Annotated in this window: 53 protein-coding genes and 4 tRNA genes (1 of these 57 only partly in view); 37 read left to right on the top strand and 20 right to left on the bottom strand. The window is 53.8% G+C overall.

The window, feature by feature from the left end:
• The coding region (locus tag HUO07_RS15960; RefSeq protein WP_176304388.1) for an FAD-binding oxidoreductase at positions 1–254 on the bottom strand (254 nt) is incomplete at its 3' end.
• Between the two features lie 90 nt (positions 255–344).
• Positions 345–935, bottom strand: a complete 591-nt coding sequence (locus tag HUO07_RS15965; protein WP_176304389.1) for a DUF4202 domain-containing protein — start codon at positions 933–935, stop codon at positions 345–347.
• A 177-nt stretch (positions 936–1,112) separates the two neighbouring features.
• On the opposite strand from HUO07_RS15965, the gene serS reads away from it, so the two are divergent.
• A complete protein-coding gene (gene serS / locus HUO07_RS15970; protein ID WP_176304390.1) occupies positions 1,113–2,390 on the top strand; it encodes a serine--tRNA ligase in 1,278 nt (425 codons plus the stop codon).
• Here the strand turns inward: serS and HUO07_RS15975 are convergent.
• The gene (locus HUO07_RS15975; protein ID WP_176304391.1) at positions 2,335–3,207 is read right to left on the bottom strand and encodes an SIMPL domain-containing protein; all 873 of its coding nucleotides are present in this window, start codon (positions 3,205–3,207) and stop codon (positions 2,335–2,337) included. The genes serS and HUO07_RS15975 overlap by 56 nt on opposite strands.
• A 231-nt stretch (positions 3,208–3,438) precedes the next feature.
• Here HUO07_RS15975 and HUO07_RS15980 point away from each other — a divergent pair, with 231 nt between their 5' ends.
• Complete coding sequence (locus HUO07_RS15980) at positions 3,439–4,536, top strand: AI-2E family transporter (RefSeq protein ID WP_176304392.1); 1,098 nt, start codon at positions 3,439–3,441, stop codon at positions 4,534–4,536.
• An 88-nt stretch (positions 4,537–4,624) separates the two neighbouring features.
• On the opposite strand, the gene trxA is transcribed toward HUO07_RS15980, so the two are convergent.
• Entirely contained in the window at positions 4,625–4,948 is a 324-nt protein-coding gene (trxA, locus tag HUO07_RS15985; RefSeq protein WP_008959554.1) for a thioredoxin, read from the bottom strand.
• A 372-nt stretch (positions 4,949–5,320) separates the two neighbouring features.
• Here trxA and cysB point away from each other — a divergent pair, with 372 nt between their 5' ends.
• Entirely contained in the window at positions 5,321–6,295 is a 975-nt protein-coding gene (gene cysB / locus HUO07_RS15990) for an HTH-type transcriptional regulator CysB (RefSeq protein ID WP_176304393.1), read from the top strand.
• Positions 6,296–6,308: 13 nt separating this feature from the next.
• On the opposite strand, the gene HUO07_RS15995 is transcribed toward cysB, so the two are convergent.
• Positions 6,309–6,929 carry a phosphoadenosine phosphosulfate reductase domain-containing protein gene (locus tag HUO07_RS15995; protein ID WP_101147869.1) on the bottom strand — a complete coding sequence of 207 codons (621 nt, stop codon included), beginning with the start codon at positions 6,927–6,929 and terminating at the stop codon, positions 6,309–6,311.
• A gap of 117 nt (positions 6,930–7,046) precedes the next feature.
• Complete coding sequence (gene pabB / locus HUO07_RS16000; RefSeq protein WP_176304394.1) at positions 7,047–8,402, bottom strand: aminodeoxychorismate synthase component I; 1,356 nt, start codon at positions 8,400–8,402, stop codon at positions 7,047–7,049.
• Positions 8,403–8,749: 347 nt separating this feature from the next.
• Between pabB and HUO07_RS16005 the strand changes: the two genes are divergently transcribed.
• The 6 genes from HUO07_RS16005 (at position 8,750) to prpD (ending at position 17,113) form a co-directional block, all read left to right on the top strand.
• Positions 8,750–9,436, top strand: a complete 687-nt coding sequence (locus tag HUO07_RS16005) for a GntR family transcriptional regulator (RefSeq protein ID WP_176304431.1) — start codon at positions 8,750–8,752, stop codon at positions 9,434–9,436.
• A 57-nt stretch (positions 9,437–9,493) separates the two neighbouring features.
• Entirely contained in the window at positions 9,494–10,384 is an 891-nt protein-coding gene (gene prpB / locus HUO07_RS16010; protein ID WP_176304395.1) for a methylisocitrate lyase, read from the top strand.
• Between the two features lie 74 nt (positions 10,385–10,458).
• Positions 10,459–11,586 (top strand): bifunctional 2-methylcitrate synthase/citrate synthase, encoded by a 1,128-nt coding sequence (prpC, locus tag HUO07_RS16015; RefSeq protein WP_101147873.1) that lies wholly within the window; start codon positions 10,459–10,461, stop codon positions 11,584–11,586.
• Positions 11,587–11,652: 66 nt separating this feature from the next.
• Positions 11,653–14,262 (top strand): Fe/S-dependent 2-methylisocitrate dehydratase AcnD, encoded by a 2,610-nt coding sequence (gene acnD, locus HUO07_RS16020; protein WP_176304396.1) that lies wholly within the window; start codon positions 11,653–11,655, stop codon positions 14,260–14,262.
• A 97-nt stretch (positions 14,263–14,359) separates the two neighbouring features.
• The gene (gene prpF / locus HUO07_RS16025; protein WP_176304397.1) at positions 14,360–15,559 is read left to right on the top strand and encodes a 2-methylaconitate cis-trans isomerase PrpF; all 1,200 of its coding nucleotides are present in this window, start codon (positions 14,360–14,362) and stop codon (positions 15,557–15,559) included.
• 57 nt (positions 15,560–15,616) lie between these two features.
• Positions 15,617–17,113: a 2-methylcitrate dehydratase gene (gene prpD, locus HUO07_RS16030; RefSeq protein ID WP_176304398.1), complete on the top strand. Its 1,497-nt coding sequence runs from the start codon at positions 15,617–15,619 to the stop codon at positions 17,111–17,113.
• Positions 17,114–17,193: 80 nt separating this feature from the next.
• Here prpD and HUO07_RS16035 read toward each other — a convergent pair whose 3' ends face one another.
• A complete protein-coding gene (locus HUO07_RS16035) occupies positions 17,194–17,478 on the bottom strand; it encodes a ComEA family DNA-binding protein (protein WP_176304399.1) in 285 nt (94 codons plus the stop codon).
• A gap of 270 nt (positions 17,479–17,748) precedes the next feature.
• Between HUO07_RS16035 and pyrF the strand changes: the two genes are divergently transcribed.
• Positions 17,749–18,450, top strand: coding sequence for an orotidine-5'-phosphate decarboxylase (gene pyrF, locus HUO07_RS16040; protein WP_176304400.1), 702 nt, complete (start codon positions 17,749–17,751; stop codon positions 18,448–18,450).
• A gap of 21 nt (positions 18,451–18,471) precedes the next feature.
• Here the strand turns inward: pyrF and lapB are convergent, their stop codons facing one another.
• From lapB to HUO07_RS16055, 3 genes are all read right to left on the bottom strand, one after another.
• Positions 18,472–19,677, bottom strand: coding sequence for a lipopolysaccharide assembly protein LapB (gene lapB, locus HUO07_RS16045; protein ID WP_176304401.1), 1,206 nt, complete (start codon positions 19,675–19,677; stop codon positions 18,472–18,474).
• Positions 19,678–19,983, bottom strand: a complete 306-nt coding sequence (locus tag HUO07_RS16050; RefSeq protein WP_035583902.1) for a LapA family protein — start codon at positions 19,981–19,983, stop codon at positions 19,678–19,680.
• 98 nt (positions 19,984–20,081) lie between these two features.
• Complete coding sequence (locus tag HUO07_RS16055; protein ID WP_008959540.1) at positions 20,082–20,378, bottom strand: integration host factor subunit beta; 297 nt, start codon at positions 20,376–20,378, stop codon at positions 20,082–20,084.
• A 206-nt stretch (positions 20,379–20,584) separates the two neighbouring features.
• On the opposite strand from HUO07_RS16055, the gene HUO07_RS16060 reads away from it, so the two are divergent.
• Entirely contained in the window at positions 20,585–20,878 is a 294-nt protein-coding gene (locus HUO07_RS16060) for an FAD assembly factor SdhE (protein ID WP_008959539.1), read from the top strand.
• The gene (locus HUO07_RS21815; RefSeq protein ID WP_246286731.1) at positions 20,838–21,278 is read left to right on the top strand and encodes a hypothetical protein; all 441 of its coding nucleotides are present in this window, start codon (positions 20,838–20,840) and stop codon (positions 21,276–21,278) included. The genes HUO07_RS16060 and HUO07_RS21815 overlap by 41 nt, the downstream gene beginning before the upstream one ends.
• 1 nt (position 21,279) lies before the next feature.
• Here HUO07_RS21815 and nadB read toward each other — a convergent pair whose 3' ends face one another.
• The 7 genes from nadB to uvrY all read right to left on the bottom strand — a co-directional run bounded on the left by nadB (position 21,280) and on the right by uvrY (position 26,641).
• Positions 21,280–22,863, bottom strand: coding sequence for an L-aspartate oxidase (gene nadB / locus HUO07_RS16070; RefSeq protein WP_176304402.1), 1,584 nt, complete (start codon positions 22,861–22,863; stop codon positions 21,280–21,282).
• Between the two features lie 238 nt (positions 22,864–23,101).
• A tRNA-Leu gene (locus HUO07_RS16075) sits at positions 23,102–23,188 on the bottom strand.
• 58 nt (positions 23,189–23,246) lie between these two features.
• Positions 23,247–23,320, bottom strand: a tRNA-Cys gene (locus HUO07_RS16080).
• 11 nt (positions 23,321–23,331) lie between these two features.
• Positions 23,332–23,406: transfer RNA gene (locus HUO07_RS16085), tRNA-Gly, on the bottom strand.
• 84 nt (positions 23,407–23,490) lie between these two features.
• Positions 23,491–24,039, bottom strand: coding sequence for a CDP-diacylglycerol--glycerol-3-phosphate 3-phosphatidyltransferase (gene pgsA / locus HUO07_RS16090; protein ID WP_035566621.1), 549 nt, complete (start codon positions 24,037–24,039; stop codon positions 23,491–23,493).
• Between the two features lie 96 nt (positions 24,040–24,135).
• Positions 24,136–25,950: an excinuclease ABC subunit UvrC gene (uvrC, locus tag HUO07_RS16095; RefSeq protein WP_176304403.1), complete on the bottom strand. Its 1,815-nt coding sequence runs from the start codon at positions 25,948–25,950 to the stop codon at positions 24,136–24,138.
• Positions 25,951–25,990: 40 nt separating this feature from the next.
• Positions 25,991–26,641: a UvrY/SirA/GacA family response regulator transcription factor gene (uvrY, locus tag HUO07_RS16100; protein ID WP_008959534.1), complete on the bottom strand. Its 651-nt coding sequence runs from the start codon at positions 26,639–26,641 to the stop codon at positions 25,991–25,993.
• 206 nt (positions 26,642–26,847) lie between these two features.
• On the opposite strand from uvrY, the gene HUO07_RS16105 reads away from it, so the two are divergent.
• A tRNA-Ala gene (locus tag HUO07_RS16105) sits at positions 26,848–26,923 on the top strand.
• A gap of 90 nt (positions 26,924–27,013) precedes the next feature.
• Here the strand turns inward: HUO07_RS16105 and argF are convergent.
• Positions 27,014–27,934, bottom strand: coding sequence for an ornithine carbamoyltransferase (gene argF / locus HUO07_RS16110; RefSeq protein ID WP_008959533.1), 921 nt, complete (start codon positions 27,932–27,934; stop codon positions 27,014–27,016).
• Positions 27,935–28,144: 210 nt separating this feature from the next.
• Here argF and grxD point away from each other — a divergent pair, with 210 nt between their 5' ends.
• The 8 genes from grxD to HUO07_RS16150 all read left to right on the top strand — a co-directional run bounded on the left by grxD (position 28,145) and on the right by HUO07_RS16150 (position 34,152).
• Complete coding sequence (gene grxD, locus HUO07_RS16115; protein WP_008959532.1) at positions 28,145–28,495, top strand: Grx4 family monothiol glutaredoxin; 351 nt, start codon at positions 28,145–28,147, stop codon at positions 28,493–28,495.
• A gap of 140 nt (positions 28,496–28,635) precedes the next feature.
• Positions 28,636–30,585 (top strand): DNA polymerase III subunit gamma/tau, encoded by a 1,950-nt coding sequence (gene dnaX / locus HUO07_RS16120; protein ID WP_176304404.1) that lies wholly within the window; start codon positions 28,636–28,638, stop codon positions 30,583–30,585.
• Positions 30,586–30,644: 59 nt separating this feature from the next.
• Complete coding sequence (locus HUO07_RS16125; protein WP_022522912.1) at positions 30,645–30,971, top strand: YbaB/EbfC family nucleoid-associated protein; 327 nt, start codon at positions 30,645–30,647, stop codon at positions 30,969–30,971.
• 3 nt (positions 30,972–30,974) lie between these two features.
• The gene (recR, locus tag HUO07_RS16130) at positions 30,975–31,580 is read left to right on the top strand and encodes a recombination mediator RecR (RefSeq protein WP_008959529.1); all 606 of its coding nucleotides are present in this window, start codon (positions 30,975–30,977) and stop codon (positions 31,578–31,580) included.
• 46 nt (positions 31,581–31,626) lie between these two features.
• Positions 31,627–32,763 (top strand): ribonuclease D, encoded by a 1,137-nt coding sequence (rnd, locus tag HUO07_RS16135; RefSeq protein WP_176304405.1) that lies wholly within the window; start codon positions 31,627–31,629, stop codon positions 32,761–32,763.
• Entirely contained in the window at positions 32,760–33,074 is a 315-nt protein-coding gene (locus tag HUO07_RS16140; protein WP_176304406.1) for a YcgL domain-containing protein, read from the top strand. Before rnd ends, HUO07_RS16140 begins: the two co-directional genes overlap by 4 nt.
• A 12-nt stretch (positions 33,075–33,086) precedes the next feature.
• Positions 33,087–33,662, top strand: coding sequence for an acyl carrier protein phosphodiesterase (locus tag HUO07_RS16145; RefSeq protein ID WP_176304407.1), 576 nt, complete (start codon positions 33,087–33,089; stop codon positions 33,660–33,662).
• Positions 33,663–33,696: 34 nt separating this feature from the next.
• Entirely contained in the window at positions 33,697–34,152 is a 456-nt protein-coding gene (locus HUO07_RS16150; RefSeq protein ID WP_101147892.1) for a YcgN family cysteine cluster protein, read from the top strand.
• Positions 34,153–34,163: 11 nt separating this feature from the next.
• Here the strand turns inward: HUO07_RS16150 and HUO07_RS16155 are convergent, their stop codons facing one another.
• Together HUO07_RS16155 and HUO07_RS16160 are read right to left on the bottom strand one after the other, a co-directional pair.
• Entirely contained in the window at positions 34,164–34,319 is a 156-nt protein-coding gene (locus HUO07_RS16155; RefSeq protein ID WP_176304408.1) for a hypothetical protein, read from the bottom strand.
• 253 nt (positions 34,320–34,572) lie between these two features.
• On the bottom strand, positions 34,573–36,669 hold the full coding sequence (locus tag HUO07_RS16160; RefSeq protein ID WP_176304409.1) for a S9 family peptidase: 2,097 nt from the start codon (positions 36,667–36,669) through the stop codon (positions 34,573–34,575).
• Between the two features lie 62 nt (positions 36,670–36,731).
• Between HUO07_RS16160 and HUO07_RS16165 the strand changes: the two genes are divergently transcribed.
• The 16 genes from HUO07_RS16165 to arsJ all read left to right on the top strand — a co-directional run.
• Positions 36,732–37,157 (top strand): hypothetical protein, encoded by a 426-nt coding sequence (locus HUO07_RS16165; RefSeq protein ID WP_176304410.1) that lies wholly within the window; start codon positions 36,732–36,734, stop codon positions 37,155–37,157.
• A gap of 46 nt (positions 37,158–37,203) precedes the next feature.
• A complete protein-coding gene (locus HUO07_RS16170; RefSeq protein ID WP_101147895.1) occupies positions 37,204–37,983 on the top strand; it encodes a class II glutamine amidotransferase in 780 nt (259 codons plus the stop codon).
• 208 nt (positions 37,984–38,191) lie between these two features.
• Positions 38,192–39,862, top strand: coding sequence for an AMP-binding protein (locus HUO07_RS16175; RefSeq protein ID WP_176304411.1), 1,671 nt, complete (start codon positions 38,192–38,194; stop codon positions 39,860–39,862).
• A 173-nt stretch (positions 39,863–40,035) separates the two neighbouring features.
• Positions 40,036–44,040 (top strand): ATP-dependent RNA helicase HrpA, encoded by a 4,005-nt coding sequence (hrpA, locus tag HUO07_RS16180; RefSeq protein ID WP_176304433.1) that lies wholly within the window; start codon positions 40,036–40,038, stop codon positions 44,038–44,040.
• 128 nt (positions 44,041–44,168) lie between these two features.
• Positions 44,169–45,290 (top strand): beta-ketoacyl-ACP synthase III, encoded by a 1,122-nt coding sequence (locus tag HUO07_RS16185; RefSeq protein ID WP_176304412.1) that lies wholly within the window; start codon positions 44,169–44,171, stop codon positions 45,288–45,290.
• Between the two features lie 42 nt (positions 45,291–45,332).
• The gene (locus HUO07_RS16190) at positions 45,333–46,172 is read left to right on the top strand and encodes an MlaA family lipoprotein (RefSeq protein WP_176304413.1); all 840 of its coding nucleotides are present in this window, start codon (positions 45,333–45,335) and stop codon (positions 46,170–46,172) included.
• A gap of 8 nt (positions 46,173–46,180) precedes the next feature.
• Positions 46,181–47,374 carry a PP2C family protein-serine/threonine phosphatase gene (locus HUO07_RS16195; protein WP_176304434.1) on the top strand — a complete coding sequence of 398 codons (1,194 nt, stop codon included), beginning with the start codon at positions 46,181–46,183 and terminating at the stop codon, positions 47,372–47,374.
• Positions 47,364–47,882: an STAS domain-containing protein gene (locus tag HUO07_RS16200; protein ID WP_176304414.1), complete on the top strand. Its 519-nt coding sequence runs from the start codon at positions 47,364–47,366 to the stop codon at positions 47,880–47,882. The genes HUO07_RS16195 and HUO07_RS16200 overlap by 11 nt, the downstream gene beginning before the upstream one ends.
• 176 nt (positions 47,883–48,058) lie before the next feature.
• A complete protein-coding gene (locus HUO07_RS16205) occupies positions 48,059–49,246 on the top strand; it encodes a multidrug effflux MFS transporter (RefSeq protein WP_176304415.1) in 1,188 nt (395 codons plus the stop codon).
• A gap of 31 nt (positions 49,247–49,277) precedes the next feature.
• The gene (locus HUO07_RS16210; protein ID WP_176304435.1) at positions 49,278–50,009 is read left to right on the top strand and encodes a TSUP family transporter; all 732 of its coding nucleotides are present in this window, start codon (positions 49,278–49,280) and stop codon (positions 50,007–50,009) included.
• A gap of 127 nt (positions 50,010–50,136) precedes the next feature.
• Complete coding sequence (locus tag HUO07_RS16215; protein ID WP_176304416.1) at positions 50,137–51,150, top strand: substrate-binding domain-containing protein; 1,014 nt, start codon at positions 50,137–50,139, stop codon at positions 51,148–51,150.
• Between the two features lie 153 nt (positions 51,151–51,303).
• The gene (gene pstC, locus HUO07_RS16220) at positions 51,304–52,554 is read left to right on the top strand and encodes a phosphate ABC transporter permease subunit PstC (protein WP_176304417.1); all 1,251 of its coding nucleotides are present in this window, start codon (positions 51,304–51,306) and stop codon (positions 52,552–52,554) included.
• A gap of 18 nt (positions 52,555–52,572) precedes the next feature.
• Positions 52,573–53,739, top strand: a complete 1,167-nt coding sequence (gene pstA / locus HUO07_RS16225; protein ID WP_176304418.1) for a phosphate ABC transporter permease PstA — start codon at positions 52,573–52,575, stop codon at positions 53,737–53,739.
• Positions 53,740–53,763: 24 nt separating this feature from the next.
• Positions 53,764–54,603 (top strand): phosphate ABC transporter ATP-binding protein PstB, encoded by an 840-nt coding sequence (pstB, locus tag HUO07_RS16230; protein WP_101147907.1) that lies wholly within the window; start codon positions 53,764–53,766, stop codon positions 54,601–54,603.
• A gap of 190 nt (positions 54,604–54,793) precedes the next feature.
• Entirely contained in the window at positions 54,794–55,810 is a 1,017-nt protein-coding gene (locus HUO07_RS16235) for an ArsJ-associated glyceraldehyde-3-phosphate dehydrogenase (protein WP_176304419.1), read from the top strand.
• Positions 55,803–56,901, top strand: the 5' portion of a protein-coding gene (gene arsJ / locus HUO07_RS16240) for an organoarsenical effux MFS transporter ArsJ (RefSeq protein WP_176304420.1). It continues 140 nt past the right edge of the window; 1,099 of the gene's 1,239 nt are visible here — the first part of the coding sequence; the start codon lies at positions 55,803–55,805; its stop codon lies beyond the right edge, outside the window. The genes HUO07_RS16235 and arsJ overlap by 8 nt, the downstream gene beginning before the upstream one ends.

The following is a 56,901-nucleotide window of genomic DNA, read 5'->3' on the forward strand; positions in this document are numbered from 1 at the left end:
AATACAATGCCCCGGTGGGAGGTTTGCGCGGCTAGTCGGGTCAGGCGTTCAAGGTCTTCGGCATGCTTGGGGTAGACCGCCGCCTGGGGCAGGCGCTGGTAAATCGAGTTATCCGTCGCCAGCACCGTGCGGTTGGCATAGTCGGGGGCAATTTCGCCTTCAAATCCGCGAGTTTTGAGGGGTTGAAGAAAACGTAAATACGAATTTCCCAAGCGTTCAAACGGGGCGGTACGGGTATCCAGGGATGCAATCATAGTTGAGCAAGCCGTCAGTGCCGGGGGCGCAAAAAAAGAAGATGGCTACTTTACCGCAGCGACTGCCCGGCTGCACCTTACGGTAACGCCTTACTCAACACCCAGGGCTTCTTTTACCAGCGCTGATGAGGCGTCTGACATCGGCAGTGCTAGCGCCAGTTCGTGGGCACGGGGCGACATTTTGCGCCAGGTCATCTGCACAATACGCACCATGTGGTCGTGCTCAATCTTGCGCGAGAAATCGGCAAAGTAGTTCTCTAGAAACACCAGACAGGCGCAATCTTCCAGCGCTTGTACATCTGGGTCGCGGCCTAGGCCTTTCTTGCCAATCACCTTCGCGGCTCGGGCGGCGTCTTGGTCTGCATAGCCTGCGTCGCGCATAAGTTGAGCGGTAGTATCGCCAGCACGAATTCCCTGATCGCGCCGCCAGGTCAAATATCCCACACGCCCTTCGGGATACTCATTGCGCGCTACTAACCAGCGCTGCAAGTGCTGAGCGCGAACGGCTAAGCGCAGCACTTCATCCGGGGCATCATGAACGCGGTCTAACCAGCCACTCATACGCTGGGCGTAGGCCAGCTCCTGGGGCATGGAGGTGCCATCGGCAAGCGTCGTGGAGCGCGGATCCTCGGCGTGTAGGGCATCAATGGCGGTGAGCGTTTGATCAAAGGCAGAAGGCATAGTTGCGTTGCTCGGCTTTGAGTGAATAAGGGCTAGGTTGCCGAGAAAACGCGCGAATCACAACTGCAGCGTGACACTGCCCATGGCTCCCCGCCATGCTTTTGCCTACAATAGGCGCCTTTATGCACGCGCATTAGCGCGTTGCTCTTATTGATTTCAGGCCAAGGGATAGGATTCATGCTCGATCCGAAACTGCTGCGCGGTGATCTTGACACGGTTGCTCAACAACTGGCCCGCCGGGGCTTTGTGCTTGATAAAGCGGGGCTGCAGGCGTTGGAGTCGCGCCGTCGCGAGCTGCAAACGCAAACCGAGCAGCTGCAAAACGAGCGCAACATGCGTTCCAAAGCGATTGGTAAAGCCAAGGCTAACGGTGAAGACATTCAGCCGCTGCTGGATGAAGTCAGCGATTTAGGCGATCGCTTGGATAAAGCCAAGCGCGAGCTGGCCGAAGTGCAGGAGGAGTGGGACGACGCCGTTAGTGGTATTCCCAATCTGCCCCATGAAAGCGTGCCGGAGGGCAAAAGCGAAGACGATAACATTGAGCTGCATCGCTGGGGCACGCCGCGGGCGTTTGATTTCGAGGTGCTGGATCACGTTGACCTAGGTAAGAAGTCGGGTTATCTCGATTTTGAGCTGGCGGCTAAAATTACCGGTGCCCGCTTTGCGGTAATGCGCGGGCCAATTGCACGCCTGCACCGGGCGCTGTCGCAGTTTATGCTGGACACCCAAACCGAACAGCACGGCTACGAAGAGTGCTACGTGCCCTATATGGTGAATCGCGAATCGCTCATGGGGACTGGCCAGTTACCGAAGTTTGGCGAAGATCTGTTCAAGCTGAACGATGAGCGCGAGTACCACCTGATTCCCACCTCGGAAGTACCGCTGACTAACTTCGTGCGCGATGAAATTGTCGAGCAGGCGGCATTGCCGATGAAGCTTACCGCGCACACGCCGTGTTTCCGCTCTGAAGCAGGCTCACACGGCCGTGATACCCGCGGCATGATCCGTCAGCATCAGTTCGATAAGGTCGAGATGGTGCAGATCGTCGAACCGGAGAAGAGCTACGAGGCGTTGGAAGAGATGCGTGGTCATGCGGAGGCAATCCTGCAGGCGCTGAATCTGCCGTATCGTGTGGTGACGCTGTGTACTGGGGATATGGGCTTTGGGGCGACTAAAACCTACGACTTAGAAGTGTGGTTGCCCAGTCAGGAAACGTACCGGGAGATTTCTTCGGTTTCCAACTGCGAGGATTTTCAGGCGCGGCGTATGCAGGCGCGTTATCGCCACCCGGATACCAAAAAGCCACAGTTGCTGCATACCTTGAATGGTTCTGGACTAGCGGTGGGGCGTTGCCTGCTGGCAGTGCTTGAAAACCACCAGCAGGCGGATGGGTCGGTGACTATTCCTGAGCCGCTACGTCGCTACCTGGGCGGCCTGGAGCATTTGGTCCTTTAAGCGCCCACACAACGTTAACGCCAGCATCAATACGAATGGTGCCAGGGCTGTAATCACTGGTGGCAGTGGATTGGCTGGCACCAGTGGCATCGCTCTCTGCCCGCATCGACATCATCTGCGGTTGGAAGATAGGTGATTGAGTTTCTTCAATGCGCTGCACATGGCCCAATTCGGCATCTAAGCTGTCGGCCATCAGGTTTGCCTTGTGCTGTGCTTTCTCGAGTGCTTTGACCAATGCTTCGTCAGTCGCGGCATTACGGTCCTGTAGGTCGAATTGCACGCCGTCAAGCGAGTTAACGCCCGCCGCAATCAGGGCATCTAATACTTCGCTTAATTGATCAAGGTCGGTAAGTTCGACGGTGATAGGGCGCTCCAGTCGCGTGCGCTGGAGTGTTTCATGCTCGCCGTCTTCGTTGCGTGGTCCTTGAATGTGCTCTGGGTAGACGTTAAGCGATCCAGCGTTGATGGCGTTGCGTTCAAGGCCGGTGGCTTCCATTTTTTCGATTAATTCGCTGGCGCGGCTTTCTAAACGCTCGCGTGCATCACTAAGTGCGCTACTATCGCTCTCTTCCAAGGTGGAAAGGGCCGGCGTGTTTTCCCATAGGCGCGCGTTGAGGGTGGCCTTGTTGGGTTCTACCTCAACCCAAGATTGCGCTTGAACGTGCAGGCTGGGGGGCGCTTGGTGTGCCGGTGCCGCGTGAGCAAAAGGCGCACTTAGGAGTGCTAATAAGGTACCACCTAGCAGGCCGTAACCTAGAAGTTGAGAGCGTAGCCCTGAAGAGCCTGATCTTTGAGAATTAAGTGGAATTGCTTTCATAAATGGCTTCCTTAGTAAGGGGGTCGCAGTGAGTGAACAGCCGCGCCGCCAAGTTAAATCATGGTTTTAAAAGCTGTTTCAATAAGTTAGGGCAGACACTACTTGGAAGGGTAGTAGAAAAGAAAGTTCAGCAAGGAAGAGTGGACGCGCAACAGTTGCTTATTGTTTGCACGGTTTGTGCACTATGATCAAAGCAGCCATTATGTACCAATAACAGGCTAGGGAAGGATTATGTCGAACGTGTCTGATGAGGATTACCGAAGTATTCCGCTCAATGCCACCTTGGCGCTTGCCGCGTTGGTAGTGATTATTGCTGGAATGAAAGTTGGTGCTGATTTACTGGTGCCGTTGCTATTGGCGATATTTATCGCGGTGGTATGTACCTCGCCGGTGCAGTGGCTGCACCGCTGTGGTCTGAGCATGCGAATGTCGGCCTTTCTGACCTTAATGGTGTTGCTGGCGTTTATATCGCTCATTGGTCTGCTAGTGGTTAATAGCTTTAGCACTTTTTTGACGGCGCTGCCGGAAATTGAGTCTCGGCTATATGAACAGTATTGGAACTTGCTTAATGCGCTCTCTTCACGCGGATTAGCTATCAACCCAGACCAGATCAACTCTCTCTTTGAAGGCGAGGATGAAGGCTCCTGGATGCCAGCGCTATTGAGCCAGCTTGGCAACCTGTTCATGCAGAGCATTATTGTTGGGCTGCTGGTTATCTTTATGCTGTTTGAGACGCTCAATGTGCGCGACAAAATATCTCGAGCACTGGAAAATCCCGCGCCCAGTTTGAAGCGTTTCAGTGAGTTCAGCTTAACGCTAAAGCGCTACCTTGCGGTTAAGACGGTTATTAGCCTTGCCACGGGGGCGCTGGTTTGGCTTTCTTGCTTGATGGTGGGTGTTGAATTCCCACTGCTGTGGGGGGTGTTAGCCTTTGCGCTAAACTTCATTCCTAATATTGGTTCTGCTCTGGCTGCCATACCGCCGGTGCTGTTACTACTGGTTGCCCAAGATGGCGGCGCGTTTCAGGCGATGCTGTTGGCATCGGCCTATCTGGTCATCAACTTTGTGCTTGGCAACCTAATTGAGCCACGAGTAATGGGGCAGGCGTTAGGGCTCTCCACCTTTGTGGCGTTTTTATCGTTGGTCGTTTGGGGCTGGATATTTGGTGCAGCGGGGATGTTACTTTCGGTGGTGCTGACAATGACACTTAAAATCGCGCTTGATAGCCACCCACAAACACGCTGGATCGCTCGGCTGCTAGGGCCTGGGAGGCGGCGTATAAAGGATAGTAGGGCGAGTGACGCAAGCTTGCCGCCGTGGAAGCGCTGAAGTTAAGGTAAAGAGTAGTGAAAACATTACCGCCGACAGCGTCGGCGGTAATTGCACGTACTAAATTGCACGTACTAAACGGCTGTCATCAGGCGTTCTGTTCGATGAACTGCGTTAGTTGTGATTTGGATTGCGCGCCAACCAGTGAGGCGACTTTGGTGCCTGCTTTAAACAGCATCACGGTAGGTACGCCGCGTACGCCTTGCTCGGCAGCAATTTCAGGTGCATCGTCAACATTGACGCTAACGACTTTCAGGCTGTCCTGACGCTCTGCAGCCACTTCATCAACGACAGGGGCCATGACTTTGCACGGGCCACACCAGGGCGCCCAGAACTTCATTAGCACAGGCTGTTCAGCGTTGAGGACTTCTTGCTCAAAATTGGCGTTGGTGACATCAACATTATTAGCCATTTGCTTCTCCCGTTTGCGTTGCTCTTACTGTTTCGTTGCCTCAAATGGAGCAACGGTCATTACGCGATCAATTGGCGCTCGTTCACCGCGCCTCATCTCTATCACGATAAGCGTGGGCAGATGTTAGCGGGCGCGGAGGTTGCTGGCAAATTTCCCGTGTGGTGATTTATCTGAATAGCAGAAATTAATGGATGCTGGTAGGAAGATTTTTTATAATATAAAAGTATTATCCATTTGTTTTTTATTCTATCTGGTGCTGTAAAGTGCTGCACCAGCGCCGATTTCCATCAAACGCATCGTAGTAGCTGCGCAAGGATGTGTTTCAAGGCGCGTCCTACATAGATCTGTTTAGAGAATAAATAAGGTGAGGATATGAAGCTACAACAGCTACGCTATATCTGGGAAGTCAATCGACATAACCTGAACGTCTCAGCCACAGCGCAAAGTCTATTTACCTCACAACCGGGGATCTCCAAACAAATTCGTTTACTGGAAGACGAGCTTGGCGTTGAGATTTTTGCCCGCAGCGGCAAGCACCTAACGCGAGTAACGCCTGCTGGCCAATCGATTATTGACCTGGCCGGGCAAGTGCTGCGCCTGACCGATAATATCAAGCAGGTTGCCCAGGAACATAGCGATGAGCGTCGAGGCAGCCTGGCGATTGCAACCACGCACACCCAAGCCCGTTACGCGCTACCACCGATCATTAGCGAATTTACACTGAAATACCCTGACGTAGCCTTGCATATGCAGCAGGGAACGCCCAAACAGATTGCACAGATGGTTAGCGAAGGTCAGGCAGATTTTGCTATCGCCACCGAGTCACTGGAGCTGTTTACCGATTTGGTACTACTGCCATGCTATCGCTGGAACCGCTGCGTACTGGTGCCAAAGGGTCACCCGCTGGCTACCCACGATGGCCCGCTTACCCTTGAGGCGCTTGGCGAACATCCGTTGGTGACCTATGTGTTTGGGTTCACTGGTCGTTCTCAGTTAGATGATGCCTTTAAAGCGAAGGGGTTAACGCCTAACGTGGTGCTCACGGCAGCCGATGCCGATGTGATAAAAACCTACGTGCGCCTGGGAATGGGCGTGGGTATCGTGGCGCATATGGCCGTGGATGAGACGCTTGACGATGACTTGGTAGCACTGGATGCAAGCCATCTGTTTGCCAGCTCCACGACCAAGATTGGTATTCGTCGTGGTACTTTTATGCGCGGCTATATGTATGACTTTTTAGAGCGCTTCGCGCCTCACTTAACCCGTGACCGTGTGGATGAAGCGCTAACAGCAGGTCCACGCCATGAACAGTCGCTGTTTGATGACTTAGACCTGCCCGAGTATTGATTATTGGCGAGTATCAGTGCTGTAAATGCAGCCCGCATTCGCGCTTCTCTTCCACTTTAGTGGGGTCAAAGTAGTCGAAGTTGTTGGGTAGGTTATGCGCCTGTAGGTACTGATACATATCTTTAGCGCTCCACTGTAGCAGCGGGGCCACTTTTAACAGGCCGTCGCTGTTGCGGCTAACCGCCTGCATTTTGGCGCGTTCGGGGGTGTCTTCAGCGCGTAGCGCGGTAAACCATACGTCAGGCTGCATTTCACGCAACGCACGCTCGAAAGGTTCGAGTTTCACTTCCTGAGTAAAGGCTGCATGGCGCGGGTCGTCAATGCCCGGCATGGGGCCGTCCAGCGCTTCGCGGTGGGCGCGAGTACGACGGGGCACAAAGCTGACGATATTGAGGTTGAGCTGTTTTATCACCTCGTCGGCGAATTGATAGGTCGCCTCGGTGTTGTAACCGCTGTCCATCCAAACAATTGGTATATCCGGGCGTACCTGGCTGACCATGTGCAGAATCACCGCCTCAAAAGGGCGAAAGTTAGTGGTGCAGATAGGCCGCGCGCCCTGGGCTAATGCCCACTCAACCAAACCCTGCGGGTTGTTAGCAAATTCGTTATTGATCGCTTCAAGCTCTGAGGACATGCTGCCTCCTGTTCGGGTGTAGAGTTATTGTGACTAGGCTATCAAACCCGACCCCTGACGCCCCAATACCGTTTAGTTAGGCTTTTATATTCCTTTTAGATATAGAAATTTAATTGCTTATTCCAGGGCGCCAATTAGGTGGCGAATCTTATCCAGTGTTTCGGTGTACTCTTCGTCCGCTTGTGAGTCTGCCACTAAGCCGCCGCCGCCCCATACATGCAATCTTCCCGCCTCGGCAACCATCGTGCGAATGGCGATGGAGGTATCCATACTGCCGCGTACATCGACATAACCTAAGCTGCCGCAATAGACGCTGCGCTGGCAGGGCTCTAATTCATCAATGATCTGCATAGCGCGAATCTTGGGCGCGCCGGTAATCGAGCCGCCGGGAAAAGCGGCTTCAAGAAGTGACAGTGGGGTATAGCTATCGGCCAGCGTTCCCTGCACGACGCTAACCAGGTGGTGCACGTTGGGGTAGCTCTCCAAGCGGCACAGCTGCGGCACGCGAATGGAGCCAGGCTTACACACGCGGCCTAAGTCATTGCGAAGCAAGTCAACAATCATCACATTTTCAGCGCGATCTTTAGTGCTGATCAGTAGCTGCTCCGCTAACGCCTGATCTTCTTCTGGCGTTGCGCCCCGCGGACGGGTGCCTTTGATGGGCCGCGTTTCGACTTCTCTGTTGCGGCATTGGATAAAACGCTCCGGCGAAAGTGAGAGAACGGCTTTATCTCCCCAGGCCATAAAGCCCGAAAAAGGCGTGGGCGTTGCCTGCCGCAATCGCAGGTACGCTTGCCACTCATCCCCCTCATAGTCGGCATAAAAACGCTGCGCTAAATTGATCTGGTAGCAATCTCCCGCCCGTATATAGCGCTGCACGGCGTTAAAGCGCGAGACGTACTGTTCATGGCTAAGCTCGGCCTGAAAGGCATTATTAAGTGCAAATGCGCCTGGCTGGTCTGGTGATGCAGCAAGCCAGGTTTTCACTTGGTCACGGCGTTCCGGCGTGGCAATTAACCACGCCTGCTGGGCCACGTGATCTAGCGTAATGCACCAATCGTAAAGTCCTAGACGGGCTTGTGGTAGTGCAACCGGGCTCGTTTGACCGCTAGGTATGGATAAGGTTTTACGTCCTAAATCGTAGCCCCAATAGCCAATCAAACCGCCAAGAAAAGGGAGTTCGCTGGGCTCATTAGGGATATCTAACTGATCCAATAACCACTGCTGCAGCGCAAACGCATCGTTGGCTAGGTGTGGTGGGGGGCTGAACTTGTGAGATGAGAGGCTCGGGTTGCCGTCGCTCGTCACTTCCAGCGTAGCCAGGGGGTCGCTGCTGATAATATCAAAGCGGCCATTGGCAATCGGGCGACCACTATCGAGCAGCACCGCGCCGGGTCTGGCGCGCAGGCAGGCGAATACACCCAAGGGGTCGGGTGAATAGGGCAGGGAAGTCATCGACAACGCCTTGATCATTAAGCAAACGCCTCGCCAGTAAAGGGCGAGCCATTTTAGAGGGGCGTAGGCAATGACACCAGTGTTAGACGCCTGTCGCATTTAACGCTATGCAACCGCAACCCACCACTCGTTACCTAACAATAACTGCTTGATTGTTGACAGAATTGATCTGATTGTCCCAATCAGTACAACGAAAGGCGTACAAAATCGGCTATCTAGGCTAGTTGACGGTTCAAATGACACACGCTAGAGTTTGTTTACTTTTCAATTGTCGACAATTAATCATGGCAACACTCGCTTCTAACTCGTCTACTGCCGCCAACGCTTCCTCTGCAACAGCAGGTTCTGAGGCAACCGCCTCGGAAATGGCTGTACCCGAAGTACGCACGCTCGCAGAGCGGGTATTTCATCAATTGCAGGATGCCATCGTGCGCGGCGAACTCGCCCCTGGAAGCAAGATCACTGAGCCGGGGCTTTCCAAGACCTATGGTATTTCACGCGGGCCGCTGCGCGAAGCGATGCGTCGCCTGGAAGCACACCGCCTGATTGAGCGAGTTCCTCATGTAGGCGCGCGCGTGGTTCAACTCTCAATGAAAGAGCTTCTAGAGCTGTTTGACCTGCGTGAAGCTCTGGAAAGTATGGCGGCGCGCCTGGCGGCGGAGCACATGTCGCCGGAAGAGGTGCAGGGTTTGCGCGATGTACTAGCGCTACACGAAGGCCAGGCCGACCTGAAGCGCGGCGAAGCTTACTACCAGCGCGAAGGCGATCTCGATTTTCACTACTGCATTGTTCAGGGCAGCCATAACAAAATGCTGATGAACCTGCTGTGCGACGATCTCTACTATCTCGTGCGCCTTTATCGCACCCAATTCAGTGCCAGTGGCACGCGACCGCAGCGGGCTTTCGTGGAGCACCATCGCATTGTGGACGCCATTGAAGCCGGGGACGCCGAGTTGGCCGAGCTGTTGATGCGCCGTCATGTCAGCGCCTCCCGCGCCAATGTGGCGGATCGCTATGCAGCTACTCTCGAGCAGTCAGCGTCTAAATCGTAACGCTCTCAATTACACAGCTTAAACATAATTAAAAATTAACAACAGGAGCAACTCCTCATGTCTCAGATGACTCCCGGCGCCCGTTTTCGGACCGCGCTAGAAGCGAATCGTCCGCTGCCGATACTCGGCACCATCAATGCCTATACTGCGCTGATGGCCGAAAAAGTTGGTCACCAGGCTATCTACCTTTCAGGGGGCGGTGTGGCCAACGCCTCGTTCGGCTTGCCAGACCTGGGCATGACGACCATGAATGATGTGGTGGAAGATGCTCACCGTATCTGCGGCGCTACCGAGCTGCCGCTGCTGGTGGATATCGATACCGGCTGGGGCGGTGCTTTCAATATCGCCCGCACTGTGAAAGAGATGCAGCGTGCTGGCGTAGCCGCGGTGCACATGGAAGATCAGGTCGCGCAAAAACGCTGCGGCCATCGCCCCAATAAGGCAATTGTCACCCAGCAGGAGATGGTCGACCGTATTAAAGCCGCCGCTGATGCCAAGATTGATCCCGACTTTTATTTGATTGCCCGTACCGATGCGTTTCAAAAAGAGGGCCTTGATGCGGCTATTGAGCGCGCTAACGCCTGCGTTGAAGCGGGGGCGGATGCTATTTTCGCCGAAGCCGTTCACACGCTGGATGATTACAAAGCTTTCTGTGAAAGGGTCAACGCGCCCATTTTGGCCAACATCACCGAATTCGGCGCTACTCCGCTGTTTACCCAATCCGAGTTGGGTGACGTTGGATGCCGCATGGTGCTTTACCCGCTATCCGCGTTCCGCGCTATGAATGCCGCGGCACTGCAGGTCTATCAAAGTATCTTCGACAACGGCCATCAAAAAGACGTTGTGCCAATGATGCAGACTCGCGACGAGCTCTACGATTTTCTCAATTACCACGACTTTGAACAAAAGCTCGATGCACTGTTTGCCGAACAGGGCGACGACCAGTAAGTCAAACGCCAGTTAACGTTCGATCATATTTTAAAGACACAATTTAAAATAAAAGCAGTAACAGGAGACACACCATGGCTGATAAACCCGTGACAGGTGCAGGACTACGTGGCCAGAGCGCCGGTACCACCGCGCTGTGTACGGTAGGCAAAACCGGCTCAGGCCTGACCTACCGTGGATTTGATATCAAAGAGCTTGCCGAAAAAGCCAAGTTTGAAGAGGTTGCTTACCTGCTGCTAAAAGGCAAGCTGCCCAACCAGGGCGAATTAGATCACTACATCAGTAAGCTCAAAAACCTGCGCGGTTTGCCCGATGCGCTGAAAACGGTGCTTGAGCAGATTCCTAAAGATGCTCACCCGATGGATGTGATGCGCACCGGCACCTCAATGCTGGGCAATCTAGAAACCGAGGAGAACTTTGATCAGCAGCAGGACGTGGCCGACCGCCTGCTAGCGGTGCTGCCCTCGATTATTTGCTACTGGTATCGCTTCTCTCATGACGGTGTACGCATTGATACTGAAACGGATGATGACTCGGTAGGCGGTCACTTCCTCCATATGCTGCGCGGCGAACCTGCTTCTGAACTGCATGCCCGGGTCATGAACGTCTCGCTGATTCTTTACGCCGAGCACGAATTCAATGCCTCTACCTTCACAGCACGAGTTTGTGCCTCAACGCTTTCCGATATGCACTCCTGCGTGACCGGTGCGATTGGTTCGTTGCGCGGCCCGCTACATGGCGGCGCCAACGAAGCGGCCATGGCGATGATCGAGAATTGGCAGTCGCCGGAAGAGGCGGAAAGCAAGATCATGGGCATGTTGGAGCGCAAGGACAAGATCATGGGCTTTGGTCATGCGATCTACCGCGAGTCCGATCCGCGCAACGCGATTATCAAGCACTGGTCCAAGAAGCTCTCCGACGACGTAGGTGACAAAGTGCTTTACCCGGTTTCCGAGCGGGTCGAAGCGGTAATGTGGCGCGAGAAAAAGCTGTTCTGTAACGCGGACTTCTTCCACGCCAGCGCATACCACTTTATGGATATACCCACCAAACTGTTCACGCCGATTTTTGTCTGTTCGCGGCTGACTGGCTGGGCGGCACACGTATTTGAGCAGCGCGCCAATAATCGCATCATCCGCCCCAGTGCCGATTACACCGGCCCCGAGAAGAGCGAGTGGGTGCCGATAGAAGCGCGAGACTGACCTGCGTGATGCCCGGTGGCTTGGCTACCGGGCTTTTTTCAGCCCCTTCTTGTGAGTCTGCCTGTTATGAATACCCAATACCGTAAACCCCTGCCTGGCACAGCGCTTGAATTTTTTGATGCTCGCGAGGCGGTGGAAGATATCCAGCCCGGTGCCTATGCTCAGCTGCCCTATACCTCGCGTGTGCTGGCCGAGCAGTTGGTGCGCCGCTGTGATCCAGCACTGCTCACTGATGCGCTGAAACAGCTGATCGAGCGCAAGAGTGACCTGGATTTTCCTTGGTACCCGGCGCGTGTCGTCTGCCACGATATCCTCGGCCAAACCGCACTGGTCGATTTGGCCGGACTGCGTGACGCCATCGCCGAAAAGGGCGGCGATCCCGCCAAGGTTAATCCGGTGGTGCCCACCCAACTGATTGTCGATCACTCATTGGCGGTGGAGCACGCAGGCTCAGAAGAGGGCGCCTTTGAGAAAAACCGTGCCATTGAAGATCGTCGCAACGATGACCGTTTCCATTTTATCAACTGGACCAAGACGGCATTCGAGAACGTCGATGTGATTCCCCCCGGCAACGGCATTATGCACCAGATCAATCTGGAGAAGATGTCACCGGTGGTGCAGAACCGCGACGGCATTGCCTATCCCGATACCTGTGTGGGGACCGATAGCCACACGCCGATGGTGGACGCACTCGGCGTTATCTCAGTAGGCGTGGGTGGCCTGGAAGCCGAAAGCGTGATGTTAGGCCGCGCTTCCATGATGCGCTTACCGGATATCGTCGGCGTAGAGCTGACCGGCAAGCTGCAGCCAGGGATAACTGGCACCGATATGGTGCTGGCGATTACCGAGTTCCTGCGTAAAGAGCGCGTCGTCGGGGCGTATCTGGAGTTTTACGGCGAAGGTGCCGATGCGCTCACCGTGGGTGATCGCGCCACGATTTCGAATATGACCCCCGAATACGGCGCGACTGCGGCGATGTTCTACATCGATGGTCAAACCATCGATTACCTGAAAATTACCGGCCGTGAAGATGAGCAGGTGGCGCTGGTGGAAACCTATGCCAAACACACCGGCCTATGGGCGGACAGTTTGACCGAGGTTGATTACGAGCGGGTGCTGACCTTTGATCTTTCATCGGTACACCGCACTCTGGCAGGGCCGTCCAATCCTCATGCACACTTGCCCACTTCAGAGCTGGCACAGCGCGGTATTGCGGTAGGGCTTGAGGCAGCGCGGGAAGAGGAGAAGGCGGGCAGAATGCCGGATGGCGCGGTGATCATCGCCGCCATTACCAGCTGCACCAACACGTCCAACCCGCGCAACATGGTCGCCGCCGGGCTGATCGCCCGTAACGCCAACCGGCTAGGGTTGCTGCGTAAACCCTGGGTGAAGTCGTCGCTGGCGCCGGGCTCGAAAACCGTCAAGATGTACCTGGAAGAAGCTGGGTTGATGAGCGAGCTGGAAAATCTCGGCTTTGGGGTGGTGGCTTACGCCTGCACCACCTGTAACGGCATGTCTGGCGCGCTGGAACCAAAAATCCAGCAGGAGATTATCGAGCGCGATCTCTACGCAACCGCCGTACTTTCCGGTAATCGTAACTTCGATGGCCGTATTCATCCCCACGCCCAGCAGGCGTTTTTGGCCTCACCGCCGCTGGTGGTCGCCTACGCCATTGCGGGCACGATTCGCTTTGATATCGAAAAAGATGCCCTGGGCGTGGATCAGGCGGGCAACCCCGTCACGTTAAAGGATATCTGGCCAGCGGATGAAGAGATCGACGCGATCGTTAAGTCATCGGTGAAGCCGGAGCAGTTCCGCCAGACCTATATTCCCATGTTCGATTTGGACAAGAGCGCCCGCGCCCAGGTCAGCCCGCTATATGACTGGCGCCCCCAGAGTACCTATATCCGTCGCCCGCCTTACTGGGAAGGTAATATGGCTAAAGAGCGCACCCTGAAAGGCATGCGCCCACTGGCAATCCTGCCGGACAATATCACGACCGACCATCTCTCTCCCTCCAACGCGATACAGCTCAACAGCGCGGCGGGTGAGTACCTGGCCAAAATGGGCGTGCCGGAAGAAGACTTTAACTCCTACGCGACGCACCGCGGCGATCACCTCACCGCCCAGCGCGCTACTTTCGCCAACCCTAAGCTGTTTAACGAAATGGTGCGCGATGCCGATGGCAAGGTAAAACAGGGTTCGCTGGCGCGGGTAGAGCCCGAAGGCGAAGTGACCCGAATGTGGGAAGCGATTGAAACCTATATGGCGCGTAAGCAGCCGCTGATCATTATTGCCGGTGCGGATTACGGTCAGGGCTCGTCGCGGGATTGGGCGGCCAAAGGCGTGGCCCTGGCAGGTGTGGAAGCGATTGCCGCTGAAGGCTTTGAGCGTATTCACCGCACCAACCTGATCGGTATGGGCGTGATGCCGTTGGAGTTTGAACCGGGCACTACGCGCATGACACTCGGTCTGGATGGCACCGAAACCTTCGATGTCGAAGGCGCCGTTTCGCCAGGGGCAATGCTCACGCTGGTAATCCACCGCCAAAGCGGAGACAGCGAGCGCGTCGCGATGAAGTGCCGTTTGGATACTGCCGAGGAGGTGTCAATTTACACCGCTGGAGGCGTACTGCAGCGCTTCGCTCAGGACTTCCTCGAATCGTCAGCAACTTAAACAGTATCTGGCCAAGAGAACCCGGTGGCTTTAGCTTTTCGAACCTAGGTTTTCGAATCAGGCTTAGGGCGCCGGGTTATTTGTAGGAGTGGTAATAATGAGTGAGTCAGTTCAAAACAAGTATGTGCCGCAGATAAAAATCCCAGCCACCTATATGCGCGGCGGCACCAGTAAGGGCGTTTTTTTTAAGCTCAACGATCTACCCGAAGCGGCCCAGCAGCCGGGCGTAGCGCGGGATCAGTTGCTACTGCGCGTCATCGGCAGCCCCGACCCTTACGAAAAACAGATCGATGGCATGGGCGGGGCGACCTCAAGTACCAGCAAGACCGTCATTCTGTCGAAAAGTGAGTCAGCCGAACACGATGTGGATTACCTGTTTGGCCAGGTCTCCATCGATAAGCCCTATGTGGATTGGAGCGGCAACTGCGGCAACCTATCGGCGGCGGTTGGCCCCTTTGCGATAGCCAATGGCCTAGTTGATGCATCACGTATTCCGGAAAATGGTGTCGTCGAGGTAAGAATCTGGCAGGTCAATATTCAGAAAACTATCGTCTCCCAGGTGCCTGTCGTGAATGGTCAAGTGCAGGAGACTGGCGGTTTTGAGCTGGATGGAGTGACATTTCCCGCGGCTGAGATTCCAGTAGCCTTTAAGGATCCGGCGGACGGCGAGGGAGCAATCTTCCCCACTGGCAACCTAATCGATGAACTGGACGTCCCGGGTGTAGGAGTGTTGAAAGCCACCCTGATCAATGCCGGGATACCCACGATCTTCATTAATGCCGACGATATTGGCTACGTGGGTACCGAGCTTCAGGATGTCATCAATGGCGACGGTAAAGCGCTTGCGATGTTTGAAGCCATTCGTGCCCATGGCGCATTACGAATGGGGCTGATAAGCGACATCAGTGAGGCCGCTAACCGTCAGCACACACCCAAAGTGGCGTTTGTGGGCCCGCCAGTGGATTACCTCTCTTCGAGCGGTAAGAGTGTGAATGCTAGTGATATCGATCTGGTGGTGCGAGCGCTCTCGATGGGCAAGTTGCATCACGCCATGATGGGCACGGCCGCCGTCGCCATTGCCGCCGCAGCTGCCATTGAAGGCACGCTGGTGAATCTGGCAGCAGGAGGTGGCGGTCAACGTAACGCGGTCACTTTTGGACACCCTTCTGGCAGCCTGCGGGTTGGCGCTGAAGCAAGCTTGAACGAGGGGCGGTGGCATATCGATCAGGCGGTGATGAGCCGTAGTGCCCGGGTATTGATGGAAGGAGTGGTGAGAATTCCTGGGGACAGCTTTTAGGGCGCGTTCCTTGAGCCATACTGAGGAGTAGGTGATTCAACAGTAGGAGAGAGCGCTATGTCTACCAGACCATCTGCCACATCCGAAGCCAATGAGCGGCCCGATTACGATCCCGAGCTGCAGGCCATTGCCGATTATGTCCTGAACTATCAGGTGGGTTCCCAAGAGGCGCTGGAGACTGCGCGTTACTGCCTGATGGATACGCTTGGCTGTGGGCTCTTGGCACTACGCTTTCCGGAGTGTACCAAGCACCTTGGGCCGATAGTTGAAGGCACGGTGGTGCCGTTTGGAGCGCGAGTCCCAGGCACAACGCTGCGTCTTGATCCAGTCAAAGCGGCATGGGATATCGGCTGTATCATCCGCTGGCTGGACTATAACGATACCTGGCTTGCCGCCGAGTGGGGCCACCCCTCCGATAATCTTGGGGCCATTCTGGCGGTAGCCGATCACCTCTCTCAGCGGCGAGTTGCTCAAGGTGAAGCACCGCTTGTGATGCGTGATGTGCTTGAAGCAATGGTTATGGCCCATGAAATACAGGGTGTACTGGCGCTGGAAAACAGCTTTAATCGGGTTGGACTCGATCACGTGGTACTAGTAAAGGTGGCGTCTACTGCGGTGGCTGCCAAGTTGCTGGGCGCCAATCGTGAGCAGGTGCTGTCGGCGCTTTCCCATGCATGGGTCGATGGTCAGAGCCTGCGAACTTATCGTCATGCGCCCAACGCAGGTTCGCGGAAAAGCTGGGCCGCGGGGGACGCCACTTCACGGGGTGTGCGCTTGGCGGATATCGCCCTGCGCGGTGAAATGGGTATTCCCAGCGCGCTGTCGGCGCCCCAATGGGGCTTCTACGATGTGCTATTTAGCCACGCCAATAAAGATTTGAGCCTGAAGCCAGAAGCGGAGCGTCGGCTGCGTTTCCAGCGCGAGTTTGGCAGTTATGTGATGGAGAATATCCTTTTCAAGATCGCTTTCCCTGCTGAGTTTCATGCTCAAACGGCTTGTGAAGCTGCGGTAGTCCTTCATCCGCAGGTGAAAGATCGCTTGGCTGATATCGATAAGGTCGTGTTGACCACTCATGATTCGGCTATCCGTATCATTTCCAAAACCGGGGCGCTCGCTAACCCAGCGGACCGCGACCACTGCTTGCAGTACATGACCGCGGTGCCGCTTATCTTTGGCGAGCTGACCGCTGATCATTATGAAGATAGCTTTCACGCGGCTCATCCGCTGATTGATGAGCTGCGGGGCAAGATGGTGGTAGAGGAAAACGCCGAGTATTCGGCGGATTATCACGACCCTGAGAAGCGCTCTATCGCTAACGCAGTGCAGGTTTTTTTTAAGGATGGTAGTGCGACAGATAAAGCCGTGGTGGAGTATCCGTTAGGCCACCGGCGCCGGCGTGAAGAAGGTATGCCATTGTTAGTTGATAAGTTTAAGCGACATTTGGCGATGCGATTTCCAGCAAGTCGTTGCCAAAAAATTGTTGATCTATGCAGCCATCAGCCAACGCTTGAAGCGTTACCTGTACACAAATTTATGGATGAGTGGATGATTTAGCCCTTGGTGCTCAATACATTTCACTAAAAATACCCGGTGCGCTTAAGCGCTACCGGGTTATGGTAGTTGGCACCGTTAAACTACTCTTCAAACGTTACTTGATCTCGCATGCGATCGACGGTGGCAGGCCCAATGCCACTGACACGTTCAAGGTCTTCAGCGCTTTCAAAGGCCCCGTTGGTTTCGCGCTCTTCAATGATTGCTTCTGCTCGGCTTGGGCCAATGCCCGGTAATTCGGCCAGCAGCTCAGCATCGGCGGTATTGACGTTGATGGGCGCCACCTCTTGTGCCAGCGCGCCACTGGAAAGCCCCAAGCTAATGCTAAGTAAAAGTGCGGCTAAAGTTCCTTTAAGAGTCATGTTCATCCTCGATAATCCTTTTAATAACGTTTGATGTCATTGATGTAGTGCGCGAAGTTCAGAGAAGATGATGTTGTACGCTTGAATTGTCTTTTAGCGTTATGAACGCCGCTGCACTATCAACTTAGCTTTTTTTAATAAGTGAATATGTCAGCGATGTACGACAGCGATTGTAAGTTTTTAGCTATAGCCCTATGGCAAATAGCTTACATCGTGAGGGGGCGAGGAGGGGGGAGAGACTGATATAATGGCAAAAACTACATTCGGAGCAACTATATGGCTACTGATTCCCCGATCATTATTGCACTTGACTACCCTTCGCTAGATGCGGCGCTGTGCATGGCTGATCAGCTTGACCCTGCCCGCTGCCGCGTTAAAGTGGGTAAAGAGTTATTTACTCGCAGTGGCCCCGCCGTGCTTGAAGCGTTACATGGACGTGGTTTTGAGGTGTTTTTAGACCTTAAATTTCATGATATACCCAACACGGTTGCCAGCGCCGTACAGGCAGCGGCGGAGCAGGGTGTTTGGATGGTCAATGTCCATGCCAGCGGGGGGCAGCGGATGATGGAGGCGGCCACGCAGCGCCTGGAACAACACGGATTAGCCACCCATTTAATTGCGGTTACCGTATTGACCAGCATGCAGGCCGAGGACTTAGCTGATGTTGGTATTAATGCACCGCTGGCTGAGCATGTAGAGCGCTTGGCGCTGCTGGCGAAGCAGAGCGGCTTACGCGGTGTCGTCTGTTCGGCTCAAGAGTCAGCTCGAATTAAAACACTTTGTGGTGATTCGTTCTTAAAAGTAACCCCTGGAATTCGCCCTAGTTTTGCAGCGACTAATGACCAGCAGCGGATTATGACACCTAGCCAAGCCATACAGGCGGGAAGCACGCATTTAGTTATAGGCCGACCCGTTACTCAGGCCGAAGACCCTATGGCAGCCCTTGAGGCGATTGAGGCCGAACTAGAAGTTGCATAAACAACGCTGTTTATACTGTCGCTATTCACCCTCTACGCCGATAACTGGCTTGATAGTCCCCCAGTAGCGGCAACTGGGGCATTGCCACTGGAGCGCATCACTGGCAAATCCACAGTGTCGGCAGCGGTGGCGGGTACGATTAAGCAAAAGCGCATCGGTGTGGTGCTTTAGCAGCAATAAGCGCGTGTCAGGAGAGGATTTTCCGTTTAGCCGCTGGCTCTCAATATACAGGTCAATCAAATAATCCAGCCCGCCCAAGCTTGGCACTGCGCGCAACCGTTCGCCGACCAGCTCAATGGCTTTGTCGACGCCGTCTCGCTGGTGCACGAGCTGTCCTAGCGAAATAATGATGCTGGTATAGGGCGCTTGCTCAAGCAGGCGGTAAAGGTGCGCCTCAAACCCCGCTACATCGTTACGACGCAAATAGGCATTTTTGAGGGCAGGCAGCATAGTAGGGATATGGGCTAGCTCCTGGCGCGGGATATTATCTAATCGCCCAATAGCGCGCCCATAGTGGCCGTTATCCATCTCTAATTCAGCCAAAAGCAAGGTGGCGCGAACGCAACTTTCATCTAGCTGTAGGGCTTTTTTCAGGTGCTTTTTAGCAAGCGCTCGACTGGCTTCGCTGATCTCCTCAATGGCCAGCTCGCACAGCCAATGCGCGGCAGGGCGCCGCAGCTTTGGGTGCTGTTTAAACAGCGGTTGAATTACTTCTAATGCTTGGTGCCAAGCCTTTTCACGCTCTAATAAATCCACCAGTAGCTGTTTGGCAGCATAGCGGAGTTCATCGTCGCTGCTGTGTTCCAGTAGCGTGTTAAGAAGACGCTGCGCGCGATCGTGTACCCCCAGCGCCATGAAATCCCGGGCAAGCTCCAGCTGGATTTGTTCATTGGTATGCTGCGACAGCGCAGGACGCGCTAAGAGGTTTTGGTGAATACTGACCGCTTTATCCGCCTCGCCACGGGCGCGAAAAAGTTTGCCAAGAGCAATGTGAGTATCCACCGTATCGCTGTTAACGGCTAGCACGTTGATGAACGTGTTGATCGCTTCGTCGGGCTGCTCGTTAAGGAGATAGTTTAGCCCGACAAAGTAATCTCTCGACAGTGCCTGTGAGGGCGCTGAGGGCGATAGAGAGCGATGTCGACGGCGTCCAGCTTGGTGGTAGCCCAAGCCATAACCGATGGCGATAGCGACCAACAATACGCTTAGCAGCGCGACATCCAGCATTTATGCTAGTTCCTTGAACTCCTGGGTTCGCAAGCTATCAAGCTCTTTGCGTTGCTGCTTGTTATGGCGCTGGCTACGGGCCAATGTTGCTTTTAGGCGGACATACACACCTAACATGGCCAGCATGCCCAGTACGACGCCAAACACCAGTGTCGCCAATAACCACACAGAGAGCGATACGGCTGGCAGTTCCAGCCAAATAAGGTTCAAAGCAATCGTTTGCTGATTGTTAACGGCAAACAAAATACCTACGAGCACTACTATCAGCAAAATAACGGCCAGAATAAGCCCTTTGATCCAACGCATGTGAGTTTCCTAGTCTGTGACGTTCACGGTAGCGCTATTGTGTACGACTCAAGCGACGGCGTCATCCCGCAGAAGGTCGGATAACGCAATAGCCGCCCTTAATAGCCGAGTGCGCGACTAGCGTCTACCTGTTCACGTAGCTCTTTCCCAGGCTTGAAGTGCGGCACATATTTGCCTTCAAGATCAACCGCATCGCCTGTTTTTGGGTTACGCCCTACGCGCGGTTCCCGGTAGTGCAAAGAAAAGCTACCGAAGCCACGGATCTCAACGCGACCACCACTGGCGAGAGAATCCGTCATGTCGTCCAGGATAATACGCACCGCTGTTTCAACATCTTTGGCGGACAATTCCGGCTGACGCATCGCAATTTGTTCGATTAATTCAGATTTAGTCATCGGTTAGCTCCCTGCGAACATTGAAGGCCTTGATGCGCTCTCGGCCTCACTCACATCAAATTCAGCATACTGCTCAATTCAGTATAAAACAATTCAGATAAAACAAGGTTCTAGACTGATTAATAGCATAGGCGAAGGAGGGCGCTGGCGCGACCCCACAGCTTAGGTATACTGGTGCTTCATTTATTTGATCGGAGCGGCTGACGTTGAACGACGACAATTCCCCTGCAGCCATTTTGCGCAAACGGCTTTATTGGCACTCGCGTCGCGGTATGTGGGAGCTAGACCTTCTGCTAATTCCGTTTCTTGAACAGCGTTTTGATCATATTAGCGAAGCGGATCAACTGGCCTATCAGCAGCTAATTGAAGGTGAAGACCAGGATCTGTTTGTGTGGCTAATGCATCGAGAGTGGCCTGAAGAACCCAGCCAGCGGCGTATCGTACAAATGATAGTGGAACATGCTGAAACCACCGATAATTCTGCCTATCGTACCCTCTAGGCAGTGGCGGTTAACGCAGTGCTGTCTGTTGATTGGAATAGCGGGGCTTAGCTACTGGGTTGGGGGTAAGCCAGCAGGAATGGCTGTAGCCGTGGTTGGCGGTGCTCTTGTGTGGCGTGGTTATCAGCGCCAGCCGACAGGAGTGCTATCTTTGATATCAACAGCCTCGCTGTTTTATGGCCGCTGGTTGCCGTGCGAGCAGCGGCCTGCTGAGAACGGACAACCGCTGAATGATCTTAAAAATAAAGAGTATCCAGTGCGCTGCGACTATTTAGGCCCCTGGTTAATAGGGCTTTATGTTGGTAAGCAGCGTGTTTGGTTATGGCCTGATAGCGCTCCTTCTGAACAATTGCGCGAAGTGCGCAAGTTATTTCATCGCCCCGGCCGGATAGTGCTGTGATCTAGCCCCTTTTTTCTAAATCTTGCAAAGTCAGTGTCGAAGCAGCGGCTATCGGCTGCTGCTTTGGCCAATCCGTGGTGTAGTGCAAGCCACGCGACTCATGCCGCTGTTGAGCCGCAAGCACCGTTAGGCGTGCTAACTGCAGGGCTTGATGTAAGCGTTTACCTTCCGGGGCTGCTAATACGCTTTCTACTTCTTCCAGCGAATTTAACAGCGCCTTCAGTTGCTCTTGAGCTGTATGCAACCCTGTCGCGCTGCGCACAATGGAGACATGCTGACTCATGATGGCCCGCATGCGTTGGCGGATATCGCTGAGCGTTGCTGTGGGTAAAGGGCCTGTTGCCGGGAAGACAGGGGGCTGAAATTTCTCTGCGGGTGTGCGGTCATCTTGGGCCAGTAGAGCGCGAGCACAACTGCGTGCAAACACTAGGCATTCTAGCAATGAATTGCTGGCCATGCGGTTGGCGCCATGCAGGCCCGTGCAGGCCGTTTCGCCAATGGCATATAGGTTCATGACATGAGTGGCGCCTTGTAAGTTGGTTGCGACACCGCCGCAGCTATAGTGTGCCGCAGGTACTACCGGAATAGCTTGCTGGGTAATATCAATGCCGCGCGAGGCGCAATGGGCCAGAATGGTGGGAAAATGTTGGTGAATTGCCTGCTTACCTAAATGGCGAATATCCAGCCACACATGGCCCAGCGTGCCATGCTGTATTTCGGCGTCAATAGCACGGGCCACTACATCGCGGGGGGCGAGCTCTGCGCGTTGATCCAGCGCCAGCATAAAACGCTGTCCATCTTCATTGAGCAAATGGCCGCCTTCACCGCGAACCGCTTCGCTAATCAAGAACGCCGGGCCTTCCGGATCAAAGAGGCAGGTCGGGTGAAACTGCTGAAACTCAAGGTTCATCAAGCAAGCGCCTAGTTCGGCAGCCATCATCATGCCTTCGCCGCTGCTAGGGGCTGGCGTGGTGGTGTGACGGTAAAGACCACTGGCCCCGCCGGTCGCTAATACAGTATGACGCGCAATGAGCGAGTGCCACTGCTGGTTGGTATCGCTGCCATAGGCGCCGCGGCAGGTGCCCTGTTCATCCTGCAGTAATCCCACCACGGTGAGGTCGTTGCGCTGGGTAATGTTGGGGTGCTGCACCACGTTGTTTAACAGTGTATCCACCACGGCGCGGCCGGTGGCATCATCCGCGTGGATAATACGCCGGGCATTGTGGCCGCCTTCGCGGGTTAGGTGATAGGGGTACCGGGCGGCGGGGTCGGTCTCCGGCGTAAAAGGAACGCCTTTATCAATCAGCCATTGAATAGCAGCAGGGCCGTGGGTGACGGTAAAGCGAACCGCCTCGACATCACATAATCCATCGCCTGCGATCAAGGTGTCGTTAATATGTGCATCGAGATCGTCATCGGGCGAGAGTACTGCAGCAATGCCGCCTTGTGCCCAGCGGCTGGCGCCTTGGTCGTCTTGAGCGGGGCGAACTAAGGTGACTGTTTGATGATCAGCCATTTCCAGAGCAAGGGTTAGCCCTGCGACGCCACCGCCAATGATAAGTACATCGGATATTGGCGTGCTCATAGTGCCCGCTCCTTCATCATGCTGACTAAAATCTTGTAACTGTGACTGTCGCTAGTTTCGCTTCGTGCTCATTGACAGAAGGCAGGCATCATAGCGTGGTGATACACGTTTAGCGATATTTAGGCGTTGATAAGTGCTTACAAGGTGCAGCGTGGAAAAAAGGCCAGCGATTGCAAAAAAGCGATATCAGAAGGAGGAGGAAGTGGTGTTAGGAGGGATAAAAAATAAAACTAAGAAATGGTGCCCGGAGCCGGACTTGAACCGGCACGGGGTTGCCCCCGAGAGATTTTAAGTCTCTTGCGTCTACCGATTTCGCCATCCGGGCAAAACATCGTAATGCTGTTTTAAAAAGAGGTCTTTAAAACATCACTACTACACAAAGATGGAGGCTGGAGTCGGAATCGAACCGGCGTACACGGAGTTGCAGTCCGCTGCATAACCACTCTGCCATCCAGCCTCAAGAGTCGTTGGAGCGGGAAAGGAGATTCGAACTCCCGACCCTCGCCTTGGCAAGGCGATGCTCTACCACTGAGCTATTCCCGCTCGACTCGAGGGCGAATTATACGGATCACCGCCAGCTTGTCAATCAATGAATTGGGGCGTGTTCATTATTTACTTATCAGCAGCTTACATTGAGCGGCTAAGATGTGGCCAGGCGGCTTTCAAGTACTGGATCATGGACCATAACGTGAGAATGGCAGCGGCATAGAGCACCATAATTCCTAACAGCGCAAATTCGTGCGCTGGTGGAAGCGCCAGCAAGATTAGCAGTGACACCATTTGTAGTGTTGTTTTCAATTTGCCCACCCAGGACACGGCCACCATGCCACGCTTGCCCATTTCGGCCATCCATTCACGCAGCGCCGAAATGACAATTTCACGACCAATAATCACCAGTGCTGGGAGCGTGAGTACCAGTGTGTCATAGCGCTCTATTAATAGCGCCAGGGCCACGACGACCATAAGTTTGTCGGCCACCGGGTCTAGAAAAGCGCCAAATGGCGTTGACTGATTCCAGCGCCGCGCTAAATAGCCGTCCAGCCAGTCGGTGACGGACGCTAACGCAAATAGGCCAGCCGCTATAGGCATGCTCCAACTGAAGGGCAGATAAAACAGCACCACTAGCAGCGGAATAAAGGCGATTCTCGCCAGTGTCAGTATGTTGGGTATATTCATCGCAGGGTGCGATCCTTGCCGGAAAATCAGAGGATTCGAAGTGTCTGGCGCTTATTCTATCCCCCTTGGCCGATAGCATCTATGCCAAGAGGCGGTTTATCCATTGAGCGCCCGGTAAATGCTCTCGGCTAGCGAGGCATTAATACCTGGAACGCGGGCGAGTTCATCGCGGCTAGCCTTTTGCACCCCCTGCAGGCCGCCAAAGAAGCGCAGCAGCTCACGCCTGCGCTTGGGGCCGATGCCAGGAATATCCTGAAGTGTCGAAGTACGTCTCGCTTTATCGCGCTGGGCGCGGTGGCCAGCAATGGCAAAACGGTGTGACTCATCGCGAATGTGTTGGATTAAATGCAGGGCCGGTGAGGCCGGATCCAAATCAAGCGGATTGTCCGCTGTTTCCAAAAATAGGCTTTCAAGCCCCGCTTTACGCGTGGTGCCTTTGGCGACGCCCAAGAGAATGATATTGGTGATCTCAAGCGTTTTAAACACCTCGCGTGCCATGTTGAGCTGTCCTTTGCCACCGTCAACGATCAATATGTCGGGGGCTACCGCTTCCCCACTTTTCACCCGTTTAAGGCGCCGTGTGAGCGCTTGTTGCATGGCGGCGTAGTCATCACCTGCGGCCACCCCTTCAATGCGGAAATGGCGGTAGTCGCTTTTACGTGGGCCTTGATGATCAAACACCACGCAAGAAGCAACCGTCGCTTCGCCATGGCTGTGACTAATATCAAAGCACTCCAGGCGTTGAGGCGTTTCTTCCAAGCCGAGTGCTTTTTGTAGCGCGGTAAAGCGCTGAGTAAGTTGCGTTTGATTGGCAAGCTGCGATGCCAATTGCTGCTCCGCGTTAGTAATCGCAAGCTGTTGCCACTGGGCACGGTGGCCGCGTACCTGGCTGGTGACGCGGATGCGTTTACCCGCCTGCTGCGTCAACGCTTCGGCAATCAGCTCACTATCGTCGAGTGGGTGGCTGGTAATGACTTCGCTAGGAACGTTATGCGGTTGGCCAAAATAATATTGGCTAACCACTTCAGTGAGCAGTGTCTCTAGCGGGAGATCGAGGTCGTTTTTTGGCGTGTGATGGCGTGCCCCCAGCAGGCGTCCGTCGCGAACGCTGAGAACAGAAACGCCTAGCGCGCCGGGTCGCTGTGCCAAGGCAAAAATATCTGCATCACCACCGCCTGTATCGACAAACTGACGCTGCTGAAGCTGTCGCAGCTGCTGAACTTGATCGCGTAGGCGAGCAGCTTCCTCAAAGTTCAGCGCTTGGCTGGCCGCTTCCATTGCCTCCATCAATTCTTGGGTGACATTTTCGCTTTTGCCTTCCAGGCACATCACCGCATGTTCAACGTCGCGCTGGTAATCCTCGGCGGAAATATAGTCGACGCAAGGAGCACTACAGCGCTGAATTTGATACTGCAAGCAGGGGCGCGAACGGTGCGCGAACACACTGTCTTCGCAGTTCCGAATATGAAATATTTTTTGCATCAGCGCTAGGCTTTCCCGTACCGCACCACTGCTGGGGTAAGGGCCTAAATAGCGACCGTCATCGCTACGTTGACGAGCGCGTTTATACTCAAGTGCCGGGTAAGGGTGGCGGTCGGTGACAAAGACAAAGGGGTAGGACTTATCATCGCGCAACAAAATGTTGTAGGGCGGACGCAGCTGCTTGATCAGCGTCTGTTCGAGCAGCAGGGCTTCAGTTTCAGTGCGCGTCACGGTGACCTGGACGTCGGCGATGCGTCCGACCATGGCCTGGGTTTTAGTATTCAGCTGGCCACGAAAATAGCTGGCAAGGCGCGCTTTTAAGCGTTTTGCTTTGCCTACATAGAGCGTGTTGCTTTGTTCATCAAGCATGCGATAAACACCAGGAGAGGTACTTACCGAGCTTAGAAACTGTTTTGCATCAAAGGTCATATCAGCGTGTCGGTACCCGATAACAGCAGGGGAAATTGAGTTATATCTGGGCGGCGTCAAACCCCTCGACTAACCCGTGGCGGAGCGCTAGATGAGTGAGCTCAACGTCAGTAGCAATCTGTAGTTTATCAAACAGTCGATAGCGATAGGTATTTACTGTTTTAGGGCTTAAGTGCAGGCGATCTGAGATGTCTTGCACGCGTTGGCAGTTAACAATCATCAGGGCAATCTGTAGCTCACGGTGGGAGAGGTGGCTAAACGGATTATCCTCATTAGTAAAGTGTGAAAGGGCTAAGCGTTGCGCAATTTCCTGACTGACATAGCGCCGACCATGAAATACTTGGCGTATGGCGTCGGTCATCTCTATTGCGTCTGCACCTTTGCTTAAAAATCCTGAGGCACCAGCTTCCAACATGCGACGCAGTACGCTGTCTTCCATGTGCGCGGTCAGGATCAATACTTTGACGTCCTCCATTGTGCGGTGAATGCGGCGCGTGGCTTCCAGCCCGCCGATGCCCGGCATGCGGATATCCATTAGCACGATGTCGGGCTTCAAATGGCGACACTGTGTCACTGCATTTTCACCGTCGTCGACCTCGCCCACAATTTTAATGTCACACTCTTCGTTTAGCAGGTGCGCAATACTGGTTCTTACTAAATGATGATCATCGGCGATAAGTACACTGATCAATGGATACGCTCCTGCATGGAAACATCATGGGCTCAGGCGTTGGCCTTGTACGCTACTTTATATTGCTGACTACATATCTTGCTAACGACATATAGAGTGCCACAGCTGGCGACAAAGGAGAATTAGTCAACGCTGGTGGTTCAAAAACTTGACCGAGGTAAATGTTCATCGTAGTATCCGCCTCGCTGTCGAAAAGAGCAGCATGTGGGGCCTTAGCTCAGCTGGGAGAGCGCAACACTGGCAGTGTTGAGGTCAGCGGTTCGATCCCGCTAGGCTCCACCAAAATTAAATATAATCCTGATAATATTTATCAAGATTATAGAAAAAAGCCTCGTTGATTAAACGAGGCTTTTTTTTCGTCTCCAGTAAAGTTTACTCAGCAACCCTGCCCAGCAGTAAGAACTCGATCAGCGCTTTTTGTGCATGTAAGCGGTTACCGGCTTCCTGCCAAACAACGGCGCGGGGGTCATCAAGCAGCGTCTGGCTGATCTCTTCGCCGCGGTGTGCTGGCAGGCAGTGCAGGAATAGCACCTCTTGATTCGCCTGATCAAGCATCGCTTCGGTTACCTGGAAGCCAGCGAAATCCGCCTCACGTTTGGCCTGTTCTTCTTCCTGACCCATGGAGGCCCAGACATCGGTGGTGATCAGGTCGGCGTCTTTGACCGCTGCTTGCGGGTCATGCAGCAATGTTATCTGGTCACCAGCGGCCGCCATGATGTCGGCGCGTGGCTCGTAGCCTTTCGGGCAGCATATGCGCAAATGAAAACCGAACTGACGGGCCGCATTGATCCAGGAGTGGCACATGTTATTGCCATCACCAATCCATACTGCCGTGCGTCCCTTTACACTGCCGCGTAGCTCGGTCCAGGTCATTACGTCGGCTAGCAACTGGCAGGGGTGATAGTCATCACTCAGAGCGTTAATAACCGGCACGCTGCTGGCGCTGGCGTAGGCCTCCAGGCCTGCGTGGGAGAAGGTGCGGATCATTACCGCATCGACCATTTCCGACAGTACGCGAGCGGTATCTTCGATCGGCTCGCCGCGGCCTAGTTGGGTGTCGCGAGGGGAGAGAAATAGCGCGTGACCACCAAACTGTGCCATACCCGTTTCGAATGACACACGCGTACGTGTTGACGATTTTTCAAAGATCATCGCCAGGGTGCGGTTGGGTAAGGGTGTATAAACAGGGCCTTGGGCTTTAAGGTTGGTCTTGATGGTAATGGCGCGCTGGATCAAATAATCCAGCTCATCCGGGGTCAAATCCAACAGCGTTAGGAAATGGCGTGTCGCCATAAGGGCTTCTCTCCGCGCAAAAACACTATCCTAGCTATGCAGCAGGGGATGCGCAACGCGAATGGCATGCGTAGAATAGACCCACACGTTAAAGCCGAGCGCTCTACTCAGGTACTTTTTCTAGTGCTACGTTCAAATGCTAGATTTAAGTGCTACGTAGCTAAGCAACGGAGTAGTTAAGCATCGGTCATCAATAAGCGAGGAAATAGTATGAGCACTACCGCCGAAAACATTCAGCGTCAAATCAGCGAAAACCCGATCCTTATTTTCATGAAAGGGTCGCCACAGTTGCCACAGTGCGGGTTTTCCGCCCAGACCGTGCAAGCCTTGATGAGCTGCGGTGAGCGCTTTGCATTCGTTAATGTTCTGGATAACCCGGACATTCGCGCGGAACTGCCAAAGATTGCTAACTGGCCGACATTTCCTCAGTTATGGGTAGAAGGCGAGCTAGTCGGTGGCTGTGACATCGTGGTGGAAATGCATCAAAACGGTGAGCTGGAAAAACTGGTGAAAGCAGCTGCCGAGCGCGCTGGTGCTGCAGAGGGTGGTGACAACGCTTAAGTGTTGTTGAGCACTCCGCCCTAAGCGGTTGGCGGGCTATGGTGCAACCGCTAGAATGACACATTGTTATGCACCGTGGCACTTACCTTGCGCTGTCTTCAGCGCGAGGTAAGTTAGCCCGCTGAAGGAAGTACAGCTTCATGAGCTATCAGGTTCTGGCCCGCAAGTGGCGACCCCGCACATTCCACGAACTCGTTGGTCAGGCCCATGTTCAACGCGCCTTGGTAAATGCCCTTGATCAGGGACGTTTACATCATGCGTATCTTTTTACAGGTACCCGTGGGGTGGGTAAAACCACCTTGGCGCGCATACTCGCCAAATGTTTGAATTGCACGGCCAACGGGCGTGGTGATGAAGGCATTACCTCTACCCCCTGTGGGCAGTGCGATAGCTGCCAAGCCATTGATGAAGGACGCTTTGTTGATCTGATTGAGGTCGATGCAGCCTCTCGAACCAAGGTGGAAGATACCCGCGAGCTACTCGATAACGTTCAGTACGCGCCGACCCAAGGGCGCTACAAGGTGTACCTGATTGATGAGGTGCACATGCTCTCCACCAGCAGCTTTAATGCGCTGCTGAAAACGCTGGAAGAGCCGCCCCCTCACGTTAAATTCCTACTAGCGACCACCGATCCGCAAAAGTTGCCGCCGACGGTACTCTCGCGCTGCCTGCAATTTACCCTCAAACATATGCCGCCTGAGCGCGTAGTGGAGCACCTCACTTACGTACTAGGGGAAGAGGGCGTTGCATTTGATGAGAGCGCGTTGTGGCTGCTGGGTAAAGCGGCCGAAGGTTCAATGCGCGATGCCATGAGCCTGACCGACCAAGCCATCGCGTTTGGCCAGGGGGCGGTTCGCCATGCGGATGTGGCTGCCATGCTGGGCACCTTGGATCATCGTCATATTCTTGGGCTAGCAGAAGCCCTGGCCGATGTGGATGTGCAGCGCTTACTGGCCGAAGTGGCTGAGTTGGCAGAACAAGGCCCTGATTTTGCCGCGGTGCTGGATGAGCTTTCCAGCATTCTGCACCGCTTGGCGGTGGCGCAAATGGTGCCGGATGCGGTTGATAATAGTCACGGCGACCGCGATGTTATCCTACATCTAGCGAGCCGCTTTACCGCCGAGGACATTCAGCTCTATTACCAAATCGGTATTCAGGGCCGCGGGGATATGGTGCACGCACCGGATCTGCGCAGCGCCCTGGAGATGACGCTGCTGCGCATGCTGGCGTTTCGTCCTCAAGGCGTACCGAAACCGCCGCGTACACCGCTGCCCCTGTGTCGCGAGCCTACAGGTGAGGCAGCGTCAGAAACGAATGCTCACGTTCCCGCGCCGGCCACGGTTTCATCAGCGCCCACGCCAGAAACGAAAACAACGCCTGACATTCAGACCATTCCAGAAGAACAGCCCACGCCAGAAGCTCAGTCAGAACCCCAAGCCGAGCCCCAAGCCCTACCTGTCGCTGAAGAGGAGGCGCCGTTACAAGAGCCACCCCCTTGGGTTGTCGAGAATGAAACATCATCGTCAGAGGTTGGCGCGCCTGATCAAGGCCCAGAGCCTGCGGCTATGGTTGATCCAGCGCCTGTCGCGGAATCAACAACAGCGCCGGAACCGGTTTCGCCGCCAGTGCCAGAGTTGACAGCAGACCCTGCTCCTGCGCAGGAGGAACCTGCTTCGGTGGCCCCGGCTGGTATGCTGGACAACGCAAAATGGTTGCAATGTTTTGAGGCACTCGGGCTGGGCGGTTTGACGCGCAACCTGGCCGGCAACTGTCTGGTCGAAAGTGATGATGGCACGCTGTTGACCCTTCGCCTGGACCCTAGCCAGGAGGCCATGCAGGCGGAGGTGCACCAAACACGTATTGAGCGGGCGCTGAAAGAGCAGGGCATGCCGCGGCGAATAGCGTTTTACGTGGCTGAGTTGTCTAATAGCCTGGAAACACCTAGGCAGCGCGAAGAGCGTCTTAATCAAGAGCGTCATGCCCAGGCGGTTGATCTACTCAATCACGACCCCCATGTACAGAAATTACAGCAGGCGTTTGGGGCAAAGCTGATAGAATCCAGCGTTAAGCCAGCCGATGAAATGCGCTAAGCTGTCTCACCTATCATCGCAATATTGACCTATCTTTTAACCACGTTGGAGACTAGACCATGCTTAAAGGTGGAATGGGCAACTTGATGAAACAAGCCCAAGAGATGCAGGAAAAAATGCAGCAAGCCCAGGAAGAAGTCGCCAAAGCCGAAGTGCAGGGCGAGGCGGGAGCCGGTATGGTCAAGGTCACTATGAATGGTCGGCACGACGTGTCAAACGTGACCATTGACCCCAGTGTTATGGAAGAAGACAAAGAGCTTTTGGAAGATTTGTTAGCCGCGGCAGTCAACGATGCGGTGCGCAAATTGGAAGTTAGCTCTAAACAAAAAATGGAAGAAGCGACCGCTGGCTTGAACCTTCCGCCCGGCTTTAAGATGCCGTTCTAAGCAATGCGTTTTTCTCCTCTCGTTGAGCAGTTGATGGATGCTTTTCGCGTACTGCCAGGCGTTGGGCCTAAAACGGCCCAGCGCATGGCGATGCACCTGCTTGAGCGTGAACGCCCAGGGGGGCAGCGACTCGCTGCGGTTATTCAACAAGCCATTGAAGAAGTCGGCTATTGTCAACGTTGCCGCACGCTCACTGAAGCCGACATCTGCATGCTGTGCGAAAGCCTACGCCGCGATGATGCGTTGCTGTGTGTGGTGGAGTCACCTGCCGATCAATTAGCGATTGAAGAGGCCGGAGGCTTTAAAGGACGCTATTTTGTACTGCACGGTCACCTTTCGCCGTTAGATGGCATTGGCCCAGAATCGATTGGTTTGGATTTGTTAGAAGCACGTGTCGCAGAAGGGCTTGTCGAAGAAGTGGTGTTGGCGACGAACCCTACTATCGAGGGGGAGGCGACAGCTCACTATATTGCCTCACAGTTAGCAGAATATGGCGTCAAACTCTCGCGGCTTGCCTATGGCGTCCCGATGGGCGGTGAGCTGGAGTATGTTGATGGCGGCACCTTGAGTCGCGCGTTTAATGGTCGCCTGCCTTTTGCCAGCGAATAAGCCTATCTAAACGCAAGCGCTTCAGCGCTTGCGCCAACTTGGAAGAATGCTTTTGTCCTCTCTTACTCCCTCTTTTCAATGGCTTGATACTCCAGAGGCGCTTGATGCTGCGTGCGATCAAGTAGCCGATGCTTCTGTGATTGCTCTGGATACCGAGTTTTTCCGAGAGAATACGTTCTTTCCAGTGCCTGCATTGATTCAGTTCACCGCGGGTGAAGAGGCTTATCTGATTGATCCGGTGGCTGTCCCGTGTACTGATAAATTCCGTGCTCTACTGCAAAACAGGGCGATTAAGTTACTCCACTCCTGTAGCGAGGACCTGGAAGTTTTTCAGCACTGGGCAGGGGTGTTACCCGTACCTTTAATTGATACTCAGGTAGTACAAGGCTTTTTGGGTGAAAATCCAGGAATGGGGTATCAAAAACTGGTCGAATTTTGGGTCGGTGAAACGCTGCCTAAAGAGGAAACACGCTCAAACTGGCTAGTGCGTCCGCTGTCGCCTGCGCAGTGCCATTACGCCGCGCTGGACGTTATCTATTTATTAAAAGTCTGGACGCTACAGGCTGAAAAGCTTACTACGCTAGGCCGTCGCGAGTGGGTGGATGCTGAGTGCGCTAGCTTGATTGAGCAGGCCGGCCGTAGCGTTAATAACGATCAACAGTGGTATACCCGTCAACGCCAATTATGGCGCTTACTGCCCCGTCAAATGGAAGCGTATCGGCTGATGACCACATGGCGTGAAGGCGAAACACGTCGTCGCGATTTGCCGCGTAATTGGCTAATTAGCGATAAATTGCTGTTCGCCATCGCCGAAAAGATGCCCAGCAACCGCTTCGAGCTCGCTGAGGTGGAAGGCGTTAAGCCGGTGCTAATTAAAAAAGAGGGTGATGCTCTTTTGGCAATGGTGAAGCAGGCGCAGCATTGCGATGAAGCGTCACTGCCGACACGCTGGCCAGACCCGATGCATCCATCGTTCAAATCGCGCTTTAAGGCACTCAAAAAAGCGGTGACGGCTAAAGCCAACGACTTAGGTGTGGCACCGGAAATGCTGCTGCGCCGCCGTGATATTGAAACATTGGTGATGCAGGACTTGGCGGGCGAGCCTTGCACCTGGCCGAGCGGTTGGCGGGGAGAGTATTTGAATGCTGCGCTGGCCCAGGCCCTTGAGGAGCGACCATCATGAGCGACAAACTGATTTGCGAGGTGTTCAAAAGCTCGCGTAAAGATGAAATGTATTTGTACGTAGATAAACGTCAAGGATTGGCAAATATACCAGCGCCACTGCTGGAAACGTTTGGTAAGCCAGTGCCGGTTTTTACCATGCTGCTAACGGCTGATAAAAAGTTGTCACGTGTTAATGCGGCCGATGTGGTCGAAGGTATTAACGATAAAGGCTTTTATTTACAGATGCCGCCGCCTAAAGAGGCCTACTTGCTCGACATGCATCGCGCCCATGTAGCCTCGCATTCTAATATGCGTTCTCACGATGAGTAGCGTTAGCTTTACATGAATTTTCTTGCCCATGCTTGGCTCGTCAGGGCGGGTAGCGATGATTTTCTCTACGGCAATTTAATTGCCGATGGGGTTAAAGGGCGTGACTTAAGTGATTGGCCCGCGGCCACGGCGCTAGGCATTCGCCATCATCGCCGGGTGGATGCCTGGGTGGATAGTCATCCGAGCGTTGTGAATGCGCGGCGACGCGCCCCGCCTGCTCAGCGCCGCTATGCGGGCATTGCGCTCGACATGGTGTGGGACCATTTTCTAGCCCGTGATACGGCGGGGCAGGCTGACCAGGAAGTGATTGTAAAACGCTGCTATCGACTGCTCTTAGCACGCTCTGCGCCGAACCGGCTGGCGGGCATGGTGCCATCACTTGTCGAGCACGATTGGTTAAGAGGCTACGCTGATTTTGCGTTTACCTGCCGCGCTGTTGCGGGAATCGGCCAGCGATTGTCTGGCCCGAATCAGCTTGCCGCTCTGGTGCCCTGGCTGCACGACGATTACCAAGCGCTAGAGGACGATTTTCAGGCTTTATGGCCGGCGCTGTTGGCAGAATTAAGCCACAGTGATACACCACCATAGGACGTGTTTCTGTGTGGTAGTGAAGGAGAAAACGATGGAAACCGCGATGCGCGAGCGTTTTTGGGAGCGCTATACCCTAGAAGAGTTGACGCCCCAGGAGTGGGAAGCGCTATGCGACGGCTGTGGGCAGTGCTGCCTGTTAAAGTTGCACGACGAAGATACCCAGGAACTGGCAGTGCTAAACGTGGCTTGCCGCCTGCTGGATATACATAGCTGCCAGTGCAGCGATTATGAGAACCGTTTTAAAACGGTGCCGGACTGCACCCAGCTTACCCCCGCCTTGGTAAAAGAGTTCACCTGGTTACCACAAAGCTGTGGCTACCGTCGGGTGGCAGAAGGGCGCAAGCTGGCAGGCTGGCATCCGCTGTTAAGCAATGACGCCGAACGGGTTCACCGTAAAGGGATCAGTGTGCGTAGTTTTGCCGTTTCTCAAGATGAAGTCCCTGAGCAGCAGTTGGAGTCACACATCATTGCCGTGCTGCCGATGTAATTCCTGACGCTTTATGCGCTGGGCTGGCGCTTTGGGATATCCCAAATAGATAAAAACGCTTCTTTAACCGGTGAAAGTACTTTTTTAGCTGGCGCCTGGTTAGCGGGTTTGGCGCTAGTCTTACGAGGAGCGTCCCAAATTGTCGGGAAGTGATCTTGGTATTTCATAACTTTTATTGACTCCTAAAGAGCTATCATAAGCATTGGGCTTATAAAATGAGCTTATAAACCGCGGGCTTATAGATTGAGATTAGACGTTAGTGTATGCGACTAAGGTGTAGTATGAGGCAGAAGTGTGGGCGAGTGAATAGCTTGTGGAAAATATTTTCATAAAATTTTTCATAAAATTAAGTCTGGCTATTAAAAAGCAGCGCCGTAGCACTGCCAAGAAGTAGATATAAGTTATAATTAATAATTTGCGTCAGCTAGTTTGAGAGTGCTTTGCCAATCCCAGCGCCCAAAGAATAAAAGCATCTTGCCGCGCCGTATCGCGCCAGGCTTTGAAACGCCCGGATGCGCCACCGTGTCCGCTGCTCATATCCGTACGCATTAGCACCGGCGCTGAACCCTGTTGCTGTAGTGAGACCTGGGCATAAAATTTGGCTGGCTCCCAGTAGCTGACTCGGGTATCAAACCAACTGCCTTCAATCCATAACGCTGGGTAAGCCTGCGCTTTGATATTGTCGATGGGGGAGTACGCGGCTATTCGTTCGGCCACTTCTGGGTCTTCGGGGTTCCCCCACTCGCTGTACTCTGCGGTCGTCAGTGGAAGTTCCGGGTTTTGCATCGTACGTAGTACGTCCAAGAAGGGCACATCAAGCAAGGCAGCGCAGAAAGCGTCAGGCGCACGGTTTATACAGGTGCCAACCAGTAGCCCGCCGGCGCTAGCGCCGTAGGCTACTACATGCTGCGGATCACTAACGCCTTGCTCAACCAGTGCCTCGCGCGCCGCCAGGAAATCATGAAAGCTGTTTTCCTTATGGGCCATCTTGCCGTTTAAATACCAGGGTTCACCGCGCTCACCGCCACCTCGAACGTGAGCAACAGCAAAAGCTGCGCCGCGCTCTAGTAGCTCTAACCGGGCGATAGAGAACCAAGGATCTAACGCCTCTCCATAAGCACCGTAGCCATACAGCAGCGTGGGTAAAGGCTGATCCGCTAGGTCGGCGCGCATGACCACCGATACCGGCACCTGCTCGCCGTCATGGCTGGTGGCCCATAGGCGCTTACTGATTAATTGTTCGGGCTGAAGATTGCCGTATACGGGTGCACGTTTGAGTAGCGTTCGTTCGCCGCTGGTGAGATCAAGCGCGAACCAGCTGGGTGGCTGGGTAAACGACTCTTCGCGTAAGCGCAGTACTTGGCTATCAAAATGCGGTGCATCTTCCAGCAGTTGCGAACATGGCTGTTCGGGCAGAGCCAGGTACTCATCCAACGTGCAGGCATGCTGCGCGTCAAACACTAATCGCCTTAAACGCACCTGCGCTTGGTCATGATCGCGCTCACCCAGCATGAGTCCCCAGGAGAACGCATCGACGCCTTCAAGCGTGGCCTCTTCACGGTGACCGATTAAGGTTAGCCAACCTAGTTGGCGCTGGCCAAGCTGGCTTTCCTGCAGATAATCAAGCTGGAAGTGAGCGCCTGCTTGATTATGCAGTCGATAAAAGCTGCCTGGGCGGTGATCAATGCTGTACTCCACCCCCGCTTGGCGCTGCTGAATGCACCGGGGCGTCTCGGCAGGGGAGTGCGCTGGCAGCAGATGAATTTCACTGGTGTCCTTTGAGCCGCTTTCGAGCAACAGCCATGACCGTGAACGTGTTTTGCCGATGCCAATCCAGAACTCCGGGTCGTCCTCACGCAGCACCAGCTCAGGCGCTAGTGAGGCGCTGGGGTTAGCCAGGCTTAGTAGGATGCGCCATACGCTATCGGGGCGCTGAGTGTCATCAAAGCGGGTAAATAGTAGGGTGGCGGTGGTGGCCGTTTGATCTTCTGCCCAGCATAGGCCAGCGCCAATATCGCTAAGCAGTTGCACGGGTGATCCGTTAGGCAAGGCTTTCAACCAGAGCGTATAACGTTCATCGCCTTGGGTATCTTCTGTCCACGCTAGCCACTGCTCGTCGGGTGAAAGCGCCATGTCGCCCATGTCGTAAAAGTCATACTCGGCGGCGCGGGCGCTAACGTCGAAGAAGCACTCATATTGTTCAGGTTGGTTATTGGGATGACGCCACCAGCTTGGGTAGTCGTCTTTGGCGCCGGTCTTGCTCCAGAACGTAAAGTGATCAAGCGGTGTCTTAAGGCTGGTGACGGCTAGTTCACGGCGAGCCAAGTGGCTCTGGTATAACGCTTCTTCCAGCGGAGTTAGCGGGGTAAACCAATCGGCTTGTTGCTGGTTGGCGGCTTCTAAAAAGTCACTAACGTCAGCGTTATCACGCTCTTCTAACCAGTACCATTGCGGGTCATTAGCGCGATAATAGCGCGCAGCGGGTAAGTCTGAGTGTATGCCGAGCTGTGCTTTCATAAATTGATAGGTACCATAACGGGAAATCAACGTCGGGTGAGTTCACCCACATGAGGGGTATTATGCTGTTTGCAAATTCAACGTCACTGCTGTGGTTGAGTTATTACGGTCTGTCGCTGTTAGTGATTGTCGCGGTCTACTTTGCGTTTGTTTTTCTGCCTCGCTTGCCGCGTCTAGTGCTGACTTGGTCAGTCGCTGGTGCAATATGGGCGCCTGCTGGTTTCCGGTTGCCGCTGATTGAAGAGGGTGAATTCTATACCGGTTGGGCACCTTCGGCGATGGTGGCAGCGGTTGGCTTTTTAGAAAATAACGGTTCAGCGCTTCGTGGCGGGCTGATGTGGCTGGTGTTGGGTATGGCGCTAGGCGCGCTTATTGGTGTCGCCCTGTGGTGGTGGCGTCGTTCTAGCAATGCTGAGTATGTGACACAAGAAGAGGAACCTAATGATGACCAGCCGCCTTCTCGTCGTCGTGAACCGGTGATTGGTTAATGAGCCCCTTAACCAACCCTTCGGTGTTTAAGCATGTGTGAAGCGTATGTGTGAATTGCTTGGCATGAGCGCCAATGTGCCTACCGATATCTGCTTTAGCTTTTCGGGCTTTTTGCATCGCGGTGGAGGCACCGGCCCCCACCGCGATGGATGGGGTATCGCCTTTTATGAAGAGGGCGGTTACCGCGATTTTCGTGACCCCCACCCCTCTGTCAATTCGCCCATTGCGCGGCTAATTTGCGACTATCCCATTAAATCTAATGTGGTGATCAGCCATATTCGTCAAGCGAATGTGGGCGGCGTAAAGCTTGCCAATACCCATCCTTTCACCCGTGAAATGTGGGGGCGTCCCTGGTGCTATGCGCATAATGGCCAATTAAGTGGCTGGGAGAGTCTAGCGTTAGGAAACTACATCCCGGTTGGTAGCACCGACAGTGAGTACGCCTACTGCTGGTTAATGGGAGAGCTTCGCCGTGAGTTTCCTACCCCACCTGCGGAACCCGAAGTGCTTTGGGAGCGTTTGCACCAGTTATGTGAGCAACTCAGAGCATTGGGCGTTTTCAATATGCTGCTCTCTGATGGATGCTATTTATATACGTTTTGCGCCACCAAACTAGCCCACATTACTCGCTGCGCGCCTTTTGGTGATGCGGAACTTTCTGACGCTGAAATGACGGTGAATTTTGCCGAACATACCACGCCTGACGACATCGTTTCAGTGATTGCCACTGAACCTCTCACCCACAACGAAGCCTGGCAGCGCATGGTGCCGGGTGAGCTATTGGTATGGCGCGATGGAGAAATCCAGGCGCGTTACTGTCCATAAACGAACGAACTACTAAATTGTAATGAGAGAAGCAGCCAATAAAGCGAACCCGACCATGGGCTAAAGTTGAAACGTAAGTTTCAATCGATCGTTTTACAGCCTGTTGTAGGTCGTATATCGTTGGGCTTCTTAACTTATTTTTCAGACAGAGCTTAGCGACAACAACAAGGTCGGTGACTTACGCCGACACCAATAGCGGAGATTGCCCATGAGCGAACACGCCAACGCCGCCGTTTTACGTGGCCCAGCGCTTGAAGGGTTGGATCAATACGATTCAGTCACGGATGTTTTTCATACCGCAGTAGAACGTTTTAAGGACAAGCCTGCATTTTCCTGTATGGGGAAAACGTTAACCTTCGCCGACCTTGACCGCCTGTCAGCAGACTTTGCCGCTTGGCTGCAGCACGAAACCGACCTCGTCCCCGGCGATCGGATCGCTATCCAGCTACCTAACGTACTGCAGTTTCCGGTGGCGGTATTTGGCGCACTTCGGGCAGGGCTGGTGGTGGTGAATACCAACCCGCTATATACCGAGCGGGAAATGGCTAACCAGTTCAAAGACTCCAATGCTAAAGCCATTTTAATCTTGGCCAACATGGCGGATAAGCTGGAGAAAGTACTCGATAAAACAGACATCAAGCACGTGCTAGTCACTCAATTAGCTGACTTGCACGATGTGCCCAAGCGCTGGCTAATCAATGCTGTGGTAAAGCACGTTAAAAAAATGGTGCCGGTCTATTCGCTACCCAGTGCAATTGGCTTTCGCGATGCGCTGAAAAAAGGTGCCTCGTTAAGCCATACTGAGGTCAAGAGAACTCACGATGATTTAGCCGCGCTTCAATACACCGGTGGTACGACGGGAATGCCGAAAGGGGCGATGCTGACTCATCGTAATCTGATCGCCAACATGCTGCAGGCCCGCGAAGCCATTGGCGCTCACTTAACCGATGGCGAAGAGCTAGTCATTGCTCCGCTACCGGTCTATCACATCTACACATTTACCGTTAACTGCTTATTTTTGATGGAAACGGGCAACCACTCTTTGTTGATCACCAATCCTCGCGATTTGGATAGTTTTGTCAAAGAGCTCAAAGGGTTGCCGTTCACCGCTTTCATCGGCCTCAATACGCTGTTTAATGCGCTGTGTAACCGGGACGATTTCAAGCAGCTGGATTTCTCCAAGCTGAAACTGACAATCTCCGGTGGTATGGCGCTGACCAAAGCCGCGGCGCAGCGCTGGGAACAAACCACCGGTTGCCCGATTGCCGAAGGTTATGGCCTGACGGAAACATCGCCTATCGTGAGCTTTAACCCCACCGATGCGATTCAACTGGGCACCATTGGCAGGCCGGTAGCAGGCACCGCAGTAAAAGTTGTCGACGCGGATGGCAATGACGTGGCGATGGGCGAGCCTGGGGAGCTGTGCGTGCAAGGGCCGCAGGTGATGAAAGGCTACTGGCAGCGTGAAGACGAAACCCAGATTTCTATTGATGAGAATGGCTGGTTCCACACCGGTGATATCGCCGTGCTACAGGATGATGGCTATATTCGCATCGTGGATCGTAAAAAAGACATGATTCTGGTCTCCGGCTTCAATGTTTATCCCAACGAAGTCGAGGATGTGGTAGCCGCCCACCCAGACGTCCTTGAATCGGCAGCGGTAGGTGTGCCGGACGAAAATGCTGGCGAAGCGATTAAGCTGTTTGTGGTGAGTAAAAATAGCCAGCTTGATGAGAAAACGCTACGTGACTGGTGCAAAAAAGAATTAACCGGCTATAAAGTGCCTAAGATTATCGAGTTCCGTGATGAGTTACCTAAAACGAATGTGGGCAAAGTGCTCCGCCGCCAACTGCGTGATGAGGAACCCTCAACAACCTGACCGTTAAATGTCGACTTAGCGCTGTGGTTAGGTGTCTAGCTGCTGAAAGCGTTACACTACGAAACTGTGCTAAGGAACTTTGCTAAAGAACTTTGTATAAGACCCGCTCAATTGAGCGGGTTGATTTTTTGGTATCTCTTTTTTAAATGCCCAAGTTTTACATGCCTAAGCGAATGGAAGCCGACTCAACCGTGACCACCGACACATCCCCAGCCCCCACCGATAGCCAACGCCTTGCTGCGCTGAAACAAGCAGTGGGCGATGTGATGCTGCGTGATGCAGAGCGTTTAGAGCGACGCTTGGCCGGTTTGAGCCGACGCTTGCGTGATAACAAGCCGATCAGCCGCGGGCTACAAGAAGCGCAGCGCGAGGTTAGTCGCGCTCAGCAACAACTTAGCCTGCGTGAAGCCCAGCAAGTCGCGCTTAATTATCCACCTGAGCTACCGGTAGTCGAGCGCAAAGAAGACATCGTTAACGCGATACGCAATCATCAAGTGGTGGTGGTGGCAGGGGAAACCGGCTCAGGCAAAACCACCCAGCTGCCAAAAATGTGTCTGGAGCTCGGGCGTGGTCGCCGTGGGTTGATTGGTCACACCCAGCCGCGTCGCCTGGCTGCTCGCAGCGTTGCAGGACGTTTGGCCGAAGAGCTGCAAGTCTCTCTCGGCGACCAAGTAGGCTATCAGGTGCGCTTTACCGACCAGAGTAGCCCGAGTACGTTGGTTAAATTGATGACCGACGGGATCTTGTTGGCCGAGACCCAGCACGATCCGCTGCTACTGCGCTACGACACCATCATTATCGATGAAGCCCACGAACGTAGCCTCAATATCGATTTTCTGCTCGGCTATTTAAAGCGTTTGTTACCTAAGCGCCCTGACCTGAAGATCATCATTACCTCAGCAACAATCGACGTCGATCGCTTTGCTAAACATTTTGGCACTGCGACAACGCCCGCCCCGGTCGTGGAAGTCACCGGCCGCACTTATCCTGTTGAAGTGCACTATCGGCCGCTAATACGTGACGACGAGGATGAGGAAGACCGCACGCTACAAGAGGGGATCCTGCATGCGGTGGGTGAGATCGAAGCTATTGAACGTGAGAAAGGCTGGCTGCATGGCCCACGGGATGTGCTGGTGTTCTTACCCGGCGAGCGTGAAATTCGTGAAACAGCCGATATTTTGCGCCGTGCCGATTTAAAGGGTACCGAGATTCTGCCGCTTTACGCCCGACTCTCCAATGAAGAGCAGAATCGCGTGTTTGCGCCTCACCGAGGTCGGCGTATCGTGCTGGCCACCAACGTCGCGGAAACCTCGCTAACGGTGCCGGGCATTCGTTATGTGATCGACCCAGGGCTGGTGCGTATCAGTCGCTATAGTTACCGTTCCAAGATCCAGCGGCTGCCGGTGGAAGCGGTCAGCCAAGCCAGCGCCAATCAGCGCAAGGGGCGCTGCGGCCGGATCGCCGAAGGTGTGTGTATTCGCCTCTACAGTGAAGAGGATTTTCTATCCCGGCCTGGTTTTACCGACCCCGAAATTCAGCGCACCAACTTAGCGTCGGTGATTCTCTCAATGCTGGGCCTCAAGCTTGGCGATATTGAGGCGTTTCCGTTTGTTGATCCTCCCGATAGCCGCTTTGTTAAAGATGGCTTTCGGCTGCTGTTCGAGCTGGGTGCTGTCGATGAACGACAGCATCTCTCGCCGCTTGGCCGTAAGCTGGCGCGGCTGCCGATTGACCCGCGCCTAGCGCGGATGGTATTGGCGGGCGCCGAATTCGGCAGCCTGCGCGACGTACTGATCGTGGTCTCTGCGCTGGCCATTCAAGACCCGCGTGACCGGCCTGCGGACAAACGACAAGCCGCCGATCAAGCCCACCAGCGCTGGCATGATCCTGAATCAGATTTTGTCGCCTTGCTGAACCTCTGGCACGGCATTGAGAACGCCCGTGAGGCCCTGTCGGGCAATCAACTGCGCCGCTGGTGCCGCGATCACTACATCAACTACCTGCGCATGCGCGAATGGCACGATACTTTCCGCCAGCTGCGCCAATTGTTGCGAGATATGGATATCGACGTGCCCGCGCCACCTGCACGTTATGAAGAAGAGAGCGAAGAGCAGGCTAAGCAAGCACGACGTAAAACCTCCGGTAAAGTTCACCAGGCGCTGCTTTCAGGGCTACTCTCCAATTTGGGTACGCTGGTGGAGAACCGCGAGTATCTCGGCGCTCGCAATCGTAAATTTATGATCCACCCCGGCTCTGGGTTGGCTAAGAAGTCGCCCAAATGGATCATGGCATTTGAAATGGTGGAGACCTCCAAGCTGTTTGCCCGTACCGTGGCCAAAATTGAACCGCAGTGGATTGAGCCCCAGGCGCAGCACTTGGTTAAACGCAGCTACAGCGAACCGCATTGGGAGATGAAACGCGCCCAGGTGGTGGCCTTTGAGCAGGTCACATTGTTTGGACTGCCGATTGTGGCGCGGCGCCGGGTGCACTACGGGCCAATCGCGCCCCAGGAGTCCCGAGAGCTGTTTATACGCCGGGCGCTGGTGGAAGGGGAGTTTCACACCAAAGGGGCCTTCTTTGCCCATAACCGCGCGCTGGTTGATGAAGTCGAAGCTCTGGAAGACCGTGCTCGGCGGCGGGATATTCTGGTCGATGAAGACACGCTCTATGACTTTTACGACCGACGGATCCCGGCAGACATTGTCAACGGCAAGGGCTTTGAGCACTGGCGCAAGCAGGCCGAGCAGCAAGACCCGCAATTACTGCATTTTGATATCGATTCGCTTAAAGCACGCGATGCGGGCGACGTTACCCAGGCGCAGTACCCTGATCATTTAACCCTTGCTGGCGTCGCCTATCCGGTGAGCTACCACTTTGACCCCGAAGCTGAAGATGACGGTGTCACCCTGACCGTTCCCGCCGCTATGCTGCCGCAAGTGCCGGTGCATGCGCTGGAGTGGCTGGTGCCGGGGCTGTTACGCGAAAAGTGTATTGCGCTGCTGAAGTCGCTGCCAAAAAGCATTCGCCGCCAGGTGGTGCCGATCCCAGATTGGGTGGATGCCGCGCTGGAAACCTTGGTGCCTGATCAACGCCCGTTAACCGAGGCGTTAGGTGAATTTATTCGCCGCCGGACATCAACGCGTGTGCATGCTGACGACTGGCGTTTGGATTTGCTCGAACCGCATTTGATCATGAATATTCGCGTGGTGGATCATGCGGGAGAAACCCTTGGCCAGGGGCGTGATCTACGAGCGCTGGAGCAGCGCTTTGAGGCAGCCGCCAGCGCTGGCGCCCAGGCGTTAGCCGAACAGGTGAGTTCTGAGCCTGCCGTTGCAGGGCTGCCCAAGGAGCCGCTGCCTGCTTCGCGTGTTACTACCCAGGCAGGCATTCGTGTTGAGGCGTATCCTGCGTTGGTCGCTGAAGCCAGCGAGTTCAAAGTCGCGCTGTTTGATCACCCTGCAAAAGCTGACGCCGCGCACCAAGAGGGCATCGCCCGACTGGCGATTGCCAAGCTGCCCGAGCAGGTTAAAGCGATTAAGCAACTGCCAGGTGTCGAGAAGTGCGCGCTGCTATTTGCCAAAGTGGGCAGCAAGCAAGCCCTGATTGAAGACCTGCTGCTAGCGGTGTTTACCCAGGTCGTCGCTCAGCACCCGCTGCCGCGCTCAGAAGGGGAGTTCAGTGAGCGAATGACCGCCACTCAGAGTCAGCTCGTTGAAGAAGCGAAAACACTACTGGTGAAGGTTGAAGCCGCACTGCAAGGGCACTTGGCAGTCAGTAAGGTGCTCAAAGGTAAGCTCAATTTTGCCTTGGCGCTGGTGTACAGCGATGTTAGTGCGCAAATGCAGCGTTTGGTTTATCCAGGGTTTATACGCGATGCCGGTGTGTGGCTGGATGAATATCCACGCTACACCGAGGCGGCGCTACTTCGGCTTGAAAAAGCCGCTCGTGAACGTGGCCGTGATCAAATGATGATGCAGGATGTTCAGGCATTAGAGGCCCGCTTTGATGCCCGTCGCGAAAGCGAGCGTCGCGGGCGGGTGGAAGACCCGGAGTTGGTCGCTTATGGCTGGTGGCTGCAAGAACTGAGGGTGTCACTATTTGCACAGCAATTAGGTACCCGTATGCCCGTATCGGTGAAACGCCTCGAAAAGCACTGGCAAGAGATTATCAGCGTTTAGCAAGTGGTTGAAAAAGGTGCTGGAAAAACCGCTATTTTACGCACACAGTAACGTTATGGGTTCGTCGCAGGTTATGCGCTAGCCATCACTGGCCAGCCACGTCGGCAAGCCGCTTAAAGGAGATTGGCATGACACATGTGGTGATTACCGGTACAGGACTCTATACACCGGAACACGCCATTGATAATGCGGCCCTAGTGGCGGCATTTAATGCTTGGGTAGATGGTGAGAATGAGCTGCACGCCGAGGCCATTGCGCGAGGAGAGCGTGAACCGCTGGCGCACTCAAGCAGCGAGTTTATTGAAAAAGCGTCTGGTATTAAGAGCCGCTATGTGCTCGATGCGTCAGGTATCCTTGACCCACAGCGTATGCGGCCTAAACTGCCACAGCGGAGTAATGACGAACCCTCGCTTCAGTGCGAGATGGCGACCGAGGCTGCGCGTCAGGCACTGGCCGCCGCTCAAGTGGATGCCGCTGATATCGAGCTAGTGATTGTTGCCTGCTCAAATCTTGAGCGTGCCTATCCTGCCGTGGCCGTTGAAGTCCAGCAAACACTGGGAACAAGTGGCTATGGGTTTGATATGAACGTGGCCTGCAGTTCAGCCACGTTTGCTTTGGAAACCGCAGCAAATGCGATAGCCTCCGGTAGCGTCAAGCGCGCACTGGTGGTTAATCCTGAGATTTGCTCAGCGCATCTTAATTTTCGAGACCGTGACAGCCACTTCATTTTCGGCGATGCTTGTACTGCTGTGGTACTAGAAAATAGTGCTGTTGCCGTTGCTGATGAGCAGTTTGAAATCCTCGGTACGCGTTTGATCACTCAGTTTTCCAATGCGATTCGTAATAATGCGGGTTTTTTAAATCGCGTGACGGACAGTGATCCGATGGCGTTGGATAAGCTGTTCGTGCAGGAGGGGCGGCGGGTATTTAAAGAAGTTTGCCCAATGGTGGCCAAGTTGATCACCGATCATCTGGCGTCCTTGGAGCTAAACGGAAGCGACCTTAAACGCATATGGCTGCACCAAGCTAACCGGCATATGAACGATTTGATTGCCCGTAAAGTGTTGGGGTATGACCCAAGTGAAACCCAGGCACCGATCATTTTAGATCGCTATGCAAACACCAGCTCAGCGGGTTCCATTATTGCTTTTCACCTGCATCATGAGCAGTTCAATCAGGGCGATATTGGCGTGATTTGTTCGTTTGGCGCTGGCTATAGCGCGGGCAGTGTCGTCATCCGTCGGGTGTAGGCCTCTGCACCGTGCTGCGGAATTGGAAAAAAGGAAAATGTCATGTGGCAGTGGTTAAGTAACGACAAGACAACGCTTTCGTGGCGCTCAAAAGGGTTGCCGCTACTGCTGGTGGCGTTATTAGCAAGCGGCGGTTGTGCCAGCACACAAATGGCAGAAAACGCCAACCCAGACGACCCGTGGGAAGGCTTTAACCGCAAAGTGTTTGCGTTCAACGATGTACTGGACCGTTACGCGCTTAAGCCGGTGGCAAAAGGCTATCGCACGATTACCCCTGATCCGGTTGAAACAGGGGTAGGAAACTTTTTCTCTAACTTAGGCGAAGTACGTACCGCGCTTAATAGCGTGCTTCAAGGTAAGCCTGCTAATGCGGGCCTTGCTACCTCTCGCTTTTTGATTAACTCCACCGTGGGCATTGGCGGGTTGTTAGATTACGCAACGCTGATGGAAATTACCGCGGATAAAGAGGATTTCGGTCAAACGTTGGCAGTATGGGGCTGGGATGACTCACGTTATTTGGTGCTGCCTTTCTTCGGCCCCAGCACGCTGCGTGATACCACGGGTTTACCTGCTGACATAGCCGCGTATCCGGTTACCTACGTTGAAGATGATACTGTTCGCATAAGCCTGACAGCGCTCAACCTGATTGACACCCGTGCTGGATTGCTCGACCAGGAAGAGTTGATTCGCGGTGATCGCTACCGCTTTATTCGTGATGCTTATTTACAGAGCCGTCAGTTCGAGGTGCGCGATGGAGAGTTAGGCGATGACCCTTTTGCCAGCGATACTTTCGATTTTGATGACAGCGACTTTGATGACAGCAATTTTGAAGATAGCGACACTGGTGACGACGACGTTGGTGGCGAAAATAGCGCCGATTGAGGCTTATGATGGAGCATTCTAAACAGTTGATCGCGGTGATCGACGAGCCGGGTCGAGAGCGCGATGCGCTGGCCGAAGCGATTACCTGCGACGACATGTGGGTATTTGCCGCTGAAGATATTGACCACTTGCCTGCGGATACGGCGCTAATCGTGGCCCACGCCAGAGCAGTGCCACGCCAGCAGTGGTCACAGCTAACGCGACGCTTACCAACGTTGGTCGTGAGTGACTCGCGCCAGGATGCTGACCTTATCAAAGCCATTGACGTAGGGCTGGTGGACTATATTGTCCACCCTCTGCGTCACGCTGAGCTGTTGCGGCGAATGATCCGTAAAGCCATCGAGCTAAATGATTTGGCCTTAGAGCGCGAGCGCGATCACGAGCGTCTTGCAGAGTTAAATGAGAGCCTAGAGACGCATTTGGCGCTACTGCGTATGGATCAGCAGAGTGGTGGTCATATCCAGCGGCGTTTACTGCCGTTACGCCCTAAAGTCATCAATGGGGTGTATTACGACTATGTATTTGCACCTTCTCTCTATTTATCCGGTGATTTTCTAGACTATCAACGTTATAACGATCGTTATAGCGCCTTCTATTTTGCCGATGTGTCGGGGCATGGTGCGTCGTCAGCCTTTGTCACGGTACTGCTAAAATATTTATGCAATCGTTGGTTGAGTGAGTGGGATGGTCAACAGCCAGAAAATTTGCCGCCGGATTGGCTGAAGGCGATGAACCGCGAGTTACAGGGTACGGATATAGGCAAACATGCCACCTTATTTGTCGGTGTTATTGACCATGAGACGCATACTCTGCACTATTCGCTCGGCGCTCAACTTCCCATGCCGCTTTTAGCAGCAGAAGGAGAGCTAAGACGTCTTGAAGGCGAAGGAATGCCGGTAGGCCTTTTCCCCGATGTGGAGTATCCTTCGCTTAGCTGTGCGTTGCCGAACGACTTTTGTTTATGGCTTTGCTCAGACGGCGTATTGGAATGCTTGCCGGGTAAAACGCTCGACACGCGGCTCAAGGAGCTTGAGCAATTAGTAAGCGAGAGTGTCACGCTTGAGCAGTTGCGCGACCGGCTAGCAGAGACGAATGCTCTCCTTGCAGAAGGGGATGCAGAGTTCGATGCTAACCAGGAACGCGATGCTTTACCCGATGATCTAACAATCATGATGGTGAGCGGATTTGGTCATGCTGATTGAAGAAGGCCGCATTAAAGCGGCGTTCGATTCTGGTGTTTTTGTTTTAAAGCTGTGTGGCGATGTGCGCTTGACGCTTTGCGCGACACTCGATACCCAAGCCCAACGTCTCGCTGAGACACCGGGGTTGCGTGCCGTACTGATTGACCTGCGTGAGGCCACCAATGTGGATTCGACCGCGTTGGGTTTCTTGGCCAAGGTCGCAATGGCAGTAAAAGGGCGCTTAGAGCAGTCCCCGACAATTATTGTCGATAATGATGACGTTCGAAAAATGTTGGACGTGATGGGGTTTTCGCGCTTTTTCACTTTGATGGAAGCGCCTCTGCAGCAGTCAACAACGCTTAACGATGCTCTCGAAGAGTTACCTGAAGAGCCTGCCGACGAAGAGGGGTTGCGTGAACGCATTCTCGAAGCCCACCGTATTTTGATGCACATGAACGAGCATAACCGCGAGCAGTTTCAGCCGCTGGTTGACATGCTTGAGTCCCAAGACGCAGCCACGCACCATTAAATACCCCTCTTTAATCTGATTTGGCTTTCTCAGGGCTATCGCAGCGGGTGATCCATCGTATTACCCAATGTGCTAGCTCTGTGTGTATAGCGCTTAGCCCCGACAAGTGTCTTAAAATCAGCTATTATTAGCGGCCTATCTATTCCCGCGCGTTCGTTATCGCCGTAAGGAGACCCATGCATCTTAATCCCCGTCGTGTAGCGTTGTTAGTTGCCGCCAACACGGCGCTTGCCCCCTTTGCGATCGACGCCTACCTACCTGCAATGGGAATCATCGCCGAAAGTATCGGCGCTAGCATTCATCGCACGGAACTTTCCATTAGCGTGTTCTTGTTTGGCTTTGCGCTGGGTCAGCTATGTTTTGGGCCATTATCGGATCGTATGGGGAGAAAGCCTGTACTGCTGGGCGGCCTAGTGGTGTTTATGTTGGCAAGTCTAGCGATCACCACGGTCGATAGTCTCTCCTCGCTGCTGGCCTGGCGATTTGTGCAGGCGTTGGGAGGCGGTGCTTGTGTTGTCAATTCGGCAGCGATTGTGCGCGACTGCTTTAGCGGTCGAGAGGCCGCCAAAGTGATGTCGACGATGGCGATGATTATGATGCTGGCGCCGCTAGTGGCGCCAGCAGTGGGGAGTCTATTGTTGCATGTGGCCGGTTGGTGGTTAATTTTTGTTTTCTTGGCTGTTTATGCAGGCTTTTTAGTCTGGCTGCTGGGAACGCGCCTGCCTGAGACCCGTGATATGTCGCTTCCTGCGGCGTCACCGCGGCAAGTCATTCGCAATTACGCCAGCGTGCTCAAGCATCGTGAAGGGATGGGCTATATTTGCGCGGTAGCCGCTTCCTTTGCAGGCCTATTTGCATTTGTGACGGCCTCACCGTTTCTCTATCTCGACTATTTTGGTCTATCGCCAGGTACCTATCCGCTCGTGTTCGGTGTCAACGTACTGGTCATTGCGCTCTCAAACCGCGTCAATATTCACCTGCTGCGCAAACGCACGCCACAGCAGAATCTCCGCTTGGGGCTGCTCATTCAGTTAGTGGCAGCCCTGGGGTTGGTGTTGGTAACCGCGTTAAATATGGCGTCACTTATGGTCGTTGTGCCGCTCATTATGCTCTTCACCGGCATGATTGGGCTGATTACCCCGAACGCAATCTCTTCATTGTTGGATCATTTTGGCCATATCAGCGCAACTGCAACGGCGCTTTTAGGCGGCATTCAGTTTACCTGTGGCGCTCTCGCTGGGGTGATGGTCGGGCTGTTTGAAGTGGAACACCTTTGGCCAATGGTACTGACGATGTTGGGTGCTGCCCTGTTGGGGAATATCGGCGTGCGTAAATTAACCAAGGCGCCCGTCATAAGTGAGTAAAAGGGATGAGCACCAAGGATGAACAGCAGTGATAGATAGCATGTTAGCCTGGGTCAATATGCCGATGAGTACCTGGTTAGCCTGCGCAGCCGTGCTGCTGCTGGGTGCCTTTGTCCAGCGCGCGACCGGTTTCGGTTTGGCCGTTATCGGGGCGCCGTTGCTGCTGATGCTTGAGCCACGCTTGGTGCCGGTCATTTTAGTGCTGTTTGGCTTTACCGTTTCGTTAATGATGGTGCGTCACTATTGGCACGAGGTGCGCCTGGATTCCATTGGCATGGCGTTAGTAGGGCGCCTGCCTGGTAATGCGCTGGGTATTTGGCTGCTGCTCGCCGCGCCGATGCTTCTGCTAGAAAAGCTAATCGCCATCATCGTGCTGTTTGCTGTGCTGGTGACGCTGTGCCGATTTAAGCTGCCGGTAAATCGAATAACCCTATTTGGCGCTGGCGTACTGTCGGGTATCTTTGGCACCGTTGCTGCCATTGGTGGCCCGCCCATGGTGATATTGATGCACGGCTTGCCTGCTGATCAGGTGCGGGGAAACCTGGCAGCTTTTTTCATTTTGACCTCGCTATTGACCATTATTACTCTTGCCTTCGCTAACCAGATTCAGCTATGGCATTTTCAGGTTGCCCTTACCTTTCTCCCCGCGGTACTGGTTGGTAACGCAGTGGCGGACGCTATTGCTCATCGCTTGGATAGACGTTTACTGCAAGGCGCTTCGCTGGCGCTGTGTACCTTGGCGGCATTGGGTTTGCTGTTGTAAGCGAAAGCGAATTCCCCGCGTAGCGAAAAATCTTTCACCTATTACTCACTGTCATGAAGTTGTCATGGAACCAGTGCAAGGTATGCCTTGCGAAGGTTAGATCCCTACATGAACAGGAGTTTTTCGCATGAACCGTATTCTAAAAACCACCGTTATCGCGGCTGCTGTAATGAGCGTTGCCGGTGTTGCCCAAGCCCGTGATCAAATCCGTATCGTAGGCTCCAGTACCGTTTACCCGTTTGCCAGCTACGTAACTGAAGAGTTCGGTGCTACTACCGGAAATCCAACGCCTGTTATTGAATCAACTGGTTCGGGCGGTGGTTTGCGTCTGTTCTGTAACGGTGTAGGCGAAGGCACGCCCGATATCACCAACGCTTCACGCCGCATGAAAGTTGCTGAGTTTGAGCGTTGCGAAGAGAACGGCGTCACCGATATTACCGAAGCTAAGATCGGTTCTGACGGTATCGTGTTGGGTCAGTCAAGCTCCAACGATGACGTTGATTTCACTCTTGAGCAGATTTTCCTGGCAGTAGCCGCCCAGGTGCCGGTTGATGGTGAGTTAGTCGATAACCCCTACACCAACTGGAGCGATATCGATTCGGCGCTGCCTGACCGCGAAATCTCCATTTATGGGCCTCCGACCACTTCAGGTACGCGTGATGCGTTTGAAGAGCTGGTCATGGAAAGCGCCTCTTCAGAAATGGAAATTTATGGCGAAGAAGGCTATACCGATATCCGTTCTGACGGTATTTACATCGATGCTGGTGAAAACGATAACCTGATCGTTCAGCGCTTGTCAGAAGACACCGGTGCCTTTGGTATTTTCGGTTACTCTTTCCTTGAAGAGAATACCGATACTATCAGCGCTGCCACTATTGACGGCGTAGAGCCTGAAGCTGATGCAATCAGTTCCGGCGACTATCCTATCGCGCGTTCACTTTGGTTCTACGTGAAGAACCAGCACGCTGAAGAAGTACCGCCGATGTATGAGTATGTCGACATGTTTATGAGCGAGATGATGATTGGCTCAGATGGTTACTTGAAAGATATTGGCTTGATCGCACTGCCGGAAGGCGAGCGTGAAGAGTGGCGCCAAGCGGTAGCAGATCGCACTACAATGACAGCAGACGTTCTTAAGTAAGTCGTTAAGTTAGAAATGAAAGTGGTCGGCAGCGAAAGCTGCCGGCCTTTCGTTTTATGACAGCGATATATTGGCGTTTGTCACATTGTTGTAATGTTTGTGCCCCAAAGTAGTCGCCAATACGATTTCATTAAGTAATGCGAGAGAAATTTGATGCAGACTAACCAGCTTCTTCTGATTTTTTGCGGTGCGTTACTATTGCTGGGGCTGCTGGCGTTTTTTGCTGGCCGTTCAAAAGCCACCCGTTTACGCAGTGCGGGTACGGCTATGTTTGCTCAGCCAGATCAATACGCCTGGTTCACCGTGCTCTCGACCGCTGGTCCAGCGGTGGTACTAAGTGCGCTGGGGGCTTTTGTGCTGCTTTTGATGGGCGCTGATATCCCCACGCTCTATTTGCTAGCGTCAAGTTTGGTGGTCGCAGCTATAGGGCTAATGGTAAGCCTTAACCATGTAAAACCTGATTTTCATGCCCGTCAGGCCATTGAGCGGGTCATCCGCATGGTCTTGGCCGGGGCTGCGTTAATCTCCATTTTCACTACGTTCGGCATTTTGTTCTCGATCATCTCCGAGGCGCTGCGCTTTTTCCAAATGCACAGCTTCTGGGAGTTTATTACCGGCACCACATGGAACCCAGGCGCGAGCTTTTTAGCGTCAGCGGGACGTGGCGATGGAAGTGGGGCTGAGTTTGGCTCGGTACCGCTGTTTGCCGGTACCTTTATGATTACTGCTATTGCCATGCTGGTCGCTGTTCCTATCGGTCTGCTTTCCGCGATTTACATGTCTGAGTTTGCGCCACGTAATGTGCGCACCATTGCCAAGCCCGTGCTTGAAGTTCTGGCGGGTATTCCTACCGTGGTTTACGGCTTTTTTGCCGCAATTACTGTAGCGCCCATTATCGTTAACATCGCTGGTTTTTTTGGGCTCGATGCTTCCTATAACAACGCCGTCGCTCCAGGTGTCGTGATGGGTATTATGATCATCCCGTTTATCTCGTCACTGTCTGACGATGTGATCAACTCGGTGCCCGATAGTATGCGCCAAGGGTCGCTGGCATTAGGCATGACCAAAGGTGAAACCATTCGAGACGTGGTTATTCCTGCTGCTCTGCCAGGGATTATTTCAGCGGCGCTCTTAGGCATGTCGCGTGCGCTGGGTGAAACCATGATCGTGGTGATGGCAGCAGGTATGCGGCCCAATCTCACCGCTAATCCGCTGGAAGATATGACCACGGTGACCGTGCGTATTGTGGCGGCTTTAACCGGTGACCAAGAATTTGCTAGTGCTGAAACGTTGTCAGCCTTTGCCCTCGGGCTGGTGCTGTTTGCGGTGACGCTCTCGCTGAACCTGGTGTCCGTACTGATGATCCGTCGTTTCCGTGAAAAATACCGCGTGAATAACCTGTAACGCTGAGGAACTGTTTCGATGAGCCATACTTTTGACGAAATCAGCCAGCAGCTAAGGCGGCGTCACCGTAAGTCTGCCCGCCTTAAATGGATCTCGATGGGATCGTTGGGCTTGGCAGGTCTGTTTCTGATTCTGTTTTTTGCCGATATGTTAAGCAAAGGCCTACCAGCCTTTCAACAGGCGTATATCCAGACCGAGATTAGTTACACCGAGGAAGCGCAAAACGATGGGCGGCAGGCGTTTGATCAAGAGCTGCTACCGTTAATCAGTCGCACGGTGGTGCGAGTGATTCCGATGGAGTTGCGCAACAATCCAGAAATGATCGGTACCAGCGAAGCGCAATGGGTGTTGGCAAACAGTGAGGTCGACCAGTATCTGAAGGGGCATCGGCACCGCCTGAGTGAAGAAGAACAAGCGGCGCTTGATGAGCGTGTCGAAGCGGGCCAAGTTGACCTTCGCTTCAATAGCACCTTTTTTGGATCCGGGGATTCAAAAATCGCTGAGAGCGCAGGTATTCTCTCGGCAGTGGTCGGCACCGTGATGACCATGATTGTGACGTTATTAATTTCGTTCCCTATCGGGGTAATGACAGCCGTTTATTTGGAAGAGTTTGCGCCAGATAACCGCTTCACCCAGGCGATTGAAATCAACATCAATAACTTGGCCGCTATCCCGTCTATTCTGTTTGGTTTGCTAGGCCTGGCTATCTTTATAAACTTCTTCGGCGTGCCGCGTTCGTCGCCGTTGGCCGGTGGTATGACACTAGCGCTGATGACGTTGCCGGTGATTATTATCTCAACCAGAACAGCGCTGCGCAGCGTGCCGGACTCTATCCGCCATGCGGCCTTTGGGGTGGGTTGTTCGCGCTGGCAAGTGGTACGCGATCACGTTCTGCCCTTGGCAATGCCGGGCATTATGACGGGCTCCATCATCGGGCTTGCTCAGGCGATGGGTGAAACAGCACCGCTGATTATCGTCGGGATGGTGGCGTTTATCCCGGATGTCGGCGCATCGTTTACCAACGCGGCCACGGTTATGCCTGCGCAAATATTTACTTGGTCAGGTGAACCTGAGCAGGCGTTCGTAGAGAAAACAGCCGGCGGTATTTTGGTGCTACTCACCATACTCATCTCACTCAACGCCTTCGCCGTTGTGTTACGTAAGAAATTTGAGCGTCGCTGGTAGGCCAGCGCGATAGAGGACATGACTATGAATAGCCAAGCACCTGTAATGAATGACCAGCATGCACCTGCGGTTGGACAGCCCTACACGCGTAACAATCAGGCATGCCACGATTTGAGCATACGGGTTCGCGATTTGAACCTGTGGTATGGCAAAAACCAAGCGTTGAATAACCTTAATATTGATCTGTTTCAGAAAAATGTGACGGCGCTAATTGGCCCTTCCGGGTGTGGTAAATCGACCTTCTTACGTTGCCTGAATCGCATGAACGATTTGATTCCTAGCGTGCGCACCGAAGGATTGGTTGAAATGGATGGGCGGGACGTAAATGCTCCCAAAATGGATGAAGTAGCGCTGCGCCGCCGAGTGGGGATGGTCTTCCAAAAGCCGAATCCATTTCCTAAATCAATTTACGAAAATGTTGCTTACGCACCCCGTATGCACGATTTGGTTAGCCGCAAAGCGGAGCAGGATGAGCTGGTTGAAAAGGCGTTGCGTAGCGCTGGCCTTTGGAACGAAGTGAAAGATAAGCTACAAGAACCCGGTACCTCGCTGTCGGGTGGCCAACAGCAGCGCTTATGTATCGCCCGCGCTATTGCCGTTCAGCCTGATGTGATTTTGATGGATGAACCAACGTCGGCGCTTGACCCGATATCGACCGCAACCATCGAAGATTTGATGGATAAGCTAAAGGAAGAGTTCACCATCATCACCGTGACTCATAACATGCAGCAGGCCGCGCGGGTGGCGGACTATACGGCGTTCTTCCACCTGGGTGAAATTATTGAGTACAACGATACCAAAGTGATGTTCTCAACCCCCGCTAAGAAAAAAACCGAAGACTATATTTCCGGTCGTTACGGCTAATTAACGCCTTTCAAGCAGTCCCATCGTTATCCGGTGGGCCTGCTTTTAATGTGTATTTTTTTATATATTCATATATGTTTATTCGTATATGGGCGATATCCTGCTTGGAAAGGAACAACTTTAAAAAATAGAAAACAAAATCTAAAAACCTGCAAATAGACAACAAAGAACAGCGATTCTAGGAGGCACCATGGCACTTCGAATTGGTATCAATGGATTGGGACGTATTGGCCGCTTAACGCTGAGAATTTTGTGGCAAAAAGTGTCGACGGGTGACGTTGAGCTTGTGCGCATTAATGACCCTGGTGGCGATGCGGCAACCTTTGCCCACCTATTGGAATTTGATTCTGTACATGGCCACTGGTCTCCGGGGAAGGGCATTACAGCTGCCGATGACGCTATTGTTTTCGATGGTAAATCCGTTGCCTTTAGCGCCAACAAAGCAATTGCCGATAGCGATTGGTCCGGCTGCGATGTAGTCATCGAGTGCTCAGGCAAAATGAAAACCACTGAAAAGCTTCAAGCGTACCTCGACCAGGGCGTTGGACGTGTAGTGGTGAGTGCGCCTATGAAAGAGGCGAGCGTGCTCAATGTGGTAGTGGGGGTAAACGATCATCTCTTTGATCCTTTGCAGCATAAGATCGTCACCGCTGCCAGTTGTACCACCAACTGCTTGGCACCAGTGGTCAAAGTCATTCAGGACAGCTTCGGTATTCGTCATGGCTCAATGACCACGATACATGACATTACCAATACTCAAACGATTCTGGATGCACCGCATAAAGATCTTCGCCGCGCCCGTGCTTGCGGCATGAGCTTGATACCTACTACCACCGGTTCGGCGAAAGCCATCACCGCGATTTTCCCTGAGCTAGAAGGCAAGTTAAATGGCCACGCGATTCGTATCCCGTTGGCTAACGCATCGCTTACCGATATGGTGTTTGAGCTTGAGCGTGAAGTCACCGTCGACGAGGTGAACGCTGCATTGAAAGCCGCAGCGGATGGCCCGCTGGCAGGCATTCTGGGCTATGAAGAGCGCCCGTTGGTGTCGATCGATTACCGCACTGACCCCCGCAGCTCCATTATCGATGCGCTGTCTACCATGGTGGTCAACGGCACGCAGCTAAAACTCTACGCTTGGTACGATAACGAATGGGGTTACGCGAATCGAACCGCTGAGCTATCCCTGATGGTAGGGCATGAGTAGGTGGAGCGTGGCTGATTCAATGCTTACGCGGGTAAGGGCGCTACCTTTCGAGGTGCGCCAGTACATGCTGATTACCGGTAACTACTGGGCGTTTACCATAACAGACGGCGCGCTTCGCATGCTGGTGGTGATGCACTTCCACCAGTTGGGTTATTCGCCGTTATCCATCGCGATGCTGTTTTTGTTCTACGAAGCCTTTGGCGTTGTGACCAATTTAGTAGGTGGTTGGCTGGGCGCCCGTCTCGGGCTCAATCGCACCATGAACGTGGGCTTAAGTTTGCAGATTGTGGCGCTGGCAATGTTAATGGTGCCTGCGAGCCTGCTAACCGTTGCCTGGGTAATGGCCGCTCAGGCGCTGTCGGGCATTGCCAAAGACCTTAACAAAATGAGCGCTAAAAGCGCTGTTAAGGTACTGGTTCCTAAAGAGAGTGCTAACGCCAATAGCTCGCTCTACCGATGGGTAGCCATGCTGACCGGCTCTAAAAACGCGCTGAAAGGGTTGGGCTTTTTTGTTGGCGGGCTGCTGCTAACGTTGATTGGCTTTCAGGCGGCTGTGTTTGTGATGGCCGTGATGCTGGCTGGCGTGCTGCTGCTCTCACTTCTGCGTTTAAAGGCGGACCTTGGTCGTCAAAAAGTGAAGCCTAAGTTCTCCGAGATTTTCTCAAAATCAAAGGCGATTAATGTTCTTTCCGCTGCTCGGTTTTGTCTTTTTGCAGCGCGTGATGTGTGGTTCGTAGTGGCACTGCCGGTCTTCCTATACGACCAGCATGGTTGGACCCACTGGACCGTGGGTGGTCTGTTGGCGGTATGGGTGATTGGTTACGGCGGAGTGCAAACCCAGGCGCCAAAGCTGACCCGGTTGATCAAAGGTGATGTACGAGTGCTGACGGTAGGGTGGGCGGCCGCGCTGGCGGTGCTGGCAATTTTGTTGGCGATGCTGCCTTTGTCGCAAGTAGGTTGGTTAGTGATTGGCTTACTCGCCTTTGGGGTGTTGTTTGCGATTAACTCCAGCTGGCACAGTTATTTGATTGTTCACTTTGCCCGCGCCGACGGCGTCTCGATGGACGTCGGCTTTTACTATATGGCCAATG

It is taken from the genome of Vreelandella maris, assembly GCF_013371085.1.
Classification (GTDB): Bacteria; Pseudomonadota; Gammaproteobacteria; order Pseudomonadales; family Halomonadaceae; genus Vreelandella; species Vreelandella maris.

What these genes read in the sequence shown, in the direction of transcription:
- HUO07_RS15965 (WP_176304389.1), bottom strand. Translation starts at nt 935, where the DNA reads ATGCCTTCTGCCTTTGATCAAACGCTCACCGCCATTGATGCCCTACAC.
- serS (WP_176304390.1), top strand. Translation starts at nt 1,113, where the DNA reads ATGCTCGATCCGAAACTGCTGCGCGGTGATCTTGACACGGTTGCTCAA.
- HUO07_RS15975 (WP_176304391.1), bottom strand. Translation starts at nt 3,207, where the DNA reads ATGAAAGCAATTCCACTTAATTCTCAAAGATCAGGCTCTTCAGGGCTA.
- HUO07_RS15980 (WP_176304392.1), top strand. Translation starts at nt 3,439, where the DNA reads ATGTCGAACGTGTCTGATGAGGATTACCGAAGTATTCCGCTCAATGCC.
- trxA (WP_008959554.1), bottom strand. Translation starts at nt 4,948, where the DNA reads ATGGCTAATAATGTTGATGTCACCAACGCCAATTTTGAGCAAGAAGTC.
- cysB (WP_176304393.1), top strand. Translation starts at nt 5,321, where the DNA reads ATGAAGCTACAACAGCTACGCTATATCTGGGAAGTCAATCGACATAAC.
- HUO07_RS15995 (WP_101147869.1), bottom strand. Translation starts at nt 6,929, where the DNA reads ATGTCCTCAGAGCTTGAAGCGATCAATAACGAATTTGCTAACAACCCG.
- pabB (WP_176304394.1), bottom strand. Translation starts at nt 8,402, where the DNA reads ATGATCAAGGCGTTGTCGATGACTTCCCTGCCCTATTCACCCGACCCC.
- HUO07_RS16005 (WP_176304431.1), top strand. Translation starts at nt 8,750, where the DNA reads ATGGCTGTACCCGAAGTACGCACGCTCGCAGAGCGGGTATTTCATCAA.
- prpB (WP_176304395.1), top strand. Translation starts at nt 9,494, where the DNA reads ATGTCTCAGATGACTCCCGGCGCCCGTTTTCGGACCGCGCTAGAAGCG.
- prpC (WP_101147873.1), top strand. Translation starts at nt 10,459, where the DNA reads ATGGCTGATAAACCCGTGACAGGTGCAGGACTACGTGGCCAGAGCGCC.
- acnD (WP_176304396.1), top strand. Translation starts at nt 11,653, where the DNA reads ATGAATACCCAATACCGTAAACCCCTGCCTGGCACAGCGCTTGAATTT.
- prpF (WP_176304397.1), top strand. Translation starts at nt 14,360, where the DNA reads ATGAGTGAGTCAGTTCAAAACAAGTATGTGCCGCAGATAAAAATCCCA.
- prpD (WP_176304398.1), top strand. Translation starts at nt 15,617, where the DNA reads ATGTCTACCAGACCATCTGCCACATCCGAAGCCAATGAGCGGCCCGAT.
- HUO07_RS16035 (WP_176304399.1), bottom strand. Translation starts at nt 17,478, where the DNA reads ATGAACATGACTCTTAAAGGAACTTTAGCCGCACTTTTACTTAGCATT.
- pyrF (WP_176304400.1), top strand. Translation starts at nt 17,749, where the DNA reads ATGGCTACTGATTCCCCGATCATTATTGCACTTGACTACCCTTCGCTA.
- lapB (WP_176304401.1), bottom strand. Translation starts at nt 19,677, where the DNA reads ATGCTGGATGTCGCGCTGCTAAGCGTATTGTTGGTCGCTATCGCCATC.
- HUO07_RS16050 (WP_035583902.1), bottom strand. Translation starts at nt 19,983, where the DNA reads ATGCGTTGGATCAAAGGGCTTATTCTGGCCGTTATTTTGCTGATAGTA.
- HUO07_RS16055 (WP_008959540.1), bottom strand. Translation starts at nt 20,378, where the DNA reads ATGACTAAATCTGAATTAATCGAACAAATTGCGATGCGTCAGCCGGAA.
- HUO07_RS21815 (WP_246286731.1), top strand. Translation starts at nt 20,838, where the DNA reads ATGCTGAAACCACCGATAATTCTGCCTATCGTACCCTCTAGGCAGTGG.
- nadB (WP_176304402.1), bottom strand. Translation starts at nt 22,863, where the DNA reads ATGAGCACGCCAATATCCGATGTACTTATCATTGGCGGTGGCGTCGCA.
- pgsA (WP_035566621.1), bottom strand. Translation starts at nt 24,039, where the DNA reads ATGAATATACCCAACATACTGACACTGGCGAGAATCGCCTTTATTCCG.
- uvrC (WP_176304403.1), bottom strand. Translation starts at nt 25,950, where the DNA reads ATGACCTTTGATGCAAAACAGTTTCTAAGCTCGGTAAGTACCTCTCCT.
- argF (WP_008959533.1), bottom strand. Translation starts at nt 27,934, where the DNA reads ATGGCGACACGCCATTTCCTAACGCTGTTGGATTTGACCCCGGATGAG.
- grxD (WP_008959532.1), top strand. Translation starts at nt 28,145, where the DNA reads ATGAGCACTACCGCCGAAAACATTCAGCGTCAAATCAGCGAAAACCCG.
- dnaX (WP_176304404.1), top strand. Translation starts at nt 28,636, where the DNA reads ATGAGCTATCAGGTTCTGGCCCGCAAGTGGCGACCCCGCACATTCCAC.
- HUO07_RS16125 (WP_022522912.1), top strand. Translation starts at nt 30,645, where the DNA reads ATGCTTAAAGGTGGAATGGGCAACTTGATGAAACAAGCCCAAGAGATG.
- recR (WP_008959529.1), top strand. Translation starts at nt 30,975, where the DNA reads ATGCGTTTTTCTCCTCTCGTTGAGCAGTTGATGGATGCTTTTCGCGTA.
- rnd (WP_176304405.1), top strand. Translation starts at nt 31,627, where the DNA reads ATGCTTTTGTCCTCTCTTACTCCCTCTTTTCAATGGCTTGATACTCCA.
- HUO07_RS16140 (WP_176304406.1), top strand. Translation starts at nt 32,760, where the DNA reads ATGAGCGACAAACTGATTTGCGAGGTGTTCAAAAGCTCGCGTAAAGAT.
- HUO07_RS16145 (WP_176304407.1), top strand. Translation starts at nt 33,087, where the DNA reads ATGAATTTTCTTGCCCATGCTTGGCTCGTCAGGGCGGGTAGCGATGAT.
- HUO07_RS16150 (WP_101147892.1), top strand. Translation starts at nt 33,697, where the DNA reads ATGGAAACCGCGATGCGCGAGCGTTTTTGGGAGCGCTATACCCTAGAA.
- HUO07_RS16155 (WP_176304408.1), bottom strand. Translation starts at nt 34,319, where the DNA reads ATGAAATACCAAGATCACTTCCCGACAATTTGGGACGCTCCTCGTAAG.
- HUO07_RS16160 (WP_176304409.1), bottom strand. Translation starts at nt 36,669, where the DNA reads ATGAAAGCACAGCTCGGCATACACTCAGACTTACCCGCTGCGCGCTAT.
- HUO07_RS16165 (WP_176304410.1), top strand. Translation starts at nt 36,732, where the DNA reads ATGCTGTTTGCAAATTCAACGTCACTGCTGTGGTTGAGTTATTACGGT.
- HUO07_RS16170 (WP_101147895.1), top strand. Translation starts at nt 37,204, where the DNA reads ATGTGTGAATTGCTTGGCATGAGCGCCAATGTGCCTACCGATATCTGC.
- HUO07_RS16175 (WP_176304411.1), top strand. Translation starts at nt 38,192, where the DNA reads ATGAGCGAACACGCCAACGCCGCCGTTTTACGTGGCCCAGCGCTTGAA.
- hrpA (WP_176304433.1), top strand. Translation starts at nt 40,036, where the DNA reads ATGGAAGCCGACTCAACCGTGACCACCGACACATCCCCAGCCCCCACC.
- HUO07_RS16185 (WP_176304412.1), top strand. Translation starts at nt 44,169, where the DNA reads ATGACACATGTGGTGATTACCGGTACAGGACTCTATACACCGGAACAC.
- HUO07_RS16190 (WP_176304413.1), top strand. Translation starts at nt 45,333, where the DNA reads ATGTGGCAGTGGTTAAGTAACGACAAGACAACGCTTTCGTGGCGCTCA.
- HUO07_RS16195 (WP_176304434.1), top strand. Translation starts at nt 46,181, where the DNA reads ATGGAGCATTCTAAACAGTTGATCGCGGTGATCGACGAGCCGGGTCGA.
- HUO07_RS16200 (WP_176304414.1), top strand. Translation starts at nt 47,364, where the DNA reads ATGCTGATTGAAGAAGGCCGCATTAAAGCGGCGTTCGATTCTGGTGTT.
- HUO07_RS16205 (WP_176304415.1), top strand. Translation starts at nt 48,059, where the DNA reads ATGCATCTTAATCCCCGTCGTGTAGCGTTGTTAGTTGCCGCCAACACG.
- HUO07_RS16215 (WP_176304416.1), top strand. Translation starts at nt 50,137, where the DNA reads ATGAACCGTATTCTAAAAACCACCGTTATCGCGGCTGCTGTAATGAGC.
- pstC (WP_176304417.1), top strand. Translation starts at nt 51,304, where the DNA reads ATGCAGACTAACCAGCTTCTTCTGATTTTTTGCGGTGCGTTACTATTG.
- pstA (WP_176304418.1), top strand. Translation starts at nt 52,573, where the DNA reads ATGAGCCATACTTTTGACGAAATCAGCCAGCAGCTAAGGCGGCGTCAC.
- pstB (WP_101147907.1), top strand. Translation starts at nt 53,764, where the DNA reads ATGAATAGCCAAGCACCTGTAATGAATGACCAGCATGCACCTGCGGTT.
- HUO07_RS16235 (WP_176304419.1), top strand. Translation starts at nt 54,794, where the DNA reads ATGGCACTTCGAATTGGTATCAATGGATTGGGACGTATTGGCCGCTTA.